The sequence below is a fragment of the Pseudonocardia sp. OZ21 genome (assembly GCF_059359135.1).
The window spans coordinates 396209-453393 of the sequence record NZ_JCADBN010000005.1 but is presented as its reverse complement, the minus strand read 5'-3'; the positions used below and the strand labels follow the sequence as shown (position 1 = coordinate 453393).

Annotated in this window: 60 protein-coding genes (2 of these 60 running past the window's edge); 46 read left to right on the top strand and 14 right to left on the bottom strand. The window is 71.8% G+C overall.

Annotated features, from left to right (window positions below):
* The 3 genes from AC5L35_RS15165 to AC5L35_RS15155 all read left to right on the top strand — a co-directional run.
* Window positions 1-300 carry the final stretch of a glycosyltransferase family protein gene (locus tag AC5L35_RS15165; protein WP_495060258.1) on the top strand. It extends 606 nt beyond the left edge of the window, so only the last 300 of its 906 coding nucleotides appear in the window; its start codon lies off the left edge, out of view; it ends in the stop codon at window positions 298-300.
* A gap of 70 nt (window positions 301-370) precedes the next feature.
* Window positions 371-1441, top strand: coding sequence for a mannose-1-phosphate guanylyltransferase (manB, locus tag AC5L35_RS15160; RefSeq protein ID WP_495060397.1), 1071 nt, complete (start codon window positions 371-373; stop codon window positions 1439-1441).
* A gap of 24 nt (window positions 1442-1465) precedes the next feature.
* Window positions 1466-2374, top strand: coding sequence for a DNA-3-methyladenine glycosylase family protein (locus tag AC5L35_RS15155; RefSeq protein ID WP_495060257.1), 909 nt, complete (start codon window positions 1466-1468; stop codon window positions 2372-2374).
* A 7-nt stretch (window positions 2375-2381) separates the two neighbouring features.
* On the opposite strand, the gene AC5L35_RS15150 is transcribed toward AC5L35_RS15155, so the two are convergent.
* Window positions 2382-3422: a LacI family DNA-binding transcriptional regulator gene (locus tag AC5L35_RS15150; RefSeq protein WP_495060256.1), complete on the bottom strand. Its 1041-nt coding sequence runs from the start codon at window positions 3420-3422 to the stop codon at window positions 2382-2384.
* A 235-nt stretch (window positions 3423-3657) separates the two neighbouring features.
* On the opposite strand from AC5L35_RS15150, the gene AC5L35_RS15145 reads away from it, so the two are divergent.
* The 13 genes from AC5L35_RS15145 (at window position 3658) to AC5L35_RS15085 (ending at window position 16543) form a co-directional block, all read left to right on the top strand.
* Window positions 3658-5043 (top strand): glycoside hydrolase family 5 protein, encoded by a 1386-nt coding sequence (locus tag AC5L35_RS15145; protein ID WP_495060255.1) that lies wholly within the window; start codon window positions 3658-3660, stop codon window positions 5041-5043.
* Window positions 5044-5122: 79 nt separating this feature from the next.
* On the top strand, window positions 5123-6439 hold the full coding sequence (locus AC5L35_RS15140) for an ABC transporter substrate-binding protein (RefSeq protein ID WP_495060254.1): 1317 nt from the start codon (window positions 5123-5125) through the stop codon (window positions 6437-6439).
* Window positions 6440-6452: 13 nt separating this feature from the next.
* On the top strand, window positions 6453-7400 hold the full coding sequence (locus AC5L35_RS15135) for a carbohydrate ABC transporter permease (protein WP_495060253.1): 948 nt from the start codon (window positions 6453-6455) through the stop codon (window positions 7398-7400).
* Window positions 7397-8290 (top strand): carbohydrate ABC transporter permease, encoded by an 894-nt coding sequence (locus AC5L35_RS15130; protein WP_495060252.1) that lies wholly within the window; start codon window positions 7397-7399, stop codon window positions 8288-8290. The genes AC5L35_RS15135 and AC5L35_RS15130 overlap by 4 nt, the downstream gene beginning before the upstream one ends.
* Window positions 8291-8338: 48 nt before the next feature.
* Window positions 8339-9283 (top strand): aldo/keto reductase, encoded by a 945-nt coding sequence (locus AC5L35_RS15125; RefSeq protein WP_495060251.1) that lies wholly within the window; start codon window positions 8339-8341, stop codon window positions 9281-9283.
* Window positions 9280-10377 (top strand): Gfo/Idh/MocA family protein, encoded by a 1098-nt coding sequence (locus AC5L35_RS15120; protein WP_495060250.1) that lies wholly within the window; start codon window positions 9280-9282, stop codon window positions 10375-10377. Before AC5L35_RS15125 ends, AC5L35_RS15120 begins: the two co-directional genes overlap by 4 nt.
* On the top strand, window positions 10377-10754 hold the full coding sequence (locus AC5L35_RS15115; protein ID WP_495060249.1) for a tautomerase family protein: 378 nt from the start codon (window positions 10377-10379) through the stop codon (window positions 10752-10754). Before AC5L35_RS15120 ends, AC5L35_RS15115 begins: the two co-directional genes overlap by 1 nt.
* The gene (locus AC5L35_RS15110; RefSeq protein ID WP_495060248.1) at window positions 10751-11854 is read left to right on the top strand and encodes a zinc-binding dehydrogenase; all 1104 of its coding nucleotides are present in this window, start codon (window positions 10751-10753) and stop codon (window positions 11852-11854) included. The genes AC5L35_RS15115 and AC5L35_RS15110 overlap by 4 nt, the downstream gene beginning before the upstream one ends.
* A complete protein-coding gene (locus AC5L35_RS15105; protein ID WP_495060247.1) occupies window positions 11851-12624 on the top strand; it encodes an SDR family NAD(P)-dependent oxidoreductase in 774 nt (257 codons plus the stop codon). Before AC5L35_RS15110 ends, AC5L35_RS15105 begins: the two co-directional genes overlap by 4 nt.
* Window positions 12625-12677: 53 nt before the next feature.
* Entirely contained in the window at window positions 12678-13496 is an 819-nt protein-coding gene (locus AC5L35_RS15100) for an NmrA family NAD(P)-binding protein (RefSeq protein WP_495060246.1), read from the top strand.
* Window positions 13497-13606: 110 nt separating this feature from the next.
* The gene (gene cofD, locus AC5L35_RS15095) at window positions 13607-14632 is read left to right on the top strand and encodes a 2-phospho-L-lactate transferase (protein WP_495060245.1); all 1026 of its coding nucleotides are present in this window, start codon (window positions 13607-13609) and stop codon (window positions 14630-14632) included.
* Window positions 14616-15983: a coenzyme F420-0:L-glutamate ligase gene (locus AC5L35_RS15090; RefSeq protein WP_495060244.1), complete on the top strand. Its 1368-nt coding sequence runs from the start codon at window positions 14616-14618 to the stop codon at window positions 15981-15983. Before cofD ends, AC5L35_RS15090 begins: the two co-directional genes overlap by 17 nt.
* Complete coding sequence (locus tag AC5L35_RS15085; protein ID WP_495060243.1) at window positions 15977-16543, top strand: NUDIX hydrolase; 567 nt, start codon at window positions 15977-15979, stop codon at window positions 16541-16543. Before AC5L35_RS15090 ends, AC5L35_RS15085 begins: the two co-directional genes overlap by 7 nt.
* A gap of 44 nt (window positions 16544-16587) precedes the next feature.
* Here AC5L35_RS15085 and AC5L35_RS15080 read toward each other — a convergent pair whose 3' ends face one another.
* Complete coding sequence (locus AC5L35_RS15080) at window positions 16588-17310, bottom strand: site-2 protease family protein (RefSeq protein WP_495060242.1); 723 nt, start codon at window positions 17308-17310, stop codon at window positions 16588-16590.
* Window positions 17311-17534: 224 nt separating this feature from the next.
* On the opposite strand from AC5L35_RS15080, the gene AC5L35_RS15075 reads away from it, so the two are divergent.
* Complete coding sequence (locus AC5L35_RS15075; protein ID WP_495060241.1) at window positions 17535-17867, top strand: WhiB family transcriptional regulator; 333 nt, start codon at window positions 17535-17537, stop codon at window positions 17865-17867.
* Between the two features lie 211 nt (window positions 17868-18078).
* Here AC5L35_RS15075 and AC5L35_RS15070 read toward each other — a convergent pair whose 3' ends face one another.
* Window positions 18079-18558 (bottom strand): metallopeptidase family protein, encoded by a 480-nt coding sequence (locus AC5L35_RS15070; RefSeq protein WP_495060240.1) that lies wholly within the window; start codon window positions 18556-18558, stop codon window positions 18079-18081.
* 99 nt (window positions 18559-18657) lie between these two features.
* On the opposite strand from AC5L35_RS15070, the gene AC5L35_RS15065 reads away from it, so the two are divergent.
* The 15 genes from AC5L35_RS15065 to AC5L35_RS14995 all read left to right on the top strand — a co-directional run bounded on the left by AC5L35_RS15065 (window position 18658) and on the right by AC5L35_RS14995 (window position 31827).
* Window positions 18658-19005: a DUF3499 domain-containing protein gene (locus AC5L35_RS15065; protein ID WP_495060396.1), complete on the top strand. Its 348-nt coding sequence runs from the start codon at window positions 18658-18660 to the stop codon at window positions 19003-19005.
* A gap of 51 nt (window positions 19006-19056) precedes the next feature.
* Window positions 19057-20415: a phosphomannomutase/phosphoglucomutase gene (locus AC5L35_RS15060; protein WP_495060239.1), complete on the top strand. Its 1359-nt coding sequence runs from the start codon at window positions 19057-19059 to the stop codon at window positions 20413-20415.
* Window positions 20416-20538: 123 nt separating this feature from the next.
* The gene (locus tag AC5L35_RS15055) at window positions 20539-20760 is read left to right on the top strand and encodes a Trm112 family protein (protein ID WP_495060238.1); all 222 of its coding nucleotides are present in this window, start codon (window positions 20539-20541) and stop codon (window positions 20758-20760) included.
* Window positions 20757-21884, top strand: a complete 1128-nt coding sequence (locus AC5L35_RS15050; RefSeq protein WP_495060237.1) for an SIS domain-containing protein — start codon at window positions 20757-20759, stop codon at window positions 21882-21884. The genes AC5L35_RS15055 and AC5L35_RS15050 overlap by 4 nt, the downstream gene beginning before the upstream one ends.
* Window positions 21885-21891: 7 nt before the next feature.
* Window positions 21892-23103 carry a mannose-6-phosphate isomerase, class I gene (gene manA, locus AC5L35_RS15045; protein WP_495060395.1) on the top strand — a complete coding sequence of 404 codons (1212 nt, stop codon included), beginning with the start codon at window positions 21892-21894 and terminating at the stop codon, window positions 23101-23103.
* A 68-nt stretch (window positions 23104-23171) separates the two neighbouring features.
* Window positions 23172-24092, top strand: a complete 921-nt coding sequence (locus AC5L35_RS15040) for a cation diffusion facilitator family transporter (protein ID WP_495060236.1) — start codon at window positions 23172-23174, stop codon at window positions 24090-24092.
* A 430-nt stretch (window positions 24093-24522) separates the two neighbouring features.
* Window positions 24523-24657: a hypothetical protein gene (locus AC5L35_RS15035; protein ID WP_495060235.1), complete on the top strand. Its 135-nt coding sequence runs from the start codon at window positions 24523-24525 to the stop codon at window positions 24655-24657.
* Between the two features lie 123 nt (window positions 24658-24780).
* Complete coding sequence (locus tag AC5L35_RS15030; RefSeq protein ID WP_495060234.1) at window positions 24781-26331, top strand: amino acid permease; 1551 nt, start codon at window positions 24781-24783, stop codon at window positions 26329-26331.
* A 57-nt stretch (window positions 26332-26388) separates the two neighbouring features.
* Window positions 26389-27741: an MSMEG_0569 family flavin-dependent oxidoreductase gene (locus AC5L35_RS15025; protein ID WP_495060233.1), complete on the top strand. Its 1353-nt coding sequence runs from the start codon at window positions 26389-26391 to the stop codon at window positions 27739-27741.
* Between the two features lie 48 nt (window positions 27742-27789).
* Complete coding sequence (locus AC5L35_RS15020; protein ID WP_169399708.1) at window positions 27790-28302, top strand: MSMEG_0572/Sll0783 family nitrogen starvation response protein; 513 nt, start codon at window positions 27790-27792, stop codon at window positions 28300-28302.
* A 147-nt stretch (window positions 28303-28449) separates the two neighbouring features.
* Window positions 28450-29298 (top strand): carbon-nitrogen hydrolase family protein, encoded by an 849-nt coding sequence (locus tag AC5L35_RS15015; RefSeq protein WP_495060232.1) that lies wholly within the window; start codon window positions 28450-28452, stop codon window positions 29296-29298.
* A 10-nt stretch (window positions 29299-29308) separates the two neighbouring features.
* Complete coding sequence (locus AC5L35_RS15010) at window positions 29309-30133, top strand: carbon-nitrogen hydrolase family protein (protein WP_495060231.1); 825 nt, start codon at window positions 29309-29311, stop codon at window positions 30131-30133.
* A gap of 43 nt (window positions 30134-30176) precedes the next feature.
* Window positions 30177-30488, top strand: a complete 312-nt coding sequence (locus tag AC5L35_RS15005) for an ArsR/SmtB family transcription factor (RefSeq protein WP_495060230.1) — start codon at window positions 30177-30179, stop codon at window positions 30486-30488.
* Window positions 30485-31270 carry an SRPBCC family protein gene (locus AC5L35_RS15000; RefSeq protein ID WP_495060229.1) on the top strand — a complete coding sequence of 262 codons (786 nt, stop codon included), beginning with the start codon at window positions 30485-30487 and terminating at the stop codon, window positions 31268-31270. The genes AC5L35_RS15005 and AC5L35_RS15000 overlap by 4 nt, the downstream gene beginning before the upstream one ends.
* 20 nt (window positions 31271-31290) lie before the next feature.
* A complete protein-coding gene (locus AC5L35_RS14995; RefSeq protein ID WP_495060228.1) occupies window positions 31291-31827 on the top strand; it encodes a GNAT family N-acetyltransferase in 537 nt (178 codons plus the stop codon).
* Between the two features lie 20 nt (window positions 31828-31847).
* On the opposite strand, the gene AC5L35_RS14990 is transcribed toward AC5L35_RS14995, so the two are convergent.
* The 4 genes from AC5L35_RS14990 to AC5L35_RS14975 form a co-directional block, all read right to left on the bottom strand.
* Entirely contained in the window at window positions 31848-32192 is a 345-nt protein-coding gene (locus tag AC5L35_RS14990; protein ID WP_495060227.1) for a mycothiol transferase, read from the bottom strand.
* 218 nt (window positions 32193-32410) lie between these two features.
* Window positions 32411-32995 (bottom strand): nucleoside/nucleotide kinase family protein, encoded by a 585-nt coding sequence (locus tag AC5L35_RS14985; RefSeq protein WP_495060226.1) that lies wholly within the window; start codon window positions 32993-32995, stop codon window positions 32411-32413.
* Between the two features lie 17 nt (window positions 32996-33012).
* Complete coding sequence (locus tag AC5L35_RS14980; protein WP_495060225.1) at window positions 33013-34233, bottom strand: cytochrome P450 family protein; 1221 nt, start codon at window positions 34231-34233, stop codon at window positions 33013-33015.
* A gap of 144 nt (window positions 34234-34377) precedes the next feature.
* Window positions 34378-36024 carry a long-chain fatty acid--CoA ligase gene (locus AC5L35_RS14975; protein WP_495060224.1) on the bottom strand — a complete coding sequence of 549 codons (1647 nt, stop codon included), beginning with the start codon at window positions 36022-36024 and terminating at the stop codon, window positions 34378-34380.
* Window positions 36025-36140: 116 nt separating this feature from the next.
* On the opposite strand from AC5L35_RS14975, the gene AC5L35_RS14970 reads away from it, so the two are divergent.
* Window positions 36141-37433, top strand: coding sequence for a glutamate mutase L (locus tag AC5L35_RS14970; RefSeq protein ID WP_495060223.1), 1293 nt, complete (start codon window positions 36141-36143; stop codon window positions 37431-37433).
* A gap of 189 nt (window positions 37434-37622) precedes the next feature.
* On the opposite strand, the gene AC5L35_RS14965 is transcribed toward AC5L35_RS14970, so the two are convergent.
* Genes AC5L35_RS14965 through AC5L35_RS14940 form a run of 6 tightly spaced genes read right to left on the bottom strand, consistent with a single transcriptional unit; the run spans window position 37623 to window position 40683 of the window.
* Window positions 37623-38126, bottom strand: coding sequence for an SRPBCC domain-containing protein (locus AC5L35_RS14965; RefSeq protein ID WP_495060222.1), 504 nt, complete (start codon window positions 38124-38126; stop codon window positions 37623-37625).
* Window positions 38123-38446, bottom strand: coding sequence for an ArsR/SmtB family transcription factor (locus AC5L35_RS14960; protein WP_495060221.1), 324 nt, complete (start codon window positions 38444-38446; stop codon window positions 38123-38125). The genes AC5L35_RS14965 and AC5L35_RS14960 overlap by 4 nt, the downstream gene beginning before the upstream one ends.
* A 44-nt stretch (window positions 38447-38490) precedes the next feature.
* Window positions 38491-39024: a hypothetical protein gene (locus tag AC5L35_RS14955; protein ID WP_495060220.1), complete on the bottom strand. Its 534-nt coding sequence runs from the start codon at window positions 39022-39024 to the stop codon at window positions 38491-38493.
* On the bottom strand, window positions 39021-39551 hold the full coding sequence (locus AC5L35_RS14950) for a SigE family RNA polymerase sigma factor (protein WP_495060219.1): 531 nt from the start codon (window positions 39549-39551) through the stop codon (window positions 39021-39023). The genes AC5L35_RS14955 and AC5L35_RS14950 overlap by 4 nt, the downstream gene beginning before the upstream one ends.
* Entirely contained in the window at window positions 39548-40240 is a 693-nt protein-coding gene (locus AC5L35_RS14945; RefSeq protein ID WP_495060218.1) for a class F sortase, read from the bottom strand. The genes AC5L35_RS14950 and AC5L35_RS14945 overlap by 4 nt, the downstream gene beginning before the upstream one ends.
* Complete coding sequence (locus AC5L35_RS14940; protein WP_495060217.1) at window positions 40237-40683, bottom strand: hypothetical protein; 447 nt, start codon at window positions 40681-40683, stop codon at window positions 40237-40239. The genes AC5L35_RS14945 and AC5L35_RS14940 overlap by 4 nt, the downstream gene beginning before the upstream one ends.
* Window positions 40684-41118: 435 nt before the next feature.
* Here AC5L35_RS14940 and ahcY point away from each other — a divergent pair, with 435 nt between their 5' ends.
* From ahcY to secA, 12 genes are all read left to right on the top strand, one after another.
* Entirely contained in the window at window positions 41119-42630 is a 1512-nt protein-coding gene (gene ahcY, locus AC5L35_RS14935) for an adenosylhomocysteinase (RefSeq protein WP_495060216.1), read from the top strand.
* 108 nt (window positions 42631-42738) lie between these two features.
* Complete coding sequence (locus AC5L35_RS14930; protein WP_495060215.1) at window positions 42739-43191, top strand: NUDIX domain-containing protein; 453 nt, start codon at window positions 42739-42741, stop codon at window positions 43189-43191.
* 55 nt (window positions 43192-43246) lie between these two features.
* The gene (locus AC5L35_RS14925; protein WP_495060214.1) at window positions 43247-43888 is read left to right on the top strand and encodes a dTMP kinase; all 642 of its coding nucleotides are present in this window, start codon (window positions 43247-43249) and stop codon (window positions 43886-43888) included.
* 170 nt (window positions 43889-44058) lie between these two features.
* Window positions 44059-45375: an aromatic ring-hydroxylating dioxygenase subunit alpha gene (locus tag AC5L35_RS14920; RefSeq protein WP_495060213.1), complete on the top strand. Its 1317-nt coding sequence runs from the start codon at window positions 44059-44061 to the stop codon at window positions 45373-45375.
* The gene (locus AC5L35_RS14915) at window positions 45372-45935 is read left to right on the top strand and encodes an aromatic-ring-hydroxylating dioxygenase subunit beta (RefSeq protein ID WP_495060212.1); all 564 of its coding nucleotides are present in this window, start codon (window positions 45372-45374) and stop codon (window positions 45933-45935) included. Before AC5L35_RS14920 ends, AC5L35_RS14915 begins: the two co-directional genes overlap by 4 nt.
* 20 nt (window positions 45936-45955) lie before the next feature.
* Window positions 45956-46318 carry a bifunctional 3-phenylpropionate/cinnamic acid dioxygenase ferredoxin subunit gene (locus AC5L35_RS14910; protein ID WP_495060211.1) on the top strand — a complete coding sequence of 121 codons (363 nt, stop codon included), beginning with the start codon at window positions 45956-45958 and terminating at the stop codon, window positions 46316-46318.
* A 140-nt stretch (window positions 46319-46458) separates the two neighbouring features.
* Window positions 46459-47136, top strand: a complete 678-nt coding sequence (gene mtrA, locus AC5L35_RS14905; protein WP_495060210.1) for an MtrAB system response regulator MtrA — start codon at window positions 46459-46461, stop codon at window positions 47134-47136.
* Window positions 47137-47158: 22 nt separating this feature from the next.
* Window positions 47159-48880, top strand: coding sequence for an MtrAB system histidine kinase MtrB (gene mtrB, locus AC5L35_RS14900; RefSeq protein ID WP_495060209.1), 1722 nt, complete (start codon window positions 47159-47161; stop codon window positions 48878-48880).
* Window positions 48877-50613: an LpqB family beta-propeller domain-containing protein gene (locus tag AC5L35_RS14895; protein ID WP_495060208.1), complete on the top strand. Its 1737-nt coding sequence runs from the start codon at window positions 48877-48879 to the stop codon at window positions 50611-50613. The genes mtrB and AC5L35_RS14895 overlap by 4 nt, the downstream gene beginning before the upstream one ends.
* A 991-nt stretch (window positions 50614-51604) precedes the next feature.
* Entirely contained in the window at window positions 51605-52288 is a 684-nt protein-coding gene (locus tag AC5L35_RS14890) for a ComF family protein (protein ID WP_495060207.1), read from the top strand.
* A gap of 244 nt (window positions 52289-52532) precedes the next feature.
* On the top strand, window positions 52533-53162 hold the full coding sequence (hpf, locus tag AC5L35_RS14885) for a ribosome hibernation-promoting factor, HPF/YfiA family (protein WP_495060206.1): 630 nt from the start codon (window positions 52533-52535) through the stop codon (window positions 53160-53162).
* 166 nt (window positions 53163-53328) lie between these two features.
* Window positions 53329-56322: a preprotein translocase subunit SecA gene (gene secA, locus AC5L35_RS14880; protein WP_495060205.1), complete on the top strand. Its 2994-nt coding sequence runs from the start codon at window positions 53329-53331 to the stop codon at window positions 56320-56322.
* Window positions 56323-56327: 5 nt separating this feature from the next.
* Here secA and AC5L35_RS14875 read toward each other — a convergent pair whose 3' ends face one another.
* Window positions 56328-56813, bottom strand: coding sequence for an Rv3235 family protein (locus tag AC5L35_RS14875; protein ID WP_495060204.1), 486 nt, complete (start codon window positions 56811-56813; stop codon window positions 56328-56330).
* 101 nt (window positions 56814-56914) lie between these two features.
* Between AC5L35_RS14875 and AC5L35_RS14870 the strand changes: the two genes are divergently transcribed.
* Window positions 56915-57185, top strand: partial view of a MarR family winged helix-turn-helix transcriptional regulator gene (locus AC5L35_RS14870; protein WP_495060203.1) — the 5' portion only. Its footprint extends 191 nt past the window's final position; the window shows 271 of its 462 coding nt (coding positions 1-271); it begins with the start codon at window positions 56915-56917; its stop codon lies beyond the right edge, outside the window.

The window sequence follows — 57185 nt, the reverse complement described above, 5'->3', positions numbered from 1 at the left end:
GACCCGCGGTATCTCGACGCTCCGGGGCCCGTGGACATGGCCGACGTCGATCTGGCCGACCGGCTGCTCCGCGCGGGCTGGCTGGTGGTTCACGCCCCCGGTGTCGAGGTGGCCACCGGGACCGGGTTCCGCAACGGCGACGGCGTCCTGGCCGCACAGGCCGACGGCCTGCGCCGTTACGTATCGGACCGCAGCCGGGCTCCGGCCCGGTTGCTCCTGGCGCTCGCAACCCGTCCGGGTGTCGTGACCAGCCGAAACGACGTGCAGCGAAACACCGCGAGTCGAAAAACCGAAAGCTGATTACCGGGCTTTACCGAGCTCGAGACCGAGCTTTACCCGGAGTCGTACCGGAGCTGGAGGAGATAGCGTGCTGCAGGACGTCGAAGCCGTGGTGCTGGTCGGGGGCAAAGGGACACGACTACGGCCACTCACGCTGTCGGCCCCCAAGCCCATGCTGCCCACGGCGGGGGTGCCGTTCCTGGCGCACCTGCTGTCGCGGATCCGTGCGGCCGGTGTCGGACGTGTCGTGCTCGGCACGTCGTACCTGGCCGAGACGTTCTCCGCCCACTTCGGTGACGGGGCCTCCCTCGGGCTCGAGATCGAGTACGTGGTGGAGAACCACCCGCTGGGCACCGGCGGCGGCATCCGCAACGTGGCCAAGTACCTCACCACCGACAACGTCCTCGTCTTCAACGGGGACGTGCTGTGCGGCACCGACCTGGGTGCGGTCGTCGAGACCCACCGGCGCACCGACGCCGACGTGACGCTGCACCTCGTGCGTGTGCAGGACCCCCGCGCCTACGGTTGCGTCCCCACCGACGAGTCGGGCTCCGTGCTGGAGTTCCTCGAGAAGACCGAGGACCCGCCCACCGACCAGATCAACGCGGGTTGCTACGTGTTCCGCCGCTCGGTCATCGAGTCGATCCCCGAGGGTCGCCCGGTGTCGGTGGAGCGGGAGACGTTCCCCGAGCTGCTCTCGGCCGGCGCGCAGGTGTCCGGCCACGTCGACAACGCCTACTGGCGCGACATGGGCACCCCCGCCGACCTGATCCACGGCTCGGCCGACCTGGTGCGTGGCGTCGCCCCCTCCGCTGCGCTCCCCGGGCCGACCGGCGAGTCGCTGGTGCTGGAGGGCGCGGAGATCGCCGACGGCGCGCTGGTATTCGGGGGCACCACGGTGGGCCGGGGCGTGCGGATCGGGGCGGGTGCTCGCGTCGAGGGCGCCATGCTGTTCGATGGAGCCGTGGTCGGTGAGGGCGCGGTGGTGGAGCACTCCGTCATCGGTGCGGGCGCCCGGGTCGAGGAGGGCGCCCTGGTCAACGACACCGTGGTGGGCGACCGCGCCGTCGTGGGTGCGCACTGCGAGCTGCGCCGGGGCATGCGGGTCTGGCCGGACGTGGTCCTGCCTCCGCACGGGCTGCGGTTCTCCCCCGATGTGTAGTTCAGCAGGCTCGCCGCGGGTCTGATGGAGACGCGGGAGTGGCGACCGGATTTCCGGCTGGACCTGGCGGGCGTGCTCGCCCCCCTGCGCCGCGGCCGTGGCGACCCCACGTGGCGGTCCGCGGCCGAGGGCTCGGCGATCTGGCGTGTCTCCACCACCCCGGACGGCCCGGCGACCACCCGGCTGCGCCGCCGCTCCGACGGCACCGTCGTCTGCGACGCGTGGGGTCCGGGCGCGCAGTGGTCGCTCGACGGGCTGCCCGCCCTCCTGGGGGTCGACGACCGGCCGGAGGAGTTCGTCGCCCACCATCCGCTCGTCGCCGACGCCTCGCGGCGGATGCCCGGCCTGCGGTTCGGTGCGTCCGGACGGGTGTGGGACGTGCTCGTGCCGTCGGTGCTCGAACAGAAGGTCACCGGGGTGGAGGCCCGCCGGTCGTGGCGGGAGCTCTGCCGGCGCTTCGGTGACCCGGCGCCCGGTCCGGCGCCGGACGGGATGCGGGTGCCGCCCAGCCCGGCGCAGGTGCGGGGGATCCCGGACTGGGAGTGGCACAAGGCGGGCGTCGACTCCGCCCGGCGGCGCGCGATCCTCGCCTGCGCCGCGGTGGCGCACCGCCTCGAGACCGCCTGCGAGCTGGGTGGCGAGCCGGGGCGGGAGCTGCTGCGCAAGGTCCCCGGCATCGGGGTGTGGACCGCGGCCGAGGTGGCGCAGCGCGCGTGGGGCGACACGGACGCGGTGAGCGTCGGCGACTTCCACATCCCCACGCTCGTCGGCTGGGCACTCGTCGGCCGTCCGCTCGACGACGCGGGCATGCTCGGCGTCCTCGCGCCGTACGCGCCCCAGCGCCAGCGGGCGGTGCGGTTCGTGGAGGTCTCGGGATTCCGCAGGCCCCGGTTCGGCCCGCGGTTCTCCCCGAAGGACTACCGCGCGATCTAGGGGGTGCTCAGCCCGGCCGGGGTGGTCCGGTCGACTCGCGTACGACGAGTTCCGTGGCGAGGTCGACGTGGTGGGAGTCGACCGTGCCCCCGTCGACGATGCGGAGCAGCGTGCGGAGCGCGACGCGACCCATCTCCTGCAGCGGGGCATGCACCGTGGTGAGCGGCGGGCACGACCACGCGGCCATGTACGTGTCGTCGAAGCCGACCACGCTGAGGTCGGTGGGCACCCGCAGGCCCGCGGCGTGCGCGGCCTGGAGCACCCCGAACGCCGCGACGTCCGTGACGGCGACGACCGCCGTGGGCGGCTCCGGCATGCCCAGCAGCCGCCTGCCGGCGGCGAGGCCCGCCTCGAAGCCGAAGTCACCCGCCACGACCAGGTCCGGCTCCGGGGTCAGCCCCGCGTTCGTCATCGCCGCCCGGTAGCCGTGCAGCCTGGTCTGCCCGACCATCGCGCCGTCGGGGCCGCGGACGAAGGCGATACGCCGGTGACCGAGGCCGATGAGGTGCTCGGTGGCGCTCAGGCTCCCGGACCAGTTCGTGGCCCCGATGCTCGTGACGTCGGCGCGTGGCAGGTGGACGGGGTCGATGACGACCAGGGGCAGCCGGGCGCGCTCGAACGCGGCGAGCTGCTGGAGGGTCAGGTCCGACGTCACGATGAGCACGCCGTCGCGGCCGTCGCGGACGAGCCGCTGGGCCCACCCGGCACCGCTGCTCGGCCCGGCCCTGTCGATCGAGAAGCGGCCGACCACGACGTCGACCTCGGACTCGACGCCCGCGTCGGTGACCCCGCGGATGAGCTCGGTGGCGTACGGGCTCATGAAGTCGTCGAAGACCAGTGCGATGGTGCGCGAGCGGGAGGGCACGCGGCGTTTGGCGGACCGGACGTACTCGTGCTCCTCGAGGAGCCGTTCGACCTCGGCGCGGGTGTCGGGTGCCACGTCGTCGCGGCCGTTGACCACCTTGGACACCGTGGCGAGCGAGACGCCGGCCGCGGACGCCACGCTGGCGAGCGTGGACCGCTTGCGGCGGCCCTCGGGCTGAGTCATCCGATTTCCCCCCATCGTCCTCATTGTGGCCGGGCGCGGTGTCGACGGCACAGCTTGCACCGATACTCGCAGTATGCGAAAGGTTTCGATAAGTAAGACACGCTGTCCAGCGCTGTCCTCCTGGCAGAGACCGAGATCAAGGCTTGACGGAGATCACATCCGCGCTCTAGCGTCCCGACGAGCATCGGAAGTATCGCAAACTTTCGAAACATCCACTCGATGAGGAGCTGGTTGAGTGCCCGCCGCAGCCCCGCAGCACATCCGCACCCACGGAGCCCAGCTGCTCGACGTTCACGGCAAGCCGTTCCGCATGCGGGGGGTGTGCCTCGGCGGCTGGCTCAACATGGAGAACTTCATCACCGGCTACGCGGCGAACGAGTCGATGATGCGCGCGGCCGTCCGCAAGGCGATCGGCGACGACCACTACGAGCTGTTCTTCGAGCGGCTCCTCACCAGCTTCTTCGGTGAGGCCGACGCCGCCTTCCTGGCCGAGGTCGGTCTCAACTCGGTGCGGATCGCCCTCAACTACCGCCACCTCGAGGACGACATGCGCCCCTTCGAGGTGAACGAGGACGGCTTCCGCCACCTCGACCGGGCGATCGCGGCCTGCGGGGCCCACGGCATCACGTCGGTCATCGACCTGCACGCGCTGCCGGGATCCCAGAACCAGCACTGGCACTCCGACAACTCCACGCACCGCGCGCTGCTCTGGGAGCACCGGCACTTCCAGGACCGTGTCGTGCACCTGTGGGAGGCGATCGCCGACCGCTACAAGGATGACGTCCGGGTGGCGGGCTACAACCTGATGAACGAGCCCGCGGACGAGTCCCGCGCCGTGGTGGGCCCGTTCTACGAGCGCCTGGCCGCCGCGATCCGGGCCGTCGACCCCCACCACACGCTCTTCGTCGACGGCAACACGTACTCCACCGAGTTCGACATGTTCACCGAACCCTGGGAGAACACCGTCTACACCTGCCACGACTACGTGGCGGCCGGTCTCGGCCGTGGGGGTCCCTACCCGGGGCACACGGACGGGACGTGGATCGACCGGGACGCCGTCGAGCGCAAGTTCCTGCAACGCTCGGAGTACGCGCGGTCGACGGGCACACCGGTCTACGTCGGCGAGTTCGGACCCATCTACACCGGCGACCCGGTCGTCGACGAGCAGCGCAGGCAGATCCTGGCCGACCAGCTCGACATCTACCGGGAGTACGACGCCGGCTGGTCGATCTGGATGTACAAGGACATCGGCCGCCAGGGGCTGGTCAGCGCCGCCCCGGACTCCCCCTACCGGCGCCACTTCGCCGACTTCGTCGCGAAGAAGGACCGGCTGGGCGCCGACCAGTGGGGGAGCAGGGGCGAGGGCATCCGCGAGGTCACCCAGCCCGTCCAGGACCTGGTGGAGCGGGAGTTCCCCGGCTTCGACCCCTACCCGTGGGGGCGTTTCGACTGGGTCCGGACGCTGCTGCTCAACATCACCTTCGCGCAGCCGCTGGTCGACGAGTACGCCGACCTGCTGCGCGGGCTCGACGAGAGCGAGCTCTGCGCTCTCGCCGACTCCTTCGCCTTCGAGAACTGCACCGTCCGCGAGACGTTGCGCGAGCAGCTGGCGAAGGGCTGAGGCACTGCGCGGGCCCACCCAGCCCGTGACCTGACACCGGCGTCGAGGTCTCGTCGGCGCTTGTTCCCCGGAGGTAGACGTGAACGGTTCTTCCCTGGCCCGCACCCTCGACGCGGGTCGGTTCAGTCGCCGCAGCCTGTTGCGGATGGGTGCGGTCGCCGGGCTGTCCGCCGGTGCCGCCGCCGCGCTGAGCGCCTGCGGTGCGGGTGGCGGCAGCGGCACCACCACCCTCGGCCTGTGGACCTGGGCCTCGGAGTTCGAGGACGCGTTCGCGGCCACCATCGCCGAGTACACCGCGATCAACCCCGGGGTGAAGATCGAACCCCGCTACTGGGACTTCGGCAGCTACGCGCCCGCCCTGCAGGCGGCGCTCGCGGCCAACGACGAGGCCGACATCTTCATGCCGCTGGTCTCCACGCTCGCCCTGGGCAAGGCGGGGCGGATCGTGGACCTGCGCCAGGCGCTGGGGCAGCCGTTCCTCGACGGGTTCTTCCCGTCCACCAACGACGAGAACGTCTACGGCGACGGCCAGTACGCGGTGGGCTGGGCGGCCCAGACGTTCGGCCTGTTCTACAACAAGACGATCATGGGCAAGCTGGGTCTCGAACCGCCGGAGACCTGGGACGACCTGATCGCGATGGCGCCGGCGATCAACGCCGCGGGCTACGTACCGATGTCCGCGCAGGGCACGCCCAGCAACCAGCTGTCGGACTTCATGCTGCCGATCATCACGCAGATCTCCGGCGACCCGCAGATCGTGCTCGACCTCGACTCCCACGAGAAGCCGGGCATGACCTGGGACCGCCCCGAGGTGGTCGAGGCGTTGACGGTCGTGAAGCGGCTCACCGACGCCGGGGTGTTCGACAAGGGAGTGCTCGCGGTCGACAGCGACACCTCCAACAGCACGTTCATGACAGGCAAGGCGGCGATGCTCTTCTCGGGGTCGTTCTTCCCGCCGGTGCTGCAGAAGGAGGCTCCCGCCGGCTTCCTGAAGGAGTACGGCATCGCGAAGACGCCCGCCTACACCGCGGGCGGGAAGCACTGGTGTGCCAACCAGGCGGGCTACACGTGGGCGATCAGCGAGAAGTCCGACAACAAGGACGCCGCGATCGACTTCCTCAAGTACCTCTACGACCCGCAGCGCTACCTGAAGATGATGAACGACACCTTCTCGATGCCCTGCACGAAGCAGGCCGCAGCCGGCGTGACCGGCGATGACATCAAGACCATGACCCAGTGGCTGCTCGACGGTGAGGGTGCCCCGCACATCCTCTTCGGACAGGGCTCGCTGGACGCCGTGTCCAACGGCGTGGTCTCTGTGATCAACGGCTCGGCCACCCCCGCGGCGGCCGCCACCGCCATCGAGGCCGCCGTCGTGCAGGCCCGGAAGATCTGACGCGGCCCCGCCCATGGCTTCCCTCGCCCCGAGCACCCGAGCCGCGGCCCCGCCGCGGCCGGGGCGCCGACGTCCGCTGACCGGGTGGTCCACCCCCACCGGCCTGAGCTTCGTCGTCCCGGCGCTGGCGTTCTTCGTCGTGTTCATCGCCTACCCGGTCGCCCGCACCTTCTACCTGTCGCTGACCCGCTCCGACGGTTTCGGCGGCACCTACTTCGCCGGCCTGCACAACTACGGCGTCATGCTGACCGACCCCACGTTCGTCCAGGCCGCGGTGGTGACGGTCGTGTACACGGTGGTCACCACCGTGCTCCAGACCGGGCTCGCGCTCGGCCTGGCGCTCCTGGTCAACGCGGGCCCCCGGCGCAGCGCGGTGGTCTACCGCACGCTGCTGTTCCTCCCGGCCGCGATCTCGCTGACGGTCACTGGCCTGCTGTGGCGCCTCGGCCTGACGCCGGTCTTCGGCGTGGTCAACCGCCTGCTCACGGACGTGGGGCTCGGCGCGCTCACCCACCCCTGGCTCGGCGACACCGCCACCGTGCTGCCGACGATCATCGTCGTGTCGCTGTGGCAGGCCACCGGGCTGTTCATGCTGATCTTCTACGCGGCACTCGGCAACATCGACCCGTCGATCGCGGAGAGCGCCCGGATGGACGGCGCGGGGCCGCTGCGCGAGGCGTGGAGCATCACGATCCCGATCCTGCGGCCGGTGATCGAGGTGGTCGTCATGCTCAACGTCCTCAACGGGCTGAAGGTGTTCGACCTCAACTTCGTGATGGCGAACGGCGGCCCGCTGCACGCCTCGGAGTCGCTGAGCACCTACACCTATCTGCTGACCTTCGGGTCCTCCACCGGCGGTGTCTCCTCCTTCGGCTACGGCTCGGCGATCAGCGTGGTCGTCTTCATCGTCGCCGGGGTGGCCACCCTGCTGCTCTACCGGTTCCGGAAGGGAGACGCATGACCACGACGGTGGACGCCGGCGTCCGGCCGGTGGCCCCGCCCCCGGCGGCGGGCGGCAGGCGCCGCGACCCGGGGGCGGTGCTGCGGCGGGTGCTGTGGCACGCGGCGATGGTGGTGATCTCCGCAGGGGCGATCGGGCCGCTCGTGTGGATGGTGCTCACCTCGCTGCGGCCCCAGAACACCGCGTTCTCCGGGCCGCTCATCCCGGAGGAGATCCAGTTCTCGGCGTACGTCTTCGCCTGGAACGAGCTGGAGATCTGGCGCAACTTCCTCAACAGCGTGCTCATCACCGGCGCGACGCTCGTGTTCACGATCGTGGCCGCCACGCTGGCCGGCTACGCCTTCGCCCGCATCGGCTTCACCGCGCGCAACCTGCTGTTCTTCGTGATCACCAGTGCGCTGTTCCTGCCGGGCGTGGCGACGCTCATTCCGGTCTACCTGGAGCTGCAGACCTTCGGGCTGCTGGGCAGCCAGCTGGGCCTGATCCTCGTCTACACCGCGGGCGGCGTCTCGTTCTCGCTGTTCCTGATGCGCACGTTCTTCGAGGCGCTCCCCAACGAGCTCGCCGAGGCGGCCCGGCTGGACGGCGCCAGCGAGGTGCAGATCTTCTGGCGGGTGATGCTGCCGCTGGCCATGCCCGGCATCGCCACCGTGGCGATCTTCCAGATGATCGGGGTGTGGAACGAGCTGCTGTTCGCCAGCGCGCTGATCTCGGAGCCGGGGGACCAGCCCATCCAGCCGGCGGCCAACGCCCTGATCGGCCAGTACTCCACCAACTGGCCCGCCCTCACCGCCGCGATGACGCTGAGCGCGCTGCCGATGGTGATCGCGTACGTGGTCTTCCAGCGCTGGTTCGTCGCCGGCCTCACCGCCGGCGCGGTGAAGACCTGAGAGGGAAATCATGAGCAGTGACAGCAAGATCGGACAGGAGCAGACTTCGTGGACGTGCTGACCCCGAGGCCGCTGGGCCGTACCGGGCTGAGTGTCACCCCGCTCTGTGTGGGCACCGGTGAGCTCGGCGACATGACCTCCGTCTACGGCTACGCGGTGCCGGAGGAACGGGCGCTCGCCACGGTCCGGAGCGCCTTCGCCGGCCCGTTCACCTTCGTCGACACCTCCAACGGCTACGGCGCGGGCACCAGCGAGCGCCGCATCGGCGCGGTGGTGCGGGAGCTGGGCGGCGTGCCCGACGGGGTACTGCTCGCCACCAAGGTCGACCCCGTGAACGGCGGTCCGTTCGACGGGCCGCGCGTGCGGGCGTCGTTCGAGGAGAGCCTGGCCAACCTCGGGGTGGACCGCATCCGGCTGCTGCACCTGCACGATCCCGAGCGGATCTCCTTCGCCGAGGCCACCGCGCCCGGCGGTCCGGTGGAGGTGATGCAGCAGCTGGTCGCCGAGGGACTGGTCGACCACATCGGCGTGGCGGGCGGCCCGATCGACCTGCTGCGCAGGTTCGTGGCCACCGGCGCGTTCGAGGTGGTGCTCACCCACAACCGCTGGACGCTGCTGGACCGCTCGGCCGAACCGCTGCTCGCCGAGTGCGCGGCGGCCGGAGTGGCCGTCCTGAACGGCGCTCCCTTCGGGGGCGGCCTGCTGGTGAAGGGCCCGGCGGCGCAGCCGAAGTACGCCTACGGGCCGGCGCGCGAGCCGGTGCTCGCGGCCGCAACCGCCATGGAACGGGCCTGCGCCGAGCACGACGTGCCACTCGCGGCGGCCGCACTGCAGTACTCCCTGCGGGAACCCCGCATCACGTCCACCGTTGTCGGGATGTCCCGGCCGGAACGGCTGGAGCAGACGATCTCGCTCGCCACCCACCCGATCCCCGACGAGCTCTGGACCGTGCTCGCCGACCTCACCCCCGCCGAGGAGAACTGGCTGCGATGACCGCACCCGACCCCACGCCCCGCACCCCCACCACGTTCGGCGTGGTCGGCAGCGGCTGGCGCTCGCTGTTCTTCCTGCGGCTCGCCCAGGCCGCGCCCGACCGGCTGCGCGCCGCCGGCGTCGTCACGCGGACCGCCGAGCGGGGCCAGGAGGTCACCGACGAGTGGGGCGTGCCGACCTTCCGCACGGTGGAGGAACTGCTCGCCGCGGACCGTCCCGACTTCGTGATCGCGTCCGTGCCGTGGGGCCAGATGCCCGTCACCACGCGGGAGGTGGTGGCCCTCGGCGTGCCCGTGCTGGCCGAGACCCCACCGGCGCCCGACCTCGACGGCCTGCGCTCCCTGTGGTCCGGCGTGGGCGGGAGCGGCCTCGTGCAGGTGGCCGAGCAGTACCTGCTGATGCCGGGCCACGCCGCCCGGCTCGCGGTGGTGCGTGACGGCCTGATCGGCGAGCCCACCTCGGTGCAGCTCTCGTCCACGCACATGTACCACGCGGTCTCCCTCATCCGCGGCCTGCTCGGCGTGGACATGGACGAGGCCGTGGTGACCGGGCGCGAGTTCACCGCGCCGCTGGTCGACCCGCTCTCGTTCGGCGGCTGGAACGAGGACGCTGCCCCTGAGCCGCGCAAGACAACGCTCGCCACCATCGACTTCGGCGGCCGCTCCGGTCTCTACGACTTCACCGACAACCAGTGGTGGAACCCGCTGCGCGCCCGCCGGATCGTGGTCCGCGGCTCCACCGGTGAGCTCGTCGACGACCGCCTCGTGCGGATGGTCGACGCCACGAGCCCCGTGGAGTCGCACTTCGTCTACCGCCGCACCGGCGTCGACATGAACCTCGAGGGCAACGACCTCGACTTCGTGAGCGTCGACGGCAAGGTGGTGTACCGCAACCCCTACGCCGGCACCCGGCTGTCCGAGGACGACATCGCCGTCGCGGCGTTCCTGGAGGCCACCGGAGCGTGGGCCCGCGGGGAGGGCCCCGAGCCCTACCCGCTCGCCCAGGGCTGCCAGGACCACGCCATCGCGCTGGCGATCGGCGAGTCCGCCCGTACGGGGCAGGATGTCCGTGTGACGAAGGAGCCGTGGGCCTGATGCCGCTGGTGAGGATCGACCTGCCCGACACCACCCCGGACGAGCAGCGCCGCGCGATCGCCGACGGCGTCAACGCCGGCCTGGTGCGCGGTCTCGGGATGCCCGTCGACGACCGGTTCCAGATCGTGCGGAGCCTGCCCGTCGAGTCCTTCGCCTACGACCAGCACTACCTCGGCGTCGATCGCAGCGCCGTGGTCTTCGTGCAGATCCTGATGGTCCGCGGCTACAGCACCGAGACGAAGAAGGCCACCTTCGCGGCGATCGCCGAGGAGCTGGAGGCGGTGGGTGTCCGGCCCGACGACGTCTTCGTCGCGGTCACCGAGAACGGTCCCGAGGACTGGTACGCCGGCCGGGCGGGCAGCGGGACGGCCGCATGAGGGCCGCCGTCCTGCGCGAACCCGGCACGCCGGTCCAGGTCGAGGAGGTCGAGCTCGACGCCCCGCACGACGGCGAGGTGCTGGTGCGGGTGGAGGCGGCCGGGGTGTGCCACACCGAGCTGCACTACATGGCGGGCGACATCCCGTGCCCGTTGCCGATCGTGCTGGGGCACGAAGGCTGCGGGGTCGTCGAGGAGGTCGGCTCCGGGGTCGACACGCTGAAGGTCGGGGACCGGGTCTCGTTCACCTGGCGCCCGCGGTGCGGGTTCTGCGAGTTCTGCATGACCGGCCGGCCGGTGATGTGCATCTACGGCCGGGTGCAGGCCCGCTCGGGCGGGTTGATGGACGGCACCTCGCGGCTGCGCCGCGGCGAGGAGCAGGTGCACCACTTCCTGGGCGTCTCGTGCTTCGCGGAGCGGGCGGTGGTGTCGCAGCGCGCGGTGGTGCCGCTGCCCGAGGACGTGCCGGTCGCGGTCGCCGCGGTCACCGGCTGCGCGGTGATCACCGGGCTGGGTGCGGTGGTGAACGTCGGCGGGCAGCTGGCGGGCCGTCCGCTGCTGGTGATCGGCGCGGGCGGGGTCGGGCTGTCGGCGGTGATGGGTGCGGTCCTCGTCGGGGCCGGGCCCGTTGTCGTGGTCGACGTGGCGGCGGAGAAGCTGGAGCTGGCGCGGCAGCTGGGCGCCACCCACACCGTCGACGCCGCCAGCCTCGACGCGGCCGGCGTGGTGGCGGCGGTGCAGGACCTGACCGGGGGAGGCCCCGAGGTGGCGCTCGACGCCGTCGGCAGCCCGCACACCCTGCGCCAGGCCTTCACCGCGCTGCGCCCCGGCGGCACCGCGATCGCGATCGGGCTGGCCGCGGTGGACGCCACCGCGTCGATCCCGATCAACGAGCTGGTGCAGCAGCAGAAACACCTGGTCGGCAGCCTCTACGGCTCGGCCAACCCGCCGGTGGACCTGCCCCGGATCCTGTCGCTGTACCAGGCGGGGAGGCTCCCGCTGGATGCGTTGCTGGGCGCGCAGTACCCCCTCGACGGCGTCGACGACGCCTACCGGGCCCTGCGCGACGGCGCCATGGGTCGCGCGGTGGTGGCTCCGTGACCGCCTACGCCACCTACCCGAGCCTGCGCGACGCCGTGGTGCTGATCAGCGGCGGGGCCAGCGGGCTCGGGGCGGAGTTCGTCAGCCAGTTCGCGGCCCAGGGTGCCCGGGTCGGGTTCGTCGACATCGCCGAGGAGGCCGGTGCCGCGCTCGTGGAGACCGTCGTCGCGGGCGGGCACCCCCGGCCGCTCTTCCGCGGCTGCGACGTCCGTGACCTCGACGCCTACCGCGCGACGATCGCCGAGATCGCCCGTGAGCTCGGCGACGTGCAGGTGCTCGTCAACAACGCCGCCGACGACACCCGCCACCCCAGCGCCGAGATCGACCCCGCCTACTGGGACGCCCGGATGCGGGTGAACCTCGACCACCAGTTCTTCGCCGCCCAGGCCGTCGCCCCCGCCATGCGCGCCGCCGGACGGGGCTCGATCATCAATCTCGGGTCGATCAGCGCCCACATCGACCTGCTCGACCTCACCGCCTACATGACCGCCAAGGCCGCGATCGAAGGCATGACCCGCTCGCTGGCCCGCGACTACGGCCCCGACGGCGTCCGCGTCAACTGCGTCCTGCCCGGCTGGGTCATGACCGAGCGTCAGCTCAAGTACTGGCTCACCCCGGAGGCGGACGCCGACCGGGCCAGGGCACAGTGCCTCCCGCACCGTCTCGAGCCCGACGACATCGCCCGGATGGTTCTCTGGCTCGGCGCCGACGACAGCCGCTCCTGCACCGGGCAGCGCTGGATCGTCGACGGCGGGTGGATGTCCGGCTGAGCCTGCGCGACGGGGTTGACCTGCAGTCGACTTCAGCTCCTAGCGTCGCCCGCATGACGATTCTCGTGACCGGCGCCACCGGCAAGGCCGGGCGCCAGGTGGTGGAGCACCTGCTTCGTGCGGGCCAGGACGTCCGCGCGCTGACCCGCCGCCCGGAGCGCGCGGTGCTCCCCGCCGGGGTGCAGGTGGTGGCGGGTGACCTGACCGATCCGGACACCCTCGGCCCGGCGTTCGACGGCGTGACAGCGGTTCATCTGCTGACGGCAGGCGGCGACGACTACGCCACCCTGAAGACCGGGCCGGAGCTCGCCGACCTCGCGGAGAAGGCGGGCGTCCGGCGGGTCGCCCTGCTGTGGAACGGCCAGGACGGGCCCGTGGAGCAGGCCATCGAGGCGAGCGGGCTGGAGTGGACGCGCCTGCAGCCCGTCGACTTCATGAGCAACTCCCTCGCCTGGGCCGCCTCGATCACGACCGACGGCGTGGTGCGGGAGCCGTTCGCGGACGTGCCGGTGGCCGTGGTGCACGAGGCGGACGTCGGGGCGGTGGCGGCCGCGGTGCTCGTCGGTGAGGGCCATGCCGGGCGGACGTACTCGATCACGGGTCCGCAGGCGTTGACCCCGCGCCGGCGGGTGGCGGCCATCGCGGAGGCGATCGGCAGGCCCGTCGAGTTCGTGGAGCTCACCGAGGAGCAGGCCAGGGCGAGGTGGCGGGCCGACGGCTATGCCGATGAGCTGATCGACCTGCTCGCCGCGTGGCAGTCGAACCCGCCCGCGGCGGCGTCCACCGTGGCCGACACCGTCGAACGGCTCACCGGCCGCCCGCCGCTCCGCTTCGACCGGTGGGCGGCCGAGCAGGCCACCGCCTTCCGGTGAACCGGGCGGGCCTGGGCGGCGGAACGCCCTGGCCTCGCGCCCTGGCCGGGGTGTCCCGGTACCCGCCGCCGCTGCTCAGCGGCCGATCTCCCGCGCGTAGGCTCGCGCGGGTGAGAGTCACGGTGCTGGTCGGCGGCGTCGGTGGGGCCAGGTTCCTGCTCGGGGTGAAGGCGGCCCTCGGGCTGCCTTCGGTGGGGAGCGACAGCGAGCCGCGCATCGATGCTGCCGGAGCGGGCGCGTCGGAGCACGAGATCACGGCAGTCGTGAACGTCGGCGACGACGTCTGGATGCACGGCCTGCGCATCTGCCCCGACCTGGACACCTGCCTGTACACGCTCGGCGGGGGCATCGACCCGGAGCGCGGTTGGGGCCGGGCGGGGGAGACGTGGGCGGTGCGCGACGAGCTCGCCGCCTACGAGGCCGACCCCACGTGGTTCGGTCTCGGTGACCGCGACATCGCCACCCACCTCGTCCGCACCCGGATGCTGCGCGCGGGCTACCCGCTCTCCGACGTCGTGGCGGCGCTGTCCCACCGCTGGCAGCCCGGCGTCACGCTGCTGCCCGCCACCGACGACCGCGTGGAGACCCACGTCGTGGTCGACGACCCGGAGACGGGCCCGAAGGCACGCAAGGCGATCCACTTCCAGGAGTGGTGGGTGCGGCACAAGGCCGAGCCCTTCGCTCACAGCTTCGCCTCGGTCGGCGCCGAGCAGGCGACCGTGCTGCCCGCGGCCCGGGACGCGATCGCGGGGGCCGACGCGGTGCTCGTCGCGCCGTCCAACCCGGTGGTGAGCATCGGGACGCTGCTGGAGATCCCGGGGATGCGCGACGCCCTGCGTGACACGCGGGCCAAGGTCGTCGGGCTGTCGCCGATCGTCGGCGGCAGGCCGTTGCGGGGTATGGCCGACGCGTGCCTCACCGCGATCGGGGTGGAGACCACGGCGGAGGCCGTCGGCCGCCACCTCGGGGCCCGCGCCGATGGCGGCCTGCTCGACGGCTGGCTCGTGCACACCGGCGACACGGCGGAGGTGCCCGGTGTCGAGGTGCGGTCGGTGCCGCTGCTGATGACCGACGTCGACGCCACGGCCGAGATGGCGCGCCGAGCCCTGGAGCTGGCCGGTGCCGCAGTTGCCTGACCAGCAGCCGGTCACCGACCACGCCGCTCCCGACGCCATCACCGTCCTCCCGGTTCGTGGGTTGCCGGAGTTCCGGCCGGGCGACGACCTGGCTGCCGCGCTCGCCGCCGCCGCACCGTGGATCGTCGACGGGGACGTCGTCGTGGTGACGTCGAAGATCTTCTCCAAGGTCGAGGGCCGCCTCGTGCCCGCGCCCACCGACCCCGAGGCGCGCGACGCACTGCGCCGTGAGCTGGTGGACGCCGAGACGGAGCGCGTGCTCGCGCGGCGCGGGCGCACGCTGATCGTCGCGGGCAAGCTCGGCATCGTGCAGGCCGCAGCGGGGATCGACGGCTCCAACGTGCGCCGCGACGAGCTGGCGCTGCTGCCCGCCGACCCCGACGCCAGCGCCACGCGGCTGCGCGCGGAGCTGGGACGGTTGCTCGGTGTCGAGGTCGCCGTGGTGGTCACCGACACGATGGGCCGGTCGTGGCGGGTCGGGCAGACCGACGTCGCCATCGGCTCGGCCGGCCTCGAGGTACTGCACCGCTACGCGGGCGCCGAGGACGCCGAGGGCAATGAGCTGGTGGTCACCGAGGTCGCGATCGCCGACGAGCTGGCGTCCGCCGCCGACCTCGTGAAGGGCAAGCTGGGCGGGCTGCCGGTGGCCGTGGTGCGCGGGATGCGCCCCGTCGACGACGGCTCCACCGCCCGTGAGCTCGTGCGCCCGCTCGACGAGGACATGTTCTGGCTGGGCACCGACGAAGCCATCGCGAAGGGCAGGCGGGAGGCGGTGCTGCTGCGCCGCAGCACCCGTGACTTCTCCGCCGACCCGGTCGACGGCGCCGCGCTGCGCCGGGCCGTCGGCGTGGCGCTCACCGCGCCGGCGCCGCACCACAGCACGCCGATCCGCTTCGCCTGGGTGCGCACCGCCGAGCGCCGGGCCGCGGTGCTGGACGGGATGGCGGCCCGGTGGCGCGAGCACCTGGAGGCCGACGAACGCCCGGCCGAGGAGGTCGAGCGCCGGATGCGGCGCGGTGACCTGCTGCGCCGCGCTCCCGAACTCGTGCTGGCCTTCCGCACCGGCGACGGCATGCACACCTATCCCGACGAGGCCCGCCGTCTCGGTGAACGCACGATGTTCACGGTGGCGGGAGGCGCGGCCGTGCAGTCGTTGCTGGTGGCACTGGCCGCCGAGGGACTGGCGTCCTGCTGGGTCGGGTCCACGATCTTCGCCCCCGATGTGGTGCGCGCAGCGCTCGACCTGCCGGCCGACTGGCAGCCGCTCGGCGCCGTCGCCGTCGGGATGCCGGCGGAGCCGTTGGTCCCACGGCCGCCGCGCGACCCGGGCACCGGGCTCGTCGAGTGGTAGCCCCTGCCGTCGCGGCAGCTGAGCTGGCGGCCTGGCAGCCGGAGGGCGAGGAGCAGCGGGCCCTGCAGCAGGCCCTGCTCGCCTTCCTCGCCGCCCGACCCGACGATGCGTGCTCGCGGTCGTGCGAGCCCGGGCATCTGACGGCCTCGGCGCTGGTCCTCGACGCGGAGGGGGAGCGGACGCTGCTCACCCTGCACCCCCGCGTCGGCCGGTGGCTGCAGCTCGGCGGTCACTGCGAGGACGGCGACGTCTCGCTCCGGGACGCCGCGCTGCGGGAGGCGACCGAGGAGTCCGGCATCGACGGTCTGACGATCTCCCCGCAGCCGTTGCACATCGACGTGCACCCGATCACCTGTTCCAGCGGCGTGCCGACGCGCCACCTCGACGTCCGGTTCCTGGTGCGCGCGCCGGCGGGCGCGGTGCCCCTGATCAGCGACGAGTCCCTGGACCTGCGCTGGTGGCCGCTCGACGCGCTGCCCGAGGACTCCGACACGGTGGCGACGATGGTCCGCGCCGCGCGGGGCCCCGGATCGCAGCAAAGCCACGTTCACGCAATCTGACGGCATGAACGTGGCTTTGCTGCCATGAGGACGGGCGTGCCTGGTCAGCGCCAGAAGAGCAGCTGGTCGTATCCCTCGGCTGCGAGGCCGAAGTCGCCGCCGACCGCGGAGTAGACCGCCCCGCCCGCCTGGAAGAACAGCTGGGCCACGCCGGGCACACCGATGATCAACAGAAACAGGACGATCGGGGCCCACGGGCGGACTTGCGCCGCCAGCCGGCGCGCGGACAGGGAGAGGTACGGCTCGAGTACCCCGAACCCGTCGAGACCGGGCACCGGCAGGATGTTCAGGACGAATGCGAGCACCTGGATGAGCGCGAGGCACGACAGCCCGACGGCGAGCCCGTACGGCATCGGCACGAGCGCCACGGCTGCCGTAAGTAACGCTCCGATCACGAAATTGATCCCGGGACCGGCAAGTGAGACCAAGCTCCGCATGCCGCGTGACCTGATCGCCGCATGGTTGATCCACACAGCGCCACCGGGCAGCGGAATGCCACCCAGTAGGAGGAACACGATTGGGAGGACGAACGACAGTCCGACATCGGTGTAGCGACGGATGTCGAGGGTGAGATACCCCTTGTCTCGCACCGAGAGGTCGCCGCCCCGGTACGCGACGGCCGCGTGACCGAACTCGTGGAGGCACAGCGACACCGCCCAGCCCCCGAGAACCAGGAGCACGACACCGGCTGTGAGCAGCACGGATGTGCCGGAGAACACCATCTCCGGGGTGCCGAGCACGGTGAGTACGCCACCGCCGATCGCCACGGCCAGAAGTATCAGGAACCACGGACTGACCCTCTTCGATACGTGGCGCACCTGACCATTGTGCTGATCGCGCGACCGACCGGGTGGAGTGCATCACCCGGACGGCAGCTTCGGCTTGCCAAGGCCGGACTGACAGCGCTGTACTTACATAGCTGTTATTCAGGGGTGGGGTACCGATGGATCCCCGCGGGCAGCCATTCGCCGGGGTGCGGGGAGGTGGGCGAGTGAACGTGATCACAGCCACGATGGAGCTGGTCGAGACGACGGCGGGTGTGCCGTTTCCGGCTCTCGATCCGTTCGGAGAGGGGATCGTTTCGTTCGGTGAGGATGATGCCGAGGAGCAGGACTGGCAGGAGCGCGCGCTCTGCGCGCAGACCGATCCCGAGGCGTTCTTCCCCGAGAAGGGCGGCTCCACGAGAGAGGCAAAACGGATCTGCTCGGGCTGCGAGGTGCGGGCCGAGTGCCTGGACTACGCCCTCGCCCACGACGAGCGGTTCGGGATCTGGGGCGGCCTGTCGGAGCGCGAACGGCGCAGACTGCGCCGCGCCGTCTCCTAGCCCCGCTCACGTGACGCCGTCCTAGCCCACCCCGGTCTCGCCCGACCTCGCCCGCAGCCCCCGGATCAGCAGCGCCGGGGAAACAGCTGCGTGGGCGAGCCCGGGCCGTCACTGCCGGGCCGGGGCAGTGTCCGCCCGTCGACATCCGGGCGCCGGGCGCCCGGCCGCACCGGCCTCGTCGGCGAGGGGGCCGTAGCAGCGCGAACCGGTGCTAGCTCTCCCCGCCGTCGACGGCGTCGGGCTCGATGTTGAGGTACTCCGCCACCTGTTCCACGAGCACCTCGTGCAGCAGGTCGGCCAGGTCGGCGCCACCCCGGGCCCGCGCCTCGAGGGGACGGCGGTAGAGCACGATCCGTGCCCGCGACGGCAGTCCTTCCGGGTCGACGCCCGCCGGCACCAGCTGGGCGAGCGGCACCCCGATGTCGGCCAGCACGCCCTGGCCCCACACCACCTCGTCCGGCGAGGTCTCGTCGACCTCCGGCACCTCGTCGACGGCGAGGTCGAGCTCGGCGAGCTCGGTGCCCCAGCGCAGCTCGATCGGCTCGAGCGCCTCCAGCACCATCGCGTCGAACTTCTCCGCGCGGGTGCGGGAGGCAGGCGTGGTGGCCGGATACATCAGCCCGCGCAGGCCCCGGCCTCGTCGGTCCCGGCGGCGGGGCGAGCGGCGCAGGGTGCGGCGCGCGGTGGTCACCCGCGCGATCCTACGGCTCCAGGGGCCCGCTGCTCGATGCCCGCGCGTCGCGGTGGGATGACGGACGGTCCAAGCGCTATCGTCAGTGACGTGCTGAGTGTGCGGCGGTGTTCGCGGACCGGGTGCACCGAGCTCGCGGTGGCCACTCTCACCTACGTCTACGCCGATTCCACGGCGGTCGTAGGCCCGTTGGCCACGCAGGCCGAACCGCATTCCTATGACCTGTGCACCAAGCATGCGCACCGCCTCACGGCGCCGCGCGGCTGGGAGGTGGTGCGGTTCGAAGGCGAGTTCGCCCCGCCACCCCACAGCAACGACGACCTCACCGCACTGGCCGAGGCCGTGCGGGAGGCGGGCCGGGTCGACCGGCCGGTCGAGGCCGTGCCCACCACCGGCACCGGCCGTCGAGGGCACCTTCGGGTGCTTCCGGGTCCGGCCGAGGACTGAGCGGCGCGGCCGACCGTCTGCGGGTTCGGACGCCCGCTAGGGTCTTTACCCGTGGCAGACCTGTCGGCGATCGTGAAGGCCTACGACATCCGCGGCGTCGTCGGTGAGCAGCTCGACGCCCCGACCGTCCGAGACATCGGCGCCGCCATGGCGGCAATCGTGCGTTCCGACGGCGCGAGCGCCGTCGTCGTGGGCCACGACATGCGCAGCAGCTCACCCGAACTCGCGGCCGCGTTCGCCGAGGGCGTCACGGGGCAGGGCCTCGACGTCGTCGCCATCGGTCTGGCCAGCACCGACATGCTCTACTTCGCCTCGGGCACGCTCGGCCTGCCCGGTGCGATGTTCACGGCGAGCCACAACCCGGCGAAGTACAACGGGATCAAGCTGTGCCGCGCGGGCGCCGTCCCCATCGGACAGGACACCGGCCTGACGGAGATCCGCCACGCGGTCGAGGCGGGAGTGCCGGCCGGCCCCGGCGGCGGCACCGTCACCGCGCGCGACGACCTGCTCGTCGGCTACGCCGAGTACCTCCGCGGGCTCGTCGACCTGTCCGGCGGCCGACGGCTGCGCGTCGTGGTGGACGCGGGCAACGGCATGGGCGGACACACGGTTCCGTCCGTGCTGGGGGATCTGCCGCTGGACGTCGTGCCGATGTACTTCGAGCTCGACGGCACCTTCCCCAACCACGAGGCCAACCCGCTCGACCCCGCCAACCTCGTCGACCTGCAGAAGCGCGTGGTGGAGGAGAGCGCCGACATCGGCCTCGCCTTCGACGGCGACGCCGACCGCTGCTTCGTCGTCGACGAGCTGGGCGGCCCCATCAGCCCGAGCGCCATCACCGCGCTGGTGGCCGTCCGCGAGCTGGCGAAGGCACCCGGCTCCGCCGTCATCCACAACCTGATCACCTCCCAGGCGGTGCCGGAGATCGTCACCGAGCACGGTGGCAAGCCGGTCCGCACCCGGGTGGGGCACTCGTTCATCAAGCAGACGATGGCCGAGACCGGCGCCGTGTTCGGCGGCGAGCACTCGGCGCACTACTACTTCCGCGAGTTCTGGAACGCCGACTCCGGGATGCTCGCCGCGCTGCACGTGCTGGCCGCGCTGGCCGAGCAGGACGGGCCGATCTCCCAGCTGATGTCCGGCTACGAGCGTTACGCCGCATCCGGTGAGGTCAACTCGACCGTTGCCGACCAGGCCGACCGGATCGCCGCGATCAAGCAGCGCTACGGGGGCCGCGACGGCGTCGAGTTCGACGAGCTCGACGGGCTCACCGTGCGGCTGCCCGACGGGGCATGGTTCAACCTGCGCGCGTCCAACACGGAGCCGTTGCTCCGGCTCAACGTCGAGGCCGCCGACGCAGCCGCGGTCGCCGGGCTGCGTGACGAGGTTCTCGCGGTCATTCGCGCTTAGCGAACGGCTCCTCGGGCATGCAAACCGTGTCCGGATGGACCCGGCGCCGAGCGCTTCGCCCTGGCAGCATCGCGGGGTACGGATCCGCCCCGCGGAGCCGTCACGCACAGAAAGAGGTAGACCGTGGCCGTAGAGCTCGACCCCCAGCTGATGGACATCCTGGCCTGCCCTTCCGACGACCACGCCCCGCTGCGGGCCGGAACCGCCACCGACCCGTCGGCCGACGTGCTCACCTGCACGGAGTGCGGTCGCGCCTTCCCCGTGGTGGACGGTGTCCCGGTGCTGCTGCTCGACGAGGCGATCCAGCCCGCCGACCCCCCGACCTCCGGCGCGGTCGGCGGGTGACCGTGCTCGACGACATCCTGCTTGCTGATCCGCGGGCGCTGACCGCACTCGACACGAGTGGCGTGCTCCGCGGTGCCGCGATGGCGGGCGCCCAGGTGCGTTCAGCGGCCCAGGGGGCCGTCGACGCCCGCATCTCTGATCTCTCCGGCACGCGGCCCCGGGCGCTGGTGCTCCTGCGCAGGCCGGGTACCTCCGGTGCGGCGGCCGGCCTGCTCACCGCGGCGCTCGGGCCGACGTGCCCCGTGCCGGTCGTGGTCGCCGACACCATGCCGGGCTGGGTCGGGCCGCTCGACGTGGTGATCGCCCACACCGCAGACGCCGACGACGCTGACCTCGCCGACGGGGTGGCGTTCGCGGTGCGCCGGGGTGCCGAGGTCGTGCTGTCGGCTCCCGCGGACGGTCCGGTCGCCTCGGCCGGAGCGGGCCGGGTGCGGCTGGTCGAACAGCGGATCCCGGTTCCGCCTGGTCTCGACCTGCCACGGGCGTTGGCCGTCGGACTCGTCGTGGCGGGAGCGATGGAGCTGTTCTCCACTCCGCTGCACCCCGCGCTCGATCCGCTGGCCGACCACCTCGATGCCGAGGCGGAGCGCAACCAGCCCGGCCACGAGCCGTTCATGAACCCGGCCAAGTCCCTCGCGCTGCGCCTTGCCGAGCACACGCCGCTGCTGTGGGGCACCGATCCGCTCGGCACCGCGGTCGCCGCGCACGCCGCCGCGGCACTGGCCACTCACGCCGGTGTGGTCGCCCACGCCGACAGCGTCGGGCGCGCCGCCACCGCCGCCGGGCTGGTCCGGGTGCTGGACCGGGTGGCGACCGGGGCCGACGTGTTCCACGACCCGTTCGACGACGCCGATGGCGCCACCGAGGCACCCCCGGTGCGTCTCGTGCTGCTCGCCACCGGGGAGGATGACCCCACCCAGGTCACGCTCCGGCTCGCCGGCAGGCAATGGCCGTCCGCCGACGTGGTGCACCCGGTGGACGAGGTGGCCCGGGGTGTCGCGCACGCGGGCGTACTGCGGGCAGGGCTGCTCGCGTCGCGTTTCGACGTGGCCGCGGTGTACCTGGGGCTGGCCACCCGCACGATCGAGCCGGGGTACCGGGGTGCCAGGCGTGAGGAGAGCTGACGAGACCGTGGAGCTGCTGGACAACCCGGTGCGGGCCTACGCGTGGGGCTCGCGCACGGTGATCGCCGATCTGCTCGGCCACGAGGTGCCCTCGCCGCACCCCCAGGCCGAGCTGTGGTTCGGTGCGCACCCGGGCGACCCGTCGCGCCTGGTGAATGCGGACGGCTCGCACACATCGCTGCTCGACGCCCTGCGCTCCGACCCGGAGCGGCTGCTCGGGGTGGACCGCAGCGGTCACTGGGACTCGACCCTGCCCTTCCTGCTCAAGGTGCTGGCCGCCGACGAGCCGCTCTCCCTGCAGGCACATCCCAGCATCGACCAGGCGCGCACCGGCTTCGCCCGCGAGGAGGCCGCCGGGCTCCCGCTCGACGCCTCCGACCGCAACTATCGCGACCCCAACCACAAGCCTGAGCTGATCTGCGCTCTCACCGAATTCCATGCGCTCGTGGGGTTCCGCGAGCCCGCGGTCACGGTCCGGCTGCTGCGTGCGCTCGATGTCCCGGAGCTGGCCGGGCACGCCGAACTGCTCGCCGCGCAGCCCGACCACGACGGCCTGCGCGCCCTCTTCACCACCTGGATCACGCTCCCGCAGTCGATGCTGGACACGCTCGTACCCGCGTTGCAGGAGGGCTGTGTCCGGCTGGCGGGCAGCGGCGGCGAGTTCCACGTCGAGGCGCGCACCGTCCTCGAGCTGTCGGAGCGCTACCCGGGTGACGCGGGTGTGCTGGCGGCGGTGCTGCTCAACCGCGTCACGCTCCGGCCGGGTGAGGCGCTCTACCTGCCGGCAGGCAACCTGCACGCCTACCTGTCCGGGGCCGGGATCGAGCTGATGGCCAACTCCGACAACGTGCTGCGCGGCGGGCTCACCCCCAAGCATGTCGACGTGCCGGAGCTGCTCCGGGTGCTCGACTTCACCGCGGGGCCCCCTCCGGTGCTCACGGGCAGCCCCGACAGCGGGTGGATCCGCTACGACACCCCCGCCAAGGAGTTCCTGCTGCGCCGCTGGGCAGGCGGGCCGACGGGCCCGGTCGCGGTGCCCGACGGCGGCCCCCGGATCCTGCTGTGCACGTCGGGGTCGGTCTGCGTCCGAGCGCCGGGAGCGGAACTGGAGATCTCCCGGGGCGGCTCGTTGTGGATGGCAGCGGCCGAGACCGGGGTCTCGGTGATCCCCACGGCCGACGACACCCAGCTGTTCCTGGCAGGCGACGGACTGGGCTGATCGGACATGGCGGGCCCGGGCCGCTAGGGTTCGCCCGCAGATCAGGCCCGCAGGTCGAGGAGAGTGCAGTGGCAGCGAGTGGTGGAACCCGGGCGATCGTGGCGGCCCTGCTGGCCAATGCCGGCATCGCGATCGCCAAGTTCGTCGGCTTCGCGATCACGGGGTCGTCGTCCATGCTGGCCGAGGCGGTGCACTCGGTGGCCGACACGTCCAACCAGGGGCTGCTGCTGCTCGGTGGCCGCACCGCGCGGCGCGCGGCCACCCCGGAGCATCCGTTCGGGTACGGCCGTGACCGGTACTTCTACTCCTTCGTGGTGGCCCTGCTGCTCTTCACGCTCGGGTCGGTGTTCGCGCTCTACGAGGGCATCCACAAGCTGGAGTCGCACGAGCCGCTGACGTCGCCACTGGTCGCCGTGGTGATCCTGGTCGTCGCGATCGTCCTGGAGTCGTTCTCCTTCCGCACGGCGATCCACGAGTCACGCCCCCTCAAGGGCTCGGGTACGTGGTGGCAGTTCATCCGCCAGTCGAAGGTGCCCGAGCTTCCCGTCGTGCTGCTGGAGGACCTCGGCGCTCTCGTCGGCCTGGTGCTCGCGCTGTTCGGCGTCGGGCTCACCGTGCTCACCGGCGACTCCGTGTTCGACGCACTCGGCACCATCTGCATCGGGGTGCTCCTCGGCATCATCGCCATCATCCTGATCATCGAGATGAAGAGCCTGCTCGTCGGCGAGGGCGCCACGCCGCCCGTGCTCGCGACGATCATCGCCGCGCTGCAGGAGGGCGACGTCGAGCGGGTCATCCACATCAAGACCCAGTACCTCGGGCCCGAGGAGCTCCTCGTGGCCGCGAAGATCGCGCTCCCGCCCGGCCTGTCCGTCGAGGACGTCGCCCGCGGCATCAACGAGGCCGAGGGACGGGTCCGGGCCGCGGTGCCCGACGCCAGGGTGATCTACCTCGAGCCCGATCTCGACCGCACCCGCGTGGCGGGCTGACCCAGCTGCCACCGGCGCTGCGAGTGGTCGGCCGGGCTTGCGGGGTCCGGCCGCCCGGGGCGCCGCTCAGCTCCCGGGTTCCCGCCGTCGACCCTTCCGAGGGCTCCGCTCGGTCTCGTGGTCCGAAGTCAGGTACGGCTGCGCCCACCCATGGGCGGTCATGGCTGCGATCCCGGTCAACCGGCTGATCTCCGGCCAGCTCAACTTGTCTCGTTGATAGAGGACCGCGACAGCACGGCCGATCCGGTCGGGTGCCGACCTCCGCAGCTCACCCCACGTTCGGATCAGCTCAACCAGCTCGTCGTCGGTGAGCGTCGCGACGTCCCGTGCAATGAGGCGCGCCAGCTCGGCCGCGCACTCCGACTCATCCGGGTCCGCCATCGGGGTAGTGTCGGTGGCTCTTTCTTACGGACCCCGTAAGGTCATCAGGGTGAGCGACCTTGTCTACTCGGTCCATACCACCCGCCCCGATGACAGCGGCGCCGTCGAGATCGTGTTCATCAGCGAGCGCGAGAAGCTCTACCCCACTGACGAGCATGCGTGCGCGTCACGCCGGGCTGACTGATCTTGTCGGTCGCACCGGGATCGGTTCGCCAGATTCATGGGCTCACGGGTGATCGTGACCCGCCCGCACGAGACCCCGTTGCTTCCGGTGGCCGGGATCGGCACCGAGAGTTAGTTTCCCGGCATGGCCGTTCAGGACAGGCAGAGCGGGATCTGGCGCACCAAGTCGGTGGAGCAGTCCATCGCCGATACGGACGCGCCCGACACGAGGCTTCGCAAGGACCTCGGCACCTGGGACCTGATCGTCTTCGGCGTGGCGGTGGTGGTGGGCGCCGGCATCTTCACGCTGGCGGCCAGTACCGCGGGCAACGTCGCGGGGCCGTCGGTGTCGCTGGCGTTCGTGCTCGCCGCCGTCGCCTGCGGGCTCGCCGCGCTGTGCTACGCGGAGTTCGCCTCCACCGTCCCCGTGGCCGGCAGCGCCTACACCTTCTCCTACGCCACCTTCGGCGAGTTCATCGCCTGGATCATCGGCTGGGACCTGGTGCTGGAGTTCGCTGTCGGCTCGGCGGTGGTGGCCAAGGCCTGGTCGGAGTACCTGGCCACGGTCCTGGGGCTGGTGTTCGGCGCCGAGGTGCCGACCACGTTCGGCATCGGACCGGTCACGCTGGACTGGGGAGCCCTGCTGCTCGTCGCGGTGCTCACCGTGCTGCTCGCCCTCGGCACCAAGCTGTCGAGCCGGGTCAGCCTCGTCTTCACCACGATCAAGGTCGTGATCGTGCTGCTGGTGATCGTCGTGGGCGTCGGCTACGTCAAGGCCGAGAACTACAGCCCCTTCATCCCGCCGGCCGCCGAAGGCGGGGACACCGCCAGCGGCCTGCAGCAGTCCCTGCTCTCGTTCTTCGGAGGCGGCGCCAGCAGCACCTACGGCGTGTTCGGCCTCCTCGCGGCCGCCTCGCTGGTGTTCTTCGCCTTCATCGGGTTCGACGTCGTGGCCACCACCGCGGAGGAGACCAAGAACCCGCAGAAGTCGCTGCCCCGGGGCATCTTCGGCTCCCTCGCCATCGTCACCGTCCTGTACGTGGCCGTGGCGCTGGTACTCACCGGAATGGTCCGCTACACCGAACTGAAGACCCAGCCCGACGGCACACGGGCCACCCTGGCCACGGCGTTCGAGTCGCTGGGCGTCACCTGGGCCGCCACCGTGATCGCCGTCGGCGCGCTCGCCGGGCTCACCACCGTGGTCATGGTGCTCATGCTGGGGCAGATCAGGGTGCTCTTCGCGATGTCGCGCGACGGGCTGCTGCCCCAGGGTCTCGCCCGCACGAGCAGGGAGCGGGGCACGCCGGCCAGGGCCACGCTCATCGTCGGGGTCCTGGTGGGTGCCGGTGCCACGTTCTTCCCCATCGGCGCGCTGGAGGAAATGGTCAACATCGGCACGCTGTTCGCGTTCGTGCTGGTGTCGGTGGGTGTCGTGATCCTGCGCCGTACCCGGCCGGACCTGCACCGCGGGTTCCGCACCCCGCTGGTGCCGCTGGTGCCGGTGCTGTCCGTGCTCGCGTGCCTCTGGCTGATGCTCAACCTGACGGTCGAGACGTGGCTGCGGTTCGTCGTCTGGATGCTGATCGGGTTCGTCGTCTACGCCTTGTACGGCCGCAAGCACTCCCTGCTCGGCAAGCGCGGCGGAGCCGACGCCGAGGGTGTGAGCGTTCGGAAAGAACCACGCAACACGCCATAACGTCGGCGTGTTCCGGGGGAAACGCTCCGGTGACGAGCGCTCGGTCTAATCGTCCGTGTGATCGAGACGACGCGCAGCGTCCACGACGGGGACCACCACCCCGTCGTCGTGATCGGCGGTGGGCAGGCCGGGCTCGCGATGAGCTGGTGGCTGACCCAGCGGTCGATCGGGCACGTCGTGCTGGAACGCGACCGGGTGGGCGGCGAGTGGCGTAATCGCCGGTGGGACACGTTCTGCCTGGTCACGCCCAACTGGCAGTGCGACCTCCCGGGCCATCCGTACGCGGGTGACGACACCGACGGCTTCATGGTCCGCGACGAGATCGTCGCCTACCTGGAGGCCTACGCCGCGTCCTTCGACGCGCCCGTGGTCGAGGGCGTCGCGGCCACGCGGCTGCGCGGCCGCCCGGAGGGTGGCTTCGAGGTCCGCACTACGGCGGGCACGCTCACCGCCGACCAGGTGGTGCTGGCGGCCGGCCCGTACCAGGTACCGATGCGACCGCGGATGGCCGAGCGACTGCCGGCAGGCATCGTCCAGATCCACTCCTCGGAGTACCGCAACCCCGGCCGGCTCCCGCCGGGTGACGTGCTGGTGGTGGGCACCGGTCAGTCCGGCTGCCAGATCGCCGAGGATCTGCACCTCGCCGGGCGCCGCGTGCACCTCGCCACCGGCAGCGCCCCCCGGGTGGCGCGCTTCTACCGGGGCCGCGACGTGGTCGCGTGGCTGTCCGACATGGGCTACTACGGCAAGGCCGTCACCGATTTCGAGGACGCCGACGCGGTGCGGTTCCGGGTCAACCACTACGTCACCGGGCGCGACGGCGGCCGCGACATCGACCTGCGTGCCTTCGCCCGCGACGGCATGCGGCTCTACGGGCGGCTCTCGGACATCGACGGCGGACTCCTGCGGTTCGCACCCGACCTCCGCAAGAACCTCGACGGCGCCGACGCGGTGTCCGAGGGCATCAAGGACTCGATCGACGCCTTCATCGCCGCCCGGGGGATCGACGCCCCCACCGAGCCCCGCTACGTCCCGGTCTGGGAGCCGGCCGAGGAGCCGGCCGCCCTGGATCTCGACGCGGCCGGCATCACCGGCGTGGTGTGGAGCACCGGGTTCGGACGTGACCACCGATGGATCGAGCTGCCGATCTTCGACGGTCGCGGCTACCCCACCCATCTGCGCGGCGTCACGAGCTGCCCCGGCCTGTACTTCCTCGGGCTGCCGTGGCTGCACACCTGGGGCTCGGGCCGCTTCGCCGGCGTCGGCGCCGACGCCGAGCATCTCGCCCGGCAGGTGGTCGCCCACCAGCACCGCACCGTGCACACCGGCCTGCACTGGCTGGCCGGCACGCCGTACCAGACCTCGCCCGCCGACGACGAGGACTGGATCGCCCCGCGCACCGTCGCCTAGCCGGTCCGCCGCACAGCCCCTCGCATCACCCACCAGAAGGAGCAACTGATGGCCGACCTGACCGATCTCGAGAAGCAGAGCCTCGAGGAGATCCAGCACCCGGCGCTGCCCGAGGGCTCGACGATCTACGGGGGCACCAAGGTCTTCCCCGACTACCAGGCCGAGAACGGCGAGACCTACTTCACCCTCGTGCACGGCATCGCGCACGAGTCGTCCGTGAGCTTCGTGGCGATCCTGCAGGCCACGCGGGCCCTGCGGAAGGGCTTCGAGTCGGCGATCTACTTCTACGGCCCCGGCTCGCTCAACTGCCTCGCCACCCGCGGGTTCCCGACCACGGGCAACTCGGCGTTCCCCGGTGAACACAACATCAACAACTCGCTGGGGACGTTCATCCAGGAGGGCGGCAAGGTCTACTGCTGCCGCTTCGGCCTCTCGCTGCACGGCGCCCGCGAGGAGGACCTGATCGAGGGTGTCATCCCTACTCACCCGCTCGACGTGCAGGACGCGCTGATCCACTACGCCCGCAAGGGAGCGATCATCAACTCGACCTACATGTTCTGACCCGTCGGCTTTCAGGCGCTCGACGGACACGGGTGGGGGCGGGGGTCGTCCGGGGTCGATCCTCGTCCCCTTCGCCTGCCGTGACCATCGGGCACGGCGTGGCCGCGAGCCACCCCGCTCGTCAACCCCCAAGAACGGAGCACGGACATGGCGACGCTGCGCATGGCGGCGGTCGCGGCCCCCTTCGGCCGCGATCTGGAGGAGAACTTCGCGCGGATCTCGACCCTGGTGTCCGACGCACGCGCGTCGGGCGTCCGGTTGCTGGCGCTGCCGGAGGCCTGCCTCGGCGGCTACCTGGCGAACCTGAACGGTCCCGAGGACCTCCCGCCCGCCCTGCGCCCCGACGGTCCCGAGATCCGCAGGCTCGCCGCGCTGGCCGGCGAGATGGTGGTGGTGGCCGGCTACTGCGAGCAGGACGACGTGGGCGCCCGCTACAACAGCGCCGTGTGCGTCACCGGCGACGGCGTGCTCGCCAACTACCGCAAGGTGCACCAACCGCTCCGCGAGGACCTGAGCTACCGCGCGGGTGACGGCTTCGCGGCGTTCGACTCGCCGGTGGGCAGGCTGGGCATGCAGATCTGTTACGACAAGGCCTTTCCCGAGGCGGCCAGGGCCCTCGCGCTCGACGGGGCCGAGATCATCGTCTCGGTGTCGGCCTGGCCGCTGAGCGCCACCAATGCCCACCCCGACCCGTCCCGGGACCGGTGGATGCGCCGGTTCGACCTCTTCGACCGGGCCAGGGCGTTGGAGAACCAGATCGTCTGGCTCGCGTCCAACCAGATGGGGACGTTCGGCTCGCTGCGGTTCGCGGCCAGTGCCAAGGTCGTCGACCCCGGGGGCGAGGTGCTCGCCACCACCGGTTTCGCGGCCGGCACCGCGGTGGCCGAACTCGACGTCGCCGCGGTGGTGGAGTCGGCCCGCCGCGTCATGGGCTTCCTGCGCGACCTGCGACCCGACACCTACGCCGCGGCGGCTCCGAGCCCCGCTGCCGCCTGAAGCCCGAGGCGTGGGAACGATCCGGATCGGCGCGGTCGCGGCCGGGTTCGGGAGGGACCTGACGTTCGACCTGTCCCGCGTCGCGACGCTGGTGGAGCACGCCCGCCGCGACGGCGTGCAGCTTCTCGTCCTGCCTGACGCCGCGCTCGGCGGCTACCTCGACGACATCACCGATCCCGACCCCACCGCCCTGCCGCCGGCGCTCGACCCGGACGGCCCCGAGGTCGCGGCGGTCGCGGAGCTGGCCAGGGAGATGGTGGTCTGCGTCGGGTTCTGCGAGGCCGACGGGGGCCTGCGGTACAACACCGCGGCGTGTGTCTGCGGCGACGGCGTACTGGGCCTGCACCGGAAGGTGCACCAGCCGCCCGGTGAGTCCAGGGTCTACGCCGCGGGCTCGGAGTTCCGGGCGGTGGACACGCCGGTCGGGCGACTCGGCATGCTCGTCGACTACGACAAGACCTTCCCCGAGTCCGCCCGCACTCTCGCGCTCGACGGGGCGCAGATCCTGGCGTGCCTGTCGGCGTGGCCGACGAGCATCACGAACCGCGCGCCCCGCATGGCCGATGACAGGCAGGCCAAGCTGTTCGATCTCTACGACCGGTCGCGGGCGGCGGAGAACCAGGTGGTGCTGGTGTCGTCGAACCTCACCGGCGGCGCCGGCCGGATGCGGTTCCTCGGCCAGTCCAAGGTGGTCGGTCCGGACGGCGAGATCCTCGCGCGTACGTGGTCGAAGGCGGGCATCGCGGTGGCCGAGGTGGACGTCGAGGGGTCGGTGGCGGCGGCGCGCCGGGTGCTCGCCCACCTGAAGGAGCGGCGGCCCGATACCTACCGCTGAGAATGCCCTTGCCGTTATATAACGCTCTGCGTATGTTCGGGCCATGACGTTCGAGGTGCTCGCCGAGCCGACGCGCAGACGCATCCTCGACCTGCTCCGGGAACGCCCGCGCCTGGTCGGGGAGCTCACCGCGGAGCTCGGCCTGAGCCAGCCCGGTACGTCGAAGCACCTGCGGGTGCTGCGCGACGCCGGCCTCGTGACGGTGCGGGTCGACGCCCAGCGCCGGTGGTACGAGCTCGATCCCGCCCCGCTCGCCGAGGTGGACGCGTGGCTGGCCCCGTACCGCTGGATGTGGGCCGACCGGCTCGACGCCCTCGAACGCCACCTGGATGCCGAGCCTGCGGAGGAATCATGAGCAGCGAACCGTCAGCACGATCAGGGCAGCGCGAGAAGCTGGAGACCGTCGAGGGCCGGTCGGTGCTGACCATGGAGCGCCGGTTGCGGCACCCGCCGGAGAAGGTCTGGCGGGCGGTCACCGAACCCGAGCGGCTCGCCGACTGGTTCCCGGCCGCGATGACGCCGGACCTGCGCATCGGGGGTGTGGTCGAGTTCGGGTTCGGCGCCGACGGCACGGTCACCGACCTCGACCCGCCACGGTTGTTCGCCTACACCTGGGACGACCAGCACCTGCGGTGGGAGCTCCACCCGGACGGCGAGGGCACGCGGCTCGTCCTCGTCGTCACGTTCACCGACCGTCCCGGCGCCGCCAGCTTCGCCTCCGGCTGGCACGTCTGCATCGCCGCGCTGGATCTCGCTCTGGACGGGCGCCCGGGCACCGACCCCGGCGTGGACCACGTGGCGTTGCACGAGCACTTCGTCGTCCGGTTCGGGCTCGACGCCGGATCGGCCGAGAGCACCGCCGACGGATGGTGCGTCCGCTACGAGCGCCAGCTCACGCGGCCTGCCGATGAGGTGTGGGCCGTGCTGTCGGCGCAGGCCCCGCCCGGCGCCGTCCAGGACGGGGATGTGCTCGAACACGACGCCGAACCAGGTGGCCGGCTGCGCTGGGAGCTGGCCGAGGGCACCGGCCACGGCGCTCGCGTGGTGCTCACCCACGTCGGCACCGAGGGTGACCCGGAGCAGGCGCTGGTGGCGGGCGGCGCCCGCATGGCAAAACTCCTGGCGGGGCTCTCGTAGCCACTGGCAAGATCGACTCGATGGAACCGGTGCGGATACGGCGGGCTGAGCCGGACGAGGGACCTGTCGTACTCGGCGTCCTCGACGACGCCGCCCGCTGGCTGGCCGCTCGCGGGGTGGAGCAGTGGCCCGCGGCCTTCCGCGCCGAGTGGATCGAACCGGCGCTCGGGTCCGGCGAGGTGTGGCTCGCCGAGCGTGCCGGTGCGGCCATCGCCACCGTCACCCTGCAGTGGTCCGACCCGCTGTGGCCCGACGACGGGCTTGCCGGCTACCTGCACCGCTTCGCCGTGCGCCGGCAGGTGGCCGGGCTGGGTACCGAGCTGCTGGGCTGGGCAGCGACCACCACGCGGGAACGAGGCCGCGACCGGCTGCGCCTGGACTGCTCCGCCACCAACGCCTCCCTGCGCGCCTACTACGAGAACGCGGGCTTCCTCTTCTGCGGCGACGTCGCCGTCCCGACGGCTGCGCTGATGTGGTCCACCGAGCGGCACGTGGTGGTGAGCCGCTACGAGCTGAAGCTCGAGTCCCTCGCGCCCTGTGTTGACCCGCCCTCGTAGCAAACCGGTTGGTCCTGGAGCTACTCGCCGGTTCGTCCGTCGATCAGTTCTCGGACGACATCGAGGTGACCGGCGTGGCGGGCGTACTCCTGTATCAGGTGCAGCAGGACGCGTTCGAGGGTTGCCGGCTCGGCGTCCGACCAGCGTGGACCGGGTTGCCCGCGGTCGGTCAGCTGGTGGTCGCGAACGATCGTGCGGGTGCGGGCTGCTTGAAGGTGCAGGTCGTTGATGAGATCGAGCGGGCGCTCGTCGTCGGCGACGAACCAGAGACCGTCGCGGGAGTCGCCCCAGGGGCGCTCGACCTGCTCCCCGGCGAAGCCCCACACCATCCAGCGAAGCTCGACGTAGGTGAGGTGCTTGATCAAGCCCAGAGGTGTCCAGCCTGAGACGAGACGGCTGGCCCGAAGCTCCTCATCGGGCAGCCCTCAACCTTGTCCACGATGACGGAGCGGAAGTAGTCGAGGTAGCCGAGCAGCGTGTCCGCGGGCGACGCTCGATGATCCGTCGGTGAGGGGAACGGCAAGCTCACCGGCCCAGTCTGACAGCGGCGCACCGACATCGTCATCGCGCCGACGTAACCGGGTCAGGGGAGCAGCACGAGCTCGGTCTGCACGTCGTGGGGGACCGAGGGGGCGCCGTCCACCCGCAGGTCGGCGCCTGCCCGGGTGCCCTCCTCGGCGAAGTGCACCGCCTCCTGCCGGGCCCAGCGCTCCCAGTGTGGCCGGTAGCTCTCGCCGTCACGCTCGATGCCGCGGCGGAAGCGCTCGTCGCGCGGTGCCTCCACCCACACCAGCAGCGTCGTGAACTCCCTGACGGCCCGGGCTCCCGACGCCACGCCCTCCACGACCAGCAGGGGCGGCACCCCGAGGTCGTGCTCCTCGGCGTAGGCCCCGAGCTCCCAGTCGTAGCGGCGGTACCGCGCGGGTGCCCGGGCCGCGAGCGGGGCGACGATCCGGTCGTGCAGCAGCGGCACGGCGTCGGCGAGGCCGTCCCAGCCGGGGTAGAGGTCGTCCATGTGCACCAGGGGAGGGTGGCCCAGCGCCGTGGCCAGCCGGGTGGCCAGCGAGGTCTTGCCCGATCCGGACGGCCCGTCGACGCAGACCAGCCGGGTCGTCCCGCACGACGGTGCGGCGTCGAGCACCCGGCGGGCGACCTCGGCGACCGGCACCACGAGTCCCCCGGCGGTCAGCGGATCGTCACCGGCAGCGACGCCAGCTGGCGCATGCCCGGGACCTGGACCCAGGTCGGCTCGGCCGCCTCCAGCGTCACGGCGGGGAAGCGGTCGAACAGGCTGCGCAGCGCCACCTCGCCCTCCTGCCTGGCGAGAGCAGCGCCCAGGCAGTAGTGGATGCCGTGGCCGAAGCCGACGTGCCCGTCCCCTCGGCCTCCCGGCCGGCGTGTCACGTCGAGCCGCCCGGGCTCGTCGTACTCGCGCGGATCGTGGTTCGCCGACACCAGCACCGCCTGCACGGCCTCGCCCGCCGTGATGGCCTGGCCGCCGATCTCGACGTCCTCGCTGGCGTAGCGCAGCTGAGCAATCTGTACCGGCCCGCACCAGCGCATCAGCTCGGTCACCGCCGTGGGCCAGAGTTCGGGCTCGCGGCGGAGCGTCTCGAGCTGGTCGGGATGGGTCATGAGGGCGAGCGCGCCGTTGCCGATCAGGTTGGCGGTGGTCTCGTGTCCGGCGGTCACCAGCGCCACCACCATCGTCACCATCTCGACGTCGGAGAGGCGGTCGCCGTCCTCGTCCTGCGCCCTGATCAGCTCGGTGAGCAGGTCGTCGGCCGGTTGGGCACGACGCTTGTCGATCAGGTCATGGGTGTAGGTGACCATCTGCCGGACGGCCGTTCCCATCGCGCCCGGTGCGAGCGAGTTGCTGGTTGCGCCCGCCTCGCGCCACAGGGGCCGGTCGGCCTCCGGTATCCCGACCAGCTCGCAGATCACCGTGATCGGCAGCGGGTAGGCGAACTCCGAGATCAGGTCGACCGACCCGTCGAGGCCGTCGAGCAGCGAAGAGGTGATCTCCTCGACCCGCGGCCGGAGGGCGTTGATGCGCCGCACCGTGAACGCGCGGGACACCAGCTTCCGCAGCCGGACGTGGTCGATGCCGTCGACGTCCAGGATCGACGACGTCATGTAGGGGACGAACTCGCGGGAGATCCCGAGCATCTCGAACATCTGGTCCCGGTTGTCCACCGCCGCCGTTCCCGAGGCCGATACGGGACTGTTGACGAACCGGGGGTCACCGAGCACAGCGCGTACGTCGTCGTAGCGGGTGACGTACCAGGCAGGGGTGCCCTCGGCGCTCTGCCCGAGCACCACCGGCGCCTCCTCCCGCACCAGGCTGAACCCACCGCGGGGGTCGGCGATGAGCGCGGGATCGAGGATGTTCGGCGTGGTGGTCATCGGCATGCTCCGTCTGTCTGGTTCCCGTGGTGCCCGGTGGCTCGGTGAGCGTGCAGGCCACGGGACTCACGCCGGTTTCATCCCGGTTTCAGACCAGGCGGGGCGACGAGGCGGAGCATCCGGCGGTCGATGTGTCGCGGCTGGTCAGGCCGGGCCTGCGGAGCTCGGCACGCCCGTCTGGTAGCCGCCGAACTTCTCCCGGAGCGTCTTCTTGGAGAACTTGCCGACGCTGGTCTTGGGCACCTCGTCGATGAACTCGACCGCGTCGGGGATCCACCACTTCGCGACCCGGGGCTCCAGGTGGGCGATCACCTCCTCCGCGGTCAGCGTCTCGCCGGGCTTCACCACGACGCACGCCATCGGCCGTTCCACCCACTTCGGGTGCGGGATCGCGATCACCGCGGCCTCGGCGACCTTGGGGTGGGCCATGATCTCGTTCTCGAGCTCGACGGAGCCGATCCACTCGCCGCCGGACTTGATCAGGTCCTTGGTCCGGTCGACGAGCCGGACGTAGCCGTAGCGGTCGATCGCGGCGACGTCACCGGTGCGCAGCCACCCGTCCTCGGTGAACTGCGCGCCCTCACCCTCACCCCGGTAGTACTCGGACGCGATCCACGGCCCGGCCGCCTGGATCTCGCCGGTGGCGGTGTCGTCCCACGGCTGGATCTCGCCGGTGGACGGGTCGACGAGGCGCAGGTCGACCAGCGGGACGGCAGTCCCCTGCCGGGACCGGACGTCGGCCCGCTCGGCCTCGCTGAGCCCCTCATGCTGGCTGCGAGTGGTGGCGACCGTGGCGATCGGGCTCGTCTCGGTCATGCCCCACGCGTGCAGGAGCGGCACGCCGATGGCCTCCCGGTACCCCTCCGACAACGCCTTCGGCACGGCCGACCCGCCGCAGAGGATCGCCCGCAGCGCCGACAGGTCGTGGTCGGGCAGGAGCGGCAACATGCCCATCCAGATGGTCGGGACGCCACCGGTGACGCTCACCCGGTGCTTCTCGAGAAGTGCCGCGATCGCCTGCGGTGTCATGTTCGGGCCGGGCAACACCACGTCCGAACCGGCGAGCAGACAGCCGTACGGGAGGCCCCAGGCGTTGGCGTGGAACATCGGGACGATGGGCAGCACGACGTCGCGCTCGGACAGCCCCACACCGTCGGCCACCAGCGAGATCAGCGAGTGCAGCACCGCGGACCGGTGGCTGTAGACCACGCCCTTGGGGTTGCCGGTGGTGCCGGACGTGTAGCACATCGCGGCGGCGGAGTTCTCGTCCTCGATCACGAAGGTGCCGGCGAACGGGGTGGCCGCGGCAAGCAGTGCCTCGTAGTCGTGCACGCGAGGGTCCTCGGGCACCTCCGCGTCGGAACCGTCGTCGATCACCACGAAGTGGCGCACCGTCTCGAGCTTGTCGACCAGCGGCCAGAGCACCGGCAGCAGGGACCGGTCGACGAACACGACCTCGTCCTCCGCGTGGTTCACGATGTACACGAGCTGCTCGGGGAAGAGCCGGACGTTCAGCGTGTGCAGCACGCGCCCGGTGCACGGGGCCGCGAGGTAGAGCTCGAGGTGCCGGCGGGTGTTCCAGCAGAATGTGCCGACCCGGCTGTCGGCGCCCACGTCGAGCGTGTCGAGGACGGTGGCGAGCCGCCGCACGCGCTCGGCCCACTCGGCGACGGTCATGGAGGTCTCGCCCGCGGCCTCGACACTGACGATCGTCTTGTGCCCGAAGTACTGCTCCGCACGGTGGAAGACGTGCGGCAGGGCGAGGGGGCGGTGCTGCATCAGTCCGAGCATCGGGCCTCCTGCACGCTCTGCGTCGGGTTCATCCCGGAAAGCTACAGCCGGCTCCCGTGGTTGACCATCACGCCAATTCACGCCAACCGGTCGCACTGCCGTTAGGCTCGGTTGCCGTGACGCCCCCGAACCAGGCCGCCTCGGTCTGCCTCGACGTGGGTTCCACCTGGACGAAGGCCGTGCTGGTGCGCTCCGACGGGGCTCTGGCCGGCTTCGCCGAGCACCCGACCACGGCAGGCGACGTGCTCACCGGCATGGATGCTGCCGTCCGCGCCGTGTCGGCCGCCGGCCCGTCGGGCATCGGAGCGGAGCCCGAACTGCTCGCCTGCTCGTCGGCGGGAGGCGGGCTGCGCCTCGCGGTCGTCGGGAGCGAACGGCTGGTCGCCACGGAGGCCGGCCACCGCGTGGCCTGCTCGGCAGGAGCCCACGTCGTGCACGTGCACGCGGGTCCGCTGGAACCGTCCGACGTCCGGCTGCTGCGCAGCTCCCGGCCCGGCGTCGTGCTGCTGCTCGGGGGCGCCGACGGAGACGATCCGGCCGACCTGCTGCACAACGCGGGGCGGCTGGCGCGCGCCCGCATCCGCACCCCGATCGTGCTCGCCGGGAACGCCGCGGCCCAGGAGGACGCGCTCGCCCTGCTGAGGGCCACCGGCCGCAGCGTCGTGGCATGCGACAACGTGCTCCCACGCCGCGGCGAACTGACACCGGGCCCGGCGCGGGCGGCGCTGAGCGAGCTGTACCAGCGGCACGCGCTCGGCGGCCGAGGGCCGGCCGTCGCGCCCCGGTTCCGCAGGCTCGTGCGCGTGGCCACCCCGGACGCCGTCGGCCACGCGGCCACGGCGCTCGCCCGGATCTGCGACGCCCGGGTGCTCCTCGTCGACGTCGGATGCGCCACCACCGACGTGCACTCCGCCGACCTGGCCGCCGTCCGTCGCACGGTGGAGGGTGATCTCGGGGTCCGCGCCGCGGCAGGCGGGGTGCTCGTCGAGGGCCAGGCCGAAGGTGTGGTCGACCCGGTCGAGGCCGACCTGCTCGGCCCCACGGTGGCCAGGATGGCGAGCGAGATCGGGCTCGTCCCGCGCGATGCGGGCAGCGCAGCAGAGGACCGCCGGATCGCGGCACTCGCCTCCGTGATCGCCGTGCGCCGCCACCTGCGCGTGTACGGCGACGTGGGACGCGCGGTGGAGCTGGTGGTGCTCTCCGGCGGCGTCTTCCGTCAGCGCGACCGCTCGGGCGGACTCGCCGCCGTGGTGGCGACGCTGCGCAGCGACCCGGTGCTCGCTCCCGCCCTGCGCGACGCGCCGGTGGTGGTGGACGCCGACTTCGCCGTCGTGCCCGCCGGACTGCTCGCCGCCAGGGGCCGCGAGACGGCGGCCGAGTCGCTGCTGCGCGACCACCTGCTCGGCTGAGCCCGCCCGCCCGCAGCCGGGCGACTCGCGGGCCCGAACCAGGCGACTCGCGCATCCGAACCGGGCGACTCGCGCATCCAGAACGGGCGACTCGCGGGCCTGAAACGGGCGACTCGCGGGGGGTTCCGCGAGTCGCCCGGTTTTTGCGGGCGAGTCGCCCGGTGTGCGGGGGTGAGTCGCCCGCTCCGGTCAGCGGTAGAGGGGCTCGCCGGTCTCCAGCAGGGTCTTGAGGTCGCTGAGGATGACGCTCCAGCCCCCGCCGGCGCCCGAGGCCGGGGCGCTGATCGACTCGGCGGTGATCGGTGCACCGGTGACGTCGTGCGTGATCGTCAGCGCGGTGACCCCGCCCATCTCGGCCTCGATCTCGTAGGTGAGCCGCGTGAAGCCCTCCGCTACCAGTTCGGGGGTGAAGAGCATGCGCCAGGTCTGGACCAACCGGCGCGGTGGGTCGACCTCGATCACCTCGCCGTCGACCACCGCGGAGTCGGCAGGCATGCCGTGCGCGACCATCTCCTCGCTGGGTAGTGACCGGTACGCACCGCCCGCCCGCAGCTCGTACTCGGAAGGGGTGTTGTAGCCGTACCGCTTGGTCCACTCCGGGCTGATGATCGCCTCCCAGATCGCCTCCGGCGTCGCCCGGATGTGCACGCGGTACACCTGGACGGTGGTGGTGGGGACGGTGGTGCTGGTCATGGCCGGTTCTCCTCGAGCTCGGACTTCAGGTCCATGAGCGCCGCGATGCGGTGCTCGGTGTACTTGTCGATCCACCGGTCGTGGATCAGCCGGATCGGCACCGGGTTGAGGAAGTGCAACTTCTCCCGGCCCGAGCGGCGCGTCACGACTAGGTCCGCCGCCTCCAACACGCCCAGGTGCTTGCTGACCGCCTGCCGCGACATCTCGAGGCCTGCAGTCAGCTCCCGCAGCGTCTGGCCGTCACGGGCGTAGAGCCGGTCGAGAAGCTCACGCCGGCTCGCATCGGCCAGGGCGTGGAAGACGGTGTCGTCGTCCTGCACGCGAGCCAGAATAGGCAACTAGGCGGTTGCCTGTCAACATCGGGTCAGCCGGGCTGTTCCTGGGACTGGGCACGCCGCCTGCTCGGGGCTTCCGGACCACTCGTCGGCGTGGGGTCCTGCTCCGCGCGGGGCGGGCCGGGCGGGACGGAGCGCGTGACGGGCGCGGGGCGCGACCGCGTCACCGCCGGTGACGGTTCGACGGTCGGGAGCGGAGTGGCCGCAGCGGGCGGCGGGGCAGGTCTCGAAGGCACTGTGTTCGGCGGTTCCGCGGTGGGGGAAGTGGCAGGTGCCGGCGCGTCCGGTGTGACCAGGGTCGGTGCCACGGGCGCGACGGGCGCGACGGCGGGCGGACGGGCGGGTTCCACCCGCGGTGCCCGCGCGTTCGCGGTCACCACGGCCGTGCCCCCGACGACCAGCACGGCGGCCACCGCTGCGGCGAGGGTCTTCGCGTGCTGACGGCGACGGTGCAGCCGGTCCTGACGGGCCCGGACACCGGCGAGCAGCCCGCTGGCCGAGATGCCCTCGTCCAGGGCCGGGTCATGGAGGCCGGCTCGGAGTGCTTCCTCAGCGTCGGTCATCGCCTGCTCCCTTCGCTCGTGCGGTCGGCCTGGAAACTGCGCAACGTGGTCAGCGCCCGGCGGGCGTGCGAGCGCACGGTGGTCTCGCGGCACCCGAGGAGCGCCGCGATCCGGGCATCCGGTTGGTCGTGGTAGTAGCGCAGCACCAGTACGGCCCGCTGGACCGGTGGCAGCCGCGCCAGTGCCTCCTGCATCTCGTCGCGCCGCACGACGACGTCCTCGACGCCCGGTGCGGCGCCGGGGTCCAGATCGGGGAGTTCGGCTGTCGGGCGCTCGGACGACGACAGCCGCCGTCGCCATGACAGGAAGTCGTTGAGCACCGCCTTGAAGACGTAGGCCCGGACGTCGTCGACGCGCGACACCTTGGACCACGAGAGGCCGATCCGGGCGAGGACGTCCTGCACGATGTCCTCGGCCCGGTGGTGGTCCATGGTCAGCCGGCGCGCGAACGCCACGAGTTCGGGGCCATGGGTGAGCACGAACGACTCGAACGACGGCGCCGCCGTCGCATCGTCGACGGTCCTCACTCGCCTCGCCCAGCGGATACCGCGGAAGCGTAGACGACGATGTTGTCCGTGTAGCTGCGCGCTGCCCGGTCGAACTCGCCGCCGCAGGTGATCAGGCGCAGCCCCGCGTGGTCGATGTCGCCGTAGACGGCCTCGGTCGGGAAGGCGTCCTTCGGGTAGCGGGCGACGGAGTCGACCTGGAAGGTCACGGTGCTGCCGTCGGTGCGGGTCACGTCGACGCGGTCGCCGGGCACCAGTGCCGCGAGGTCGTAGAAGACGGAGGGGCCGAAGCGCGCGGAGTCGACGTGTCCGAGGATCACCGCCGGTCCGAGCGTGCCGGGCGTGGGCGAGCCGTCGTACCAGCCCGCCTGGTTCGCCTCCGGCATCGCGTCGAGCGACGGCACCTCGACGGTGCCGTCCGGGTTGAGGCCCAGCGTCAGCAGCGGCGTGTGCACGTCGATCGCGGGGATGTCGAGGCTCACCGGATCCGCCGGGGCCACCACCACGCCCGCTCCGGCGGGGGCGGGCGACGCGGCGGCCGGGACCGGCTCCGCCCGGGTGGGACCGGGGGTGCCGGTCACGGCCAGCGTGAGCGCGCCCGCCCCGGCGAGAGCCAGCAGCACGGTGAGCGCCACCAGCACGGGGAGGCTGCGCAGACCGCCCCGCCCGGTCGCCCGGGGCGGGGCGGGCACGCCGTGCTCGACGCTCACGCCTGAGTCGCGTCCCGCCTGCGGCGGGCGATGGCCATGCCACCTGTGCCGACGGCCCCGGCCAGCCCGAGGCCGCCGAGCGCGAGCAGCGCGATGTCGGCGCCGTTCGCGGTGCTGCCGCCGCCGGTGTCGGGGGCTCCCCGGGGTGCCCGGACCTGGGGCTGCGCCTCTGGCGGCGCGGGCGCGGGGCGCGCCGGGGTCGGGGCCGCCGGGGTGGTGGCCTGCTCGGCCTCTGCACTGGCGGCGGCAGCGGCCCGTTCCGGGCTGACGGTCGGGGTGGTCTGCGCCGGTGCGGGGGCGGAGCGCTGGCTCACTACCGGGGGTGCGGGTGCGGGCGTGGGTGCGGGTTCCGTGGCGAGAGCCTGACCGGGGAGGACCCCGGCCAGGGTCGCGGCGAGAGCCATCCCGCCGAGAAGGCGGCCGGCGGGGATACGAGTTGCCATCGGGCGAACCTGTCCGTTCCGTCGTGGGCGTGCGATATCAGCCCTGTGACGCGCTGTGGACGGCCCGGCGTTGCAGTTGTGAGCGCCATCACCTCGCGACAGGACGGCCGGGTTTGACAGCCCGCCGACGGCTTGGGGATCCTGGCAGGGCAATTGCGTAGTCGGGGTCGAGAGGCGCTGCGACGGACTCTGGTCCGCCACGCTCGACCACCTGGCCGTTGCATGGTCGTAAGGGCGCCTGCACCTCGCTACGAGGAGGCAGGACGTGGAATCCCACGGAGATGGACGCTCAGCGTCCGCCGTCGCCCTTCCCGTGTGCGCTCATCCCGACGGTCGGCCGCGAGCCGAGACGGCCGTCGATCCATCACCGTCCGTGCCCCGGCGCCGAGTAGCGATGCCGGCCGGACAGCCCCAGCAAGGAGGCGTTACCACCCCATGACCGCCACTGCCGACACCACGACCGGACCTCAGAGTCGACTGCAGACCCGCAACGGCATCGACTTCGCCGTCGCCGACCTGGGCCTGGCCGAGTTCGGCCGCAAGGAGATCCGCCTGGCCCAGCACGAGATGCCGGGCCTCATGGAGCTGCGCCGCGAGTACGCCGAGGCGCGCCCACTGCACGGCGCCCGGATCGCCGGTTCGCTGCACATGACGGTGCAGACCGCGGTGCTGATCGAGACCCTGGTCAGCCTCGGCGCCGACGTGCGCTGGGTGAGCTGCAACATCTTCTCCACCCAGGACCACGCGGCCGCCGCCACCGTTCTCGGCCCGAACGGCACTCCCGAGGAACCGCAGGGCGTCCCGGTGTTCGCCTGGAAGGGCGAGACGCTGGAGGAGTACTGGTGGTGCACCGAGCAGGTGTTCAAGTTCACCGACGACCAGGGCAACATCGTCGGACCGAACATGATCCTCGACGACGGCGGTGACGCCACCCTGCTCGTGCACAAGGGCGTCGAGTACGAGAAGACCGGCGTGGTGCCCACCGTCGAGGACGAGGACCTCTCCGTCTCCGACGAGTACCGCATCATCCTGGACACCTTGCGCCGCTCGCTGGAGGAGGACCCGCAGCGCTGGACCACGGTGGCCTCCGACATCCGCGGTGTCACCGAGGAGACCACCACCGGCGTGCACCGGCTCTACCAGCTCGCCGAGCAGGACCTGCTGCTGTTCCCGGCGATCAACGTCAACGACTCGGTCACCAAGAGCAAGTTCGACAACACCTACGGCATCCGCCACTCGCTGATCGACGGCCTGAACCGCGCCACCGACGTGCTGATCGGCGGCAAGGTCGCGCTGGTCTGCGGCTTCGGTGACGTGGGCAAGGGCTCGGCGGCCGCGCTCGCGGGCCAGGGCGCGCGCGTGATCGTGTCCGAGGTCGACCCGATCTGCGCGCTGCAGGCGCTGCTCCAGGGCTACCAGGTGGCCCGCCTCGAGGACGTGGTCGACCAGGCCGACATCATCGTCACCACCACGGGCAACAAGGACATCGTCACCGTCGAGGCGATGGCCCGGATGAAGCACCAGGCGATCGTCGCCAACGTCGGGCACTTCGACAACGAGATCGACGTCGCCGGCCTGGGCCGCTACCAGGGGATCCGCAGGCTCAACATCAAGCCGCAGGTCGACGAGTGGGTGTTCCCGGACGGCCACTCGATCATCCTGCTGTCCGAGGGCCGGCTGATGAACCTGGGCAACGCCACCGGCCACCCGTCGTTCGTGATGAGCAACAGCTTCTCGAACCAGGTGATCGCTCAGGTCGAGCTGTTCACCAAGTTCGAGGAGTACAACAAGGACGTCTACCGGCTGCCCAAGCACCTGGACGAGAAGGTCGCCAAGATCCACGTGCTCGCGCTGGGTGGGGAGCTGACCAAGCTCACCAAGGACCAGGCCGAGTACATCGGCGTCGACGTGGAAGGCCCCTTCAAGCCGGAGCACTACCGCTACTGACCGGCGGCACCTCGGGTTCAGGAAAGCCATGTTGCTGCCCTCGGCGTTCGGCGAAAGTGGCTTTCCTGAACCTCCGCCTACCGGCCTGGCGGCGCCTATTCTGGAGTGGTGGTGCTCCCCCGCGGCGATGGTGACGGTTGGACGCATTGCGCTCTCGGCCACCGCCACTGGGGGCTGTTCGGCGCGGCCGGGCTGCTGCTGTGGCACGGCGACCACGTCCTCCTGCAGCACCGGGCGCTGTGGAGTCACCACGGCGGCACGTGGGGCCTGCTGGGCGGCGCCCGCAACGGCGGGGAGACGCCTGAGCAGGCCGCCGAGCGCGAGGCGGCCGAGGAGGCGGGCCTCCGGTCCGACGTCTACACCGTCACCGGCTGCTACGTCGACGACCACGGCGGCTGGTCGTACACCACGGTCGTCGCCCAGGCGCGCGCTGCCGTCGACCTCACCGCGCTCACCGGCGAGACCATCGAGATGCGGTGGGTGCCCGCCGACCGCCTCGGGGAGCTGACCCTGCATCCGGGCTTCGCCGCCACCTGGGACGTGGTGCGGGCGATCGCCTGACGCGCTGCGCCGCCCGGTGGGCGGGCCGGCCGACGCACGACACTAGGGTGCCCGCGTGGGTCGGCTGATCGTGCTCGAGGGACTGGACGGTGCGGGCAAACGCACGCTGTCGGACGCGGTGTGCACGGAGCTGGCCACCCGGGGCGCGGGCGTCGCCCGGTTCGCGTTCCCCCGCTACGAGACCGACGTGCACGCTCAGCTGGTGCGCGACGCGCTGTACGGCAGGCTCGGCGACCTGGCCGACTCCGTGCACGGGATGGCGCTGCTGTTCGCGCTCGACCGCAGGGCGGCCGCCGCGCAGCTGCGGGAGGCCGTGGCGACGCACGACGTGGTGCTCGTCGACCGGTACGTCGCTTCCAACGCCGCCTACGGCGCCGCCCGGCTGCACCAGGACGCAGGCGGGGAGTTCGTCGCGTGGGTCCGGGAGCTGGAGCTGGAGCGGTTCGGGATCCCGGTGCCCGACCGCCAGGTGCTGCTCGCGGTGCCCGAGGCCGTCGCCGTCGAACGGGTCGCCCATCGGGAGCGCACCGAGGCGGGCCGCGAACGCGACGCCTACGAGTCGGACGGCGCGTTGCAGACCCGCACCGCGCAGGTGTACGCGCAGCTCGCGTCGGCCTCGTGGCTGTCGCCGTGGACCGTGGTCGACGGCTCCGCCCCGCTCGCCCCCGAGGGGCTCGCCGCGCAGTTGCTCGACTAGCGGCCTTCCTGGCACCCGAATAATCAGGCGCGGGCCGATTTCCCCGCTTTCCCGAAGCGTCCCTTTATGGGCTCACCGATGTGGGCTCCGTCTCACTGCGGGAATACGCGGCCAGGGTGAATGATTTTCCGTGCCCGCCCGGGTCGGCGGGTGAAGCGGAGGGGACGAGCATGCGGGAAGTTTCCGATGTCAATACGGCCGAGGGGCTGATCGACCCCCGGATCTACTCGGATCCGGAGTTGTACGAGCTGGAGCTGGAGCGGGTGTTCGCGCGCTCCTGGCTGTTCCTGGCCCACGAGTCGCAGCTTCGGACAGCGGGAAGTTTCGTCCAGACCTACATGGGTGAGGACCCGGTGCTGGTGGTCCGGCAGCGGGACGGCTCGGTGAAGGCCTTCCTCAATCAGTGCCGCCACCGAGGTATGCGCATCTGTCGTGCGGACGAGGGCACGAAGAAGGTATTCACCTGCAGCTATCACGGGTGGGGGTACGACCTCGCCGGCAACCTGATCAATGTTCCGGAGCAGCAGCGTGCCTACCGGGACCAGATCGACAAGTCGAAGTGGGGCGCCACCCAGGTTCCGCGGATCACCACCTACCGGGGCCTGATCTTCGGCACGTGGTCGGACGACGTTCCGGAGTTCGTGGAGTACCTGGGCGACATGGCGTACTACCTCGACGCGACGTTCGACCGGTACGACGGAGGGATCGAGCTGGTGCCGGGCCCGTCGCGGTGGGTGATCGACTGCAACTGGAAGTTCGCGGCCGAGCAGTTCGCGGGCGACATGTACCACGTGCCGGTCTCGCACGCGTCGGGGATGGTCGCGATGTTCGAGCTCGGCCAGGGGGGCCCGGCCTTCGGGCCGGGCCGGCAGTTCGCCGGCAACGGTCACGGGTCCGGCTCGTTCTGGATCCAGGAGTTCGGTCCGAACCCTTACTACGGGCCGGAGTTCAGGGAGTGGCAGATCGCCAACCGGGACGAGGTCTATCGCCGGATCGGTGTGGACCGGGCACATAAGGTCAACTCGCACAATACGGTCTTCCCCAACTTCTCCTGGCTCGGCATGGAGAACACCCAGACATTGCGGGTATGGCATCCGCGCGGTCCGGGGCAGCTGGAGGTGTGGGCGTGGACGTACGTTCCCAAAGAGGCTCCGCCCGAGGTCAAGGACGCCATTCGGGAGTACAACCAGTTCCTGTTCACCCCGGCCGGCGTATTCGAGACCGATGACGGGGAGAACTGGACGGAGATTCAGACGGTGCTGCGCGGATGGAAGGCCCGGCAGAACGCGTTCAACGTCCAGATGGGCCTCGGTTTCGAGGAGCGCGACACCCACGGTCTCCCGGGACGGTCGAACGACGCGTTCAGCGAAACCGCGGCGCGCGGCTTCTACCAGCGCTGGCAGGACCTGATGCTCGACCGTTCCTGGCCGGAGATCGCGAAGCTGGACGCCGAGCGTCTGGCCGCGGAGGAGGTGCGCAGCGCATGACCGCGACCGACGAGCTGGCGGTCACCCCGCCGCGTACCGCGATGCGGGCGACCACGGTGGAGTTGCAGCACCGCGTCGAGCAGTTCCTGTTCGCCGAGGCCGAACTGCTCGACGAGTACCGCTACCAGGAGTGGATCGATCTGTTCACCGACGACGCGCGCTACTGGCTGCCGACCCGCATCACGCGCACGCTGCGGGAACGTGACCAGGAGCTGTCCGGCCGGGGTGCCGGGGCGCACGTCGACGACGACATGACCAGGCTGCGGGGCCGGATCCGCCGGGTCACCTCCGGGATCCAGTGGTCGGAGGAGCCGCCGTCGCGCACCCGCCGGTTGTTGACCAACATCAGGATCCGGGAGCAGGACGACGGCCGGCTCGAGGTCCGCACCAACCTCGCCGTCTACCGGAGCAGGCTCGAGCGCCACCAGGACTGGTTCATCGGGGAGCGGTTCGACCTGCTCCGACCCGCCGAGGGCGACTACCCCTACCGGATCGCGGATCGCAAGTTCGTGCTCGAGCAGACGACGATCCTCGCGCCCGCCATCAGCATCTTCTTCTGATGCAGCGGCCAGGAACGCGCATGACCGTCGCCGAGGCCAGATGGGTCCGGGTCTGCTCGGTCGCCGAGCTGAGCGTGGGCGAGGGAACCCTCGTCCGGACCACCCCACCGATAGCCCTCTTCCGGTCCGGTGACCGGATCCACTGCATCGACGACACCTGTACGCATGAGGACTACTCCCTCGCCGAGGGCTGGGTCGAGAACGGTGCGGTCGGGTGCCCGCTCCACTTCGCCCGCTTCGACCTGGCCACCGGCGCGGTGCTCGGTCCGCCGGCCACCCGGCCGGCCCGGGTGCACGAGGTGCGGGTGGAGAACGACGACGTCCTCGTGCACCTCCCGCCGGAGTACGAGATCCCCGTCGACGGGACCGCCGATCACGGGTAGCCCGGCGAGCCGGCGGGCGGCTGTCCTGAACCCGAGCGGCCGATCTTCCTCGGCGGGTGACGACGGCCACCCGGCCCCCGACGCCCCCACATGAACGGGTTGAAGGCGGCAGTCGGACCACGTGATGGGATGCTTCCCACATGAAGTCGCGCGTTCTGGTGGTCGATGACGACCCGGCGTTGGCCGAGATGCTGACGATCGTGCTGCGGGGCGAGGGGTTCGACACCGCAGTCGTCGGCGACGGCACCCGTGCGTTGCCTGCCGTCCGTGAGCTGCGGCCCGACGTCGTGTTGCTGGACCTGATGCTGCCCGGCATGAACGGCATCGACGTCTGTCGCGCCATCCGCTCCGAGTCGGGCGTGCCGATCGTCATGCTCACGGCCAAGAGCGACACGGTCGACATCGTGCTCGGGCTGGAGTCCGGCGCGGACGACTACGTGGTGAAGCCGTTCAAGCCCAAGGAGCTCGTGGCCCGGATCCGGGCGAGGGTGCGCCGCACCGAGGCCGAGCCCGCCGAGCAGCTCGCGATCGGCGACGTCACGATCGACGTGCCGGCCCACCAGGTCGAGCGGGCCGGGGAGCAGATCGCCCTCACTCCGCTGGAGTTCGACCTGCTCGTCGCGCTGGCCCGCAAGCCGCGCCAGGTGTTCACCCGCGAGGTCCTGCTCGAGCAGGTGTGGGGCTACCGCCACGCGGCCGACACCCGGCTGGTGAACGTCCACGTGCAGCGACTCCGGTCCAAGGTGGAGCGCGACCCGGAGCACCCCGAGGTGGTGCTGACGGTGCGCGGCGTGGGATACAAGGCCGGCCCACCATGATCGTCAAGGCCGGCGCATCGGCATGACCGCCACCCCGCTCACCGACCGCGCCCGGCGCGCCGCCGCCCAGGCACGCCAGTTCGCGGCGGAGCTGGCGGAGGCGTGGGGTGCCGTATGGCGACGGTCGCTTCACCTGCGGGTCGTGATCAGCACGCTGGCCCTCTCCACGGCCGTCCTCGTCGTGCTCGGCTTCGTCCTGCAGACCCAGATCGCGCTCCAGGTGCTGCAGGGCAAGGAGGCCGACACGCTCGCGCGAACGGAGGCAGGTGCCGTGCTCCTCGAGCGCGACCTGTCCGGCGTCGACCCGAGCCGTGACGGTGCCCAGGGCGACCTCAACAACGCGCTCGACCGGCTGACCAACGCGAGCGTCGCCGACGAACCGTCGTCCACCGGCGCGGGCGAGTTCCGGGCGGTGCTCACCACCCCGCGCGGCGACAGCGGCCCCGAGGTGGGAGCGGGCCCCGTCGAGGACGTCCCGCCGGACCTGCGGGACGCCGTCGCCGCCGGCACGCTCTCCAGCAAGTACGTGACGCTCACCGAGCAGGGCGTCGACATCCCGACGCTCATCGTCGGCCAGCCGGTGCGCACCGCCAACGGTGACCTCGAGTTCTACCTGCTGTTCCCGCTGGTGGCCGAGCAGCGCACCCTCGGGCTCGTGCAGAGCACGCTGATCGTCGGCGGCCTCGTCCTCCTACTGTTGCTCGCCGGCATCGCCGGGCTGGTCACGCGGCAGGTCGTGCGGCCGGTGAGACAGGCGGCCGAGATCGCCGAACGGTTCGCCGACGGGCACCTGGACGAGCGGATGCCCGTGCACGGCGAGGACGACGTGGCGCGGCTCGGTGAGTCGTACAACGAGATGGCCAGCAGCATCCAGAGCCAGATCCGCCAGCTCGAGGAGTTCGGCGCCCTGCAGCGGCGGTTCACCTCCGACGTCAGCCACGAGCTGCGCACGCCGCTCACCACCGTCCGCATGGCGGCCGACGTGCTCTACGCCTCCCGGGAGCAGCTGCTGCCCGCGCTGCGGCGCAGCTCCGAACTGCTCGTCGCCGAGCTCGACCGGTTCGAGGCGTTGCTCGCCGACCTCCTCGAGATCAGCAGGCTCGACGCGGGCGTGGCCGACCTGGGCGCCGAGCGCGTGGACATGCACGGGGTCGTGTCGCGGGCCGTCGAGGCCGTGCGCGGGTTCGCCGACGAGAGCGGCACCCCGCTCGAGCTGAAGCTCGCCACCGGCGCGTATGCCGAGGTCGACCCGCGCCGAGTGGAGCGGATCGTGCGCAACCTCGTGGCCAACGCGATCGACCACGGCGAGGGCCGCCCGGTGCACGTCGAGCTGGCCTTCGACGAGTCGGTGGTCGCCGTGCTGGTGCGCGACCACGGCGTCGGACTGCGTCCGGGGGAGGCCGAGCTGGTGTTCAACCGGTTCTGGCGCGCGGAGGAGTCACGAGCGCGGCGCAGCGGAGGCAGCGGGCTCGGACTGGCCATCGCCATCGAGGACGCGCGGCTGCACGGCGGGTGGCTGCAGGCGTGGGGTGCGATCGGTCAGGGTGCCGCGTTCCGGCTGACGTTGCCGCGCACCATCGGAGACCCCGTGGAGTCCAGCCCGTTGCCGCTCGGACCCGAGCCCGGCGCCCCGGTGGAGGGCATCGGCTCGTCGGTGCCCACACCGCCACGCGGGCGCCCGATCACGGTCGTGCCGTCCTGGTCGGAAGCCGACGTCCCCGACCACCACGCCAGCACGCCGTGACGCGCCGACGGTTCCTCCCCGCACTCGCCTTGTTACTGGCCCTCACGGGGGTGGCGGGCTGCGCCAGCCTGCCGGAGACCTCGCCGGTACAGGTCCTGCGGCAGGTCGGCGACGGCGAGGTCGGCAACCCGCCACCCGGTCCCGTCGAGGGCAGCAACCCGTTGGATCTCGTGCGCGACTTCGTCTTCGCCTCCGGCAGCAGCGCCGCCGAGCACGGCTCCGCGCGCCGCTTCCTCGCCACCGACGCCGTGGAATGGGACGACGCCGCCACCGTCACCGTCCTCGACGGCCAGTTCGACACCGTGCCAGCCCCCGGCGCGCAGGATCCCAGCACGGGCACCACCACGATCCGGATCCGCGGCACCGCCGTCGGCAGGCTCTCGTCGGCAGGAGCCTTCGAACCGGACCAGGCCACGTTCCAGGAGGACATCACCGTCGTTCGCCGCGACGGTCAGTGGCGCATCTCCAACGTGCCGGCGGGCGTCGTCGTCCCGCTGTCGATCTTCCGGGACAACTACAAGCAGGTGCGCACGTGGTTCGTCGACCCGGTCCGCAGGCTCGCGGTGGCCGACCCGCGCTACGTGCCCAGCGTGCCGTCGAAGGCGCAGCCGGCCAGGGCACTGGAGCTGTTGCTCGCCGGTCCCTCCGGCGCGTTGCTGGGTGCGGTGGTGTCGCAGTTCCCGCCGGGTGCCCAGCTGCGGTCGAACGCGGCCGTGGGGCCGGACGGCGCGCTCATCGTCGATCTCACCGGTGTCGGTGACCTCGACGAGCCCGCGCGCCAGCTGATGGCCGCCCAGGTGGTGCTGACCCTGGCCGAGGTGAACGTGGCCCGGGTGCGGCTGCTGGTGGACGGCGAACCGCTGCTGCCGGGCCGGCCCGAGCTGACCCGCGAGGACGTCGCGGCCCTGTCCGCAGAGGTACAGCCCGGAGCGGACGTGCCCGGCCTCGTCGTCGCGGGCGGCCGCGTCCGGCAGCTCACCGGACCGGAGCCCAGCGCGCCGCTCCCCGGTCCCGTGGGCAACGGCGCCTACTACGTGGAGTCCGCGGCGTCCACGGGCGACGGGCGACGACTCGCCGCCGTCGCCCGGCAGGGCTCCCGCCGCATCCTGCTCGTCGGCAGCGGACCCGAGGGCTCGGTCTCGCCGGTGGCGCTGGACGCCACCACGATGACCAGGCCGACGTGGACGCCGACCGGCGGCGAGGTCTGGACGGTCCTCAACGGCACCGTCGTCGCCAGGGTGCTCGTGGACGGCACGGCGCCTGCGCGGACCGGCCAGGTCAACGCGGACCAACTGTCCGCGCTCGGCCCGATCCGCGACCTGCGCCTCTCCCGCGACGGCATGCGGGTGGTGGCGGTGGTGGGCGGAGCGCTGTACACCGGCGCGGTGGCCCGCAGCATCGACGGCGAGGTCGCCATCCGCAACATCAACCGGCTCCGCCCCGACGACCTCGGCGAGGTCGTGGCAGCCGACTGGCGATCGGCCGAGTCGATCGTCGCCGTCACGCGCGGCACCGAGATGCTGGTCGGCCAGGTCTCGGTCGACGGGCTCAACGTGCAGCAGGTGCTCGGCAACAACCTCACGCCCCCGCTCACCGCCATCGCGGCCGCCGCCAACCGCCCCATGCTCGTCACCGACCAGACCGGGGTCTGGAGCTTCGCGGGCGGTGACCAGGCCGCGTGGAAGCAGGTGCTGGGCGGCGCCCCCGACGCGGTCCCCCTCTACCCCGGCTGACCCCGCCCCGCCCCTCCCCGCGAGTCGCCCGCCCCGGCCTCGCGAGTCGCCCGTTCTGGTCCCGCGAGTCGCCCGTTCTGGTCCCGCGAGTCGCTCGCTCTGGCCCCGCGAGTCGCCCCGTTCTCGTGCGTGAGTCGCCCGCCTACATCCCGGGCTCGGCACGATTTCTCCGGTTTGTTCGCTCGTCCGAAGACCCCCGGGTCGCCATTGCAGATGGCTGAGCGTCTGGTCCGGATCTCGCGACCACACCGTTCCTGTTTCGCCTGCTCCCGGCTTTCTGTCACGAGTGGCGCCGCGATCCCGACGAGATTTCGGGAAGATCGGGAGTCCACCGGGGAAGCGCGGCCGACGTGAGACCACTCCGGACACGGCAAGGCCCCGGGCATCACGAGCCCCCTGGCCGTCCTCGCAGGGTGCCTGGTCTCCTCGCAGATGCTGTGGCCTCTGCGAGGAGGGCGTGACCTCTGCGAGGACGGCTCTGGCTCGCCCGCGGGACGGGCGAGTCGTGGGTGGCTACGGGCCATGGGCCGCCTCGCCGGGTCGGACCAGCGGCTCACGTGCGGGGTTCGGGCGACTCGCGGAGCCTGACCGGGCGACTCGCGGGGGCCGGGCGGGCGCGCGGCGCCAGGCCCACTCGCGCGGGACTGGCGACCTACCGCGGGTCGGGCGGCCCGCACGCGGAAAGGGGGGCGACTCGCGCGCCAGGAATGGGCGACTCGCGGGGCCGGAACGGGCGACTCGCGCGCGGGAACGGGCGACTCCCGCGCCGGGAATGAGCGACTCGCGCACGGGAACGGGGCGACTCGCGCGCGGGAACCGGGCGACTCGCGGGGCGGAAATGGGCGACTCGCGGGGTGGGAATGGGCGACTCGCGCGCCGGGAACGGGCGACTCGCGCGCGCGATTCGGGCGACTCGCGGGGTGGGGACGGGGTGTGGACAACTCGTCGTTCGGCGGGGGGTGGGGGCGGGGGTGGGGCGGATGATCGGGGGGTGGGGGTTCGGGGGTTCGGGTCGGCGCTGGTGGATCTCGTCCTGCCCGGCGACTGTGCGGGGTGCGGAGATCCCGTGCACCCGTGGTGCCCGCGGTGTCTGGCCGGGCTGGGGGAGCCGTCGTGGCCCGTGGTCCCCGGGATGCCGGACGTGCTCGCGGTGGGGCGGTACAGCGGCCCGCTCCGTACCGCGCTGCTGCGCTACAAGGAGCGGGGCCGTCGCGATCTCGCGGTGCCGCTCGCCGCGCTGCTGGGTGGGCCGCTCGACGAGATCCTGCCGCCGCCCCCGGCGGTCACGTGGCTGTTGCCTGCGCCGTCCCGGCCGGCCGCGGCGCGTTCCCGCGGTGGTGATCATGTGGCCCGGCTCTGCCGCGCGCTGGCCGCCGACCGTCCCGAGGTGCGGGTGGCCCGGCCGCTGCGGCTCGCCGGCGGGGCTCTCGATTCGGTAGGACTCGACGCGGCGCAGCGCGCGCAGAACCTCGCCGGACGGCTGCGCGTCCGGTCCGCCACGCTGCCGCCGGCGGGTGCGGCAACGGTGCTGGTGGACGACGTGGTCACCACCGGGGCCACCCTCCGGGCGTGCCGTGGCGCGCTCGCGTCGGCCGGGGTGCGGGTCGATGTGGCGCTCGTTCTGTGCGACGCCACCAGGCGTCCCGAGGCTCGCGGGGCACCGCCGATCGGGTGAACCGAACGGGTGAACGGAGCGTAGCAGCGTACCGAACCGGAAGCGTCCTGTGAATGTCGATCACCGCATTCACCCAGGTTGGCCGCACTCGTCTGTCAGGGCTGTTGCCGAACCGTGATGCGCGTTACGGTGCTCCGCATCCGCCGAGGCCCCCTATCAGGAGGATTTGCCGATCGTGCGCCCGGGGATGGATTCCCGGCGCAGTCGCAACGTCAACCCGACGCCGAAAGCGAGGGAAGTCTGCGTGGAGATCGTTGTCACCGGCCGAAACGTCGAGGTCCCGGATCATTTCCGGGTTCATGTCACGGAGAAGCTCGCGCGCCTCGAGCGCTACGACCACAAGATCGTGGGCATGGAGGTCGAGCTCTTCCACGAGCCGAACCGCCGCCAGGCCAAGAACTGCCAGCGGGTCGAGATCACCGGCAGGGGGTGCGGCCCCGCGGCCAGAGCTGAAGCCTGTGCCCAGGACTTCTACGCCGCGCTCGACGCCGCCGTCGCCAAGCTCGAGTCGAGGCTGCGCCGGTCGCACGACCGACGGAGGGTCAACGGCAAGCGCACCCGGGTTCTGGTCGGGCGTGGTGCCGGCACCGCCGTCCTCGACGAGCTCGCTCTGGAGGACATGTCGCCGGACGGAGTGGACGTCCCCAGTCCCCGCGATCACAACGAGTACCTGTCCGCCGACGAGGCGGCCCCCGGTCGCATCGTCCGTAGCAAGGTCCACACCGCCGACCCGATGAGCGTCGACGACGCCCTGTCCCGGATGGAGCTCGTCGGCCACGACTTCTACCTGTTCGCCGACGCCGACAGCGGCGAACCCTGCGTCGTCTACCGCCGCAAGGGTTACGACTACGGCATGATCCGTCTCTCACGGTAGCGACGCATTCGCCCAGGAGGGGCGGCAGACGTTCCAACCGGAACGCTTGCCGCCCCTCCGGCGTTGTGCATGAAGGCACCCGTAGCTTCGCTACCCTGGGCCGGGTGGTTCGCCGTGGCACGGCGGATCGCCACAGGAGAACCCGCGTACTGATCCGCGAAGGTGAATGAGGTCGACCGTGCCGCTCTTGAACCGTCTGCTCCGTGCCGGTGAGACGAAGCTGGTGAAGCGGTTGGCGCGCTACGCCGACAGCATCGATGCGCTCGAGCCGGAGGTGCAGGCGCTCACCGACTCCGAACTGCGGGCGAAGACCGAGGAGTTCCGGTCGCGCTACCAGGCGGGCGAGTCGCTCGACGACATCATGTTCGAGGCGTTCGCGGTGGTGCGCGAGGGCGCGTTGCGCACGCTCGGGCAGCGGGCCTTCCCCGTGCAGCTCATGGGTGGCGCCGCCCTCCACCTCGGCAACATCGCCGAGATGAAGACCGGTGAGGGCAAGACTCTCACCTCGGTGTTCCCCGCCTACCTCAACGCGATCTCCGGCGACGGCGTGCACGTCGTCACCACCAACGACTACCTGGCCCGACGCGACTCCGAGAACATGGGCCGTATCCACCGGTTCCTCGGGCTCGAGGTCGGGGTGATCCTGTCGGAGATGCCGCCCGCGGTCCGCCGAGGCCAGTACGCCGCCGACATCACCTACGGCACCAACAACGAGTTCGGCTTCGACTACCTGCGCGACAACATGGCCTGGAAAGCGGCCGACATGGTGCAGCGCGGCCACAACTTCGCGATCGTCGACGAGGCCGACTCCATCCTGATCGACGAGGCCCGCACGCCGCTGATCATCTCCGGTCCGGCCGAGCAGAGCGCTCGCTGGTACCAGGAGTTCGCACGGATGTCGCCGCTGCTCAAGCGCGACGTGCACTACGAGGTCGACGAGCGCAAGCGCACCGTCGGCGTCACGGAGGAAGGTGTCGCGCTGGTGGAGGACCAGCTCGGCATCGACAACCTCTACGAAGCGGCCAACACCCCGCTGGTGGGTTACCTGAACAACGCTCTGAAGGTCAAGGAGCTGTTCAAGAAGGACAAGGACTACATCGTCCGCGACGGGCAGGTGCTCATCGTCGACGAGTTCACCGGTCGCGTGCTGGCCGGCCGCCGCTACAACGAAGGCATGCACCAGGCCATCGAGGCCAAGGAGGGGGTGGAGGTCCAGGCGGAGAACCAGACGCTGGCCACCATCACCCTGCAGAACTACTTCCGGCTCTACGAGACGCTCTCCGGGATGACCGGTACCGCCCAGACGGAGGCGGCCGAGCTGCACCAGATCTACAAGCTCGGTGTGGTGCCGATCCCCACCAACCGGCCGATGATCCGCAAGGACCAGCCCGACCTGATCTACAAGACCGAGGAGGCGAAGTTCGCGGCGGTGGCCGCTGACATCGCCGAGAAGCACCGCGCGGGCCAGCCGGTGCTCGTCGGCACCACGAGCGTCGAGAAGTCGGAGTACCTCTCGAAGCTGCTCGTCGGACTCCAGGTGCCGCACGAGGTGCTCAACGCGAAGCACCACGAGCGCGAGGCGGCGATCATCGCCCAGGCCGGGCAGGCCGGTGCGGTCACCGTGGCCACCAACATGGCGGGCCGCGGCACCGACATCGTGCTGGGCGGCAACCCCGAGTTCCTCGCCGACCTGGACCTGCGCGGCCGCGGGCTCGACCCGGTGGACACGCGCGAGGAGTACGAGGCCGCCTGGGACGGCATCGTCGCGGGGATGAAGGACCAGGTCGCCGCCGAGGCCGAGGAGGTCAAGACGGCAGGCGGCCTGTACGTGCTGGGCACCGAGCGCCACGAGTCGAGGCGCATCGACAACCAGCTGCGCGGCCGCTCCGGCCGTCAGGGTGACCAGGGCGAGTCGCGCTTCTACCTGTCGCTCGGTGACGAGCTGATGCGCCGGTTCAACGGGCAGCTCGTCGAGTCGATCATGAACCGGTTCAACCTGCCGGACGACGTGCCGATCGAGGCGGGCATGGTCACGAAGGCCATCCGCAGCGCCCAGACGCAGGTCGAGCAGCAGAACTTCGAGATCCGCAAGAACGTCCTGAAGTACGACGAGGTGCTCAACAAGCAGCGCACCGTCATCTACGACGAGCGTCGCCGGGTCCTCGCGGGCGAGGACATCAAGGAGCAGATCGAGCACATGCTCGAGGACGTCGTCACGGCGTACATCGACGGTGCCACCGCCGAGGGCTACGCGGAGGACTGGGACCTCGAGAAGCTGTGGACGGCGCTGCGCTCGCTCTACACCGTCGGCATCCGCTGGGAGGCCCTCACCGACGGTGAGGACGACCGCGGGCTGTCCGACCCCGGCGACCTGACGAAGGAGGCGCTCACGGAGGCCGTTCTGGCCGACGCGCGCGACGCCTACGCCCGGCGGGAGTCCGAGGTCGACCAGCTCATCACCCAGCTCGGCGGCATGCGGGAGCTGGAGCGGCAGGTCCTGCTCACGGTGATCGACCGCAAGTGGCGCGAGCACCTGTACGAGATGGACTACCTGAAGGACGGCATCGGGCTCCGGGCGATGGCCCAGCGCGATCCGCTCATCGAGTACCAGCGCGAGGGGTTCGACATGTTCTCCGCGATGCTCGAGGGCATCAAGGAGGAGACGGTCTCCTACCTCTTCAACGCGCAGGTGCAGGCCCCCCAGCCCGCCCCGGAGCAGCAGCCCGCCGCCGCGGCCCAGCCCGCGGCACCGGCACCGGTGCAACAGGCCCCGGCGCCGCAGGCCGCCGCGCCGAGGCAGGCTGCCCAGGTGCAGCAGGTGCCGGTGCGGCAGGCCGCTCCGGCGCAGCAGGCGCCCCAGCGGCAGACCGCGGCGCCCACCTCCACCGGTCGGCACGCTGCCGTGGAACCGGCTGCCTCGAGCGTGCTGCCGCCCGCGTTCCGCGGTTCCCGTCCGACGGACCTGCGGTACAGCGGGCCCGCGGAGGACGGGAGCGCCACGCGGACGCGCTCCGGCAACGGGGCGGCGGCCCGGGACGGCAGCCGGGGCGAGGCCACGGTGGCGGGTGCCACGGAGCCGTCGCGCAACCGGCCGTGCCCCTGCGGTTCGGGTCGCAAGTACAAGCAGTGCCACGGCTCGCCCACGGCGGCCCGGCCCTGAGGGCCCTAGCCCAGCCGTAGCGCGGTGCACCGCCAGCCCGTGCCGGGGTCGTCGGTGCGTTCGAACCGCGCCGCGATGGCGCGCACGCGGCCGTCCATGGCGCACGCCACCGCCACTTCGGCGATCCCGGGCTGCGGCAGGCACAGCCGCATCCGGGTGAAGCGGGCCGGAGACCGCACGGTGCGCTGCAGGGTGGCGGCCCGCCAGTAGCGCAGCACGGGTGCGGTCATGTGGCTCGTCAGCTGCGCCGGGGGTCTGCGGCCGTCGAGCACTTCCAGCGCGAGCCGGAGGATCCGCCCCGTGCCGCGGTGTGCGTGGGCGAGGTCGGCAGGCGTGGCGGCGGCGACGACGGGAGCGGGTGGCCGGGGCAGCGGCATCGCGGTGACGGCGCCGGCCGCTCCGGGGCCGGGCTCGTAGGTCATCCGCCGCAGCCGTGGCCGGGTGGCGGTGCCCGTGGCGGGTGGCGGTGTCGCGGCCAGCGTGGTGGTCACGCGTCGAGGGTGGGTGCTCCGACGGGCCCCGCGAGGTCCGTTGGAGTGATCAGGCGGCGAACAGTACGGACCCTGATGGTCATGATCCGTACGGTGTGCCGGTGCCCGGCTTCTTCGAGTCCGACCCGCAGCGGATGCCGTTGCACCGCCTGCTGTCGCGGGCGGGCCAGGCGGTGGGTCGCTGCTCCCGCCGCACGATCGCCGCGCACGGGCTGACGGTGACCGCGCTGGGCGTGCTCGGAGTGCTGGCGGACACGGAGGCTGTCTCCCATCGGGAGCTCTCCGGGCGCCTCGGCGTCGCTCCGGCCACGCTGACCCCGGTGGTGGACGCCCTGGAAGCCGCGGGTGAGCTGCTCCGCGAGCGCGACCGGG

Coding starts and splice junctions, on each gene's coding strand:
- AC5L35_RS15100 (WP_495060246.1), top strand. CDS start 12,678: ATGACGATTCTCGTGACCGGCGCCACCGGCAAGGCCGGGCGCCAGGTG.
- AC5L35_RS14920 (WP_495060213.1), top strand. CDS start 44,059: ATGCGGGAAGTTTCCGATGTCAATACGGCCGAGGGGCTGATCGACCCC.
- AC5L35_RS15020 (WP_169399708.1), top strand. CDS start 27,790: ATGGCCGACCTGACCGATCTCGAGAAGCAGAGCCTCGAGGAGATCCAG.
- AC5L35_RS14975 (WP_495060224.1), bottom strand. CDS start 36,024: ATGCTCGGACTGATGCAGCACCGCCCCCTCGCCCTGCCGCACGTCTTC.
- AC5L35_RS15130 (WP_495060252.1), top strand. CDS start 7,397: ATGACCACGACGGTGGACGCCGGCGTCCGGCCGGTGGCCCCGCCCCCG.
- AC5L35_RS14955 (WP_495060220.1), bottom strand. CDS start 39,024: ATGACCGACGCTGAGGAAGCACTCCGAGCCGGCCTCCATGACCCGGCC.
- AC5L35_RS15115 (WP_495060249.1), top strand. CDS start 10,377: ATGCCGCTGGTGAGGATCGACCTGCCCGACACCACCCCGGACGAGCAG.
- AC5L35_RS15135 (WP_495060253.1), top strand. CDS start 6,453: ATGGCTTCCCTCGCCCCGAGCACCCGAGCCGCGGCCCCGCCGCGGCCG.
- AC5L35_RS14940 (WP_495060217.1), bottom strand. CDS start 40,683: ATGGCAACTCGTATCCCCGCCGGCCGCCTTCTCGGCGGGATGGCTCTC.
- AC5L35_RS15120 (WP_495060250.1), top strand. CDS start 9,280: ATGACCGCACCCGACCCCACGCCCCGCACCCCCACCACGTTCGGCGTG.
- AC5L35_RS14915 (WP_495060212.1), top strand. CDS start 45,372: ATGACCGCGACCGACGAGCTGGCGGTCACCCCGCCGCGTACCGCGATG.
- AC5L35_RS14910 (WP_495060211.1), top strand. CDS start 45,956: ATGACCGTCGCCGAGGCCAGATGGGTCCGGGTCTGCTCGGTCGCCGAG.
- mtrB (WP_495060209.1), top strand. CDS start 47,159: ATGACCGCCACCCCGCTCACCGACCGCGCCCGGCGCGCCGCCGCCCAG.
- ahcY (WP_495060216.1), top strand. CDS start 41,119: ATGACCGCCACTGCCGACACCACGACCGGACCTCAGAGTCGACTGCAG.
- AC5L35_RS15155 (WP_495060257.1), top strand. CDS start 1,466: ATGGAGACGCGGGAGTGGCGACCGGATTTCCGGCTGGACCTGGCGGGC.
- AC5L35_RS15110 (WP_495060248.1), top strand. CDS start 10,751: ATGAGGGCCGCCGTCCTGCGCGAACCCGGCACGCCGGTCCAGGTCGAG.
- AC5L35_RS15150 (WP_495060256.1), bottom strand. CDS start 3,422: ATGACTCAGCCCGAGGGCCGCCGCAAGCGGTCCACGCTCGCCAGCGTG.
- AC5L35_RS15005 (WP_495060230.1), top strand. CDS start 30,177: ATGACGTTCGAGGTGCTCGCCGAGCCGACGCGCAGACGCATCCTCGAC.
- AC5L35_RS14965 (WP_495060222.1), bottom strand. CDS start 38,126: ATGACCAGCACCACCGTCCCCACCACCACCGTCCAGGTGTACCGCGTG.
- AC5L35_RS15015 (WP_495060232.1), top strand. CDS start 28,450: ATGGCGACGCTGCGCATGGCGGCGGTCGCGGCCCCCTTCGGCCGCGAT.
- AC5L35_RS14995 (WP_495060228.1), top strand. CDS start 31,291: ATGGAACCGGTGCGGATACGGCGGGCTGAGCCGGACGAGGGACCTGTC.
- mtrA (WP_495060210.1), top strand. CDS start 46,459: ATGAAGTCGCGCGTTCTGGTGGTCGATGACGACCCGGCGTTGGCCGAG.
- AC5L35_RS15030 (WP_495060234.1), top strand. CDS start 24,781: ATGGCCGTTCAGGACAGGCAGAGCGGGATCTGGCGCACCAAGTCGGTG.
- AC5L35_RS15000 (WP_495060229.1), top strand. CDS start 30,485: ATGAGCAGCGAACCGTCAGCACGATCAGGGCAGCGCGAGAAGCTGGAG.
- AC5L35_RS14980 (WP_495060225.1), bottom strand. CDS start 34,233: ATGACCACCACGCCGAACATCCTCGATCCCGCGCTCATCGCCGACCCC.
- secA (WP_495060205.1), top strand. CDS start 53,329: ATGAGGTCGACCGTGCCGCTCTTGAACCGTCTGCTCCGTGCCGGTGAG.